The following is a 51,652-nucleotide window of genomic DNA, read 5'->3' on the forward strand; positions in this document are numbered from 1 at the left end:
GTCTACGTTTCGCGATCCGTGAAGGTGGCCGTACAGTAGGTGCTGGTGTTGTTGCTAAGATCTTCGACTAATTCATAACGAATTAAACGAAATCTTGCACTGTTCTTCTTTTTGAAGAAAGCGCATCGAAAAGGGAAGCTTAGGCTTCCCTTTTTCATTTCTAGATTACATTTAGTTATAAGTGTTGAAATAAAAGACGTCACTTTTTCGATTTAAAAACAGAGTTTTACCGGCTTTGTTTCTTAACGCTTTTACTCACCCCTCTTAACCTTTTGATCTTTTCCTGCAGCGGTAAAATCGTTATAACCAAATATTCTGAGCGGACACCATAATGCGACTGGTAACAAGAACTATTCTTGTTTATATTGTTTGTCACAGATTAGTTTTATAGGTTTTTTGAGTATGTACGTTTGTCTTTGCCATGGTGTCTCCGACAAAAAAATTAGGAAGTTGGCGATAGATGAAGGCGTAACAGATATTAAAGGAATCAAAAAGTGCACGGCATTGGGCAGCCAATGTGGTAAGTGCATCAGACAGGCCAAGGAAATTTTAGCGGAAACTAGTTACACGGAATTTAAACAAGCCAGCTAATTGCTGTAAGTATGCAGTAATTATTTGCCTTACATTTTGACACCTTCTCATTTGCTTCTACATTTAAATGAAGCCAAAGAGGAGGGTTTTGTCATGAAAGGCGATCCAATCATCATTCAACATCTCAATAAAGTGCTCGGTAACGAGCTCGTCGCTATTAATCAGTATTTTCTTCACGCCAGAATGTATAAAGACTGGGGCTTAAAGCACCTAGCAGACAAGGAATATCACGAATCTATCGATGAGATGAAGCATGCCGATCATCTAATTGAGCGTATTTTGTTCCTTGAAGGCCTACCGAACCTACAAGATTTAGGTAAGTTGATGATTGGTGAAGATACCAAGGAAATGCTCGAGTGTGACTTAAAGCTTGAAATGGCGGCTATTCCAGATTTAAAAGATGCGATTGCCTACGCTGAAGACATTCGAGATTATGTGTCTCGAGATCTCTTCCAAGATATTCTTGAAGATGAAGAAGAACATGTTGATTGGCTAGAGACACAACTTGGCTTGATTGAAATGTCTGGTATTGAGAATTATCTCCAAGCGCAATACGTGGACGAAGAGTAACGATACTTTCTGAGTTTGCATACTCCAATAATAGTAAGAAGAAAGAGCACCTGACTCGAAAATCAGGTGCTTAACCCCGTTATCTGGTCTAATCTCTTTTATTATCGGCTTTTTAAGGATATTGCTCGCAATCTTGCCTATGAAGTTTGATTTCTATCCGATAGAATTTATGCCCCCTTACCTAAAAATAAAAAAGAGAAACGTCCATGTCTGAAGACAACCACCAAGCAGCCACTCCAGAAGAAGAACATCGCCAAAAAGCATTGGATTACCATGCTTATCCAACTCCAGGAAAGATTGCTGTCGAACTGACAAAGCCTGCGGAAACGGCGGGTGATCTTGCCCTTGCATACAGCCCTGGTGTTGCAGAGCCAGTGCGTGAAATCGCACAAAACCCGGATAACGTGTACAAGTACACTGCAAAAGGGAACATGGTTGCTGTTATTTCTAACGGTACCGCTATTCTAGGTCTAGGTAACCTAGGTCCACTTGCATCTAAGCCAGTGATGGAAGGTAAAGCGTTACTGTTTAAGCGTTTCGCAGGTCTTGACTCTATTGATATTGAAGTTAAGCACCGCACGATCGATGAATTTGTTGATACTGTTGCGAGCATTGCAGACACTTTTGGCGGTATCAACCTTGAAGATATTAAAGCACCAGACTGTTTTGAGATTGAAAAACGTTTGATTGAGCGTTGTGATGTACCAGTATTCCACGATGATCAACATGGTACTGCTATTGTAACGGCAGCGGGTATGCTGAATGCAATCGAACTTCAAGGTAAGAAACTTGAAGATTCAACAATTGTTTGTCTTGGCGCTGGCGCTGCCGCTGTAGCGTGTATGGAGCTTCTGATCAAATGCGGTGCAATGCGCGAAAAAATCTACATGCTAGATCGCAAAGGTGTGATTCACACTCGTCGTGATGACCTTAATGAATATAAGCAGTTATTTGCGAACAATACAGATAAGCGCACACTAGAAGACGTAATTGAAGGTGCAGATCTGTTCCTAGGTGTATCTGGTCCAAACCTATTGCCAGCGGAAGCGTTGAAGTTGATGGCAGATAAGCCAATCGTATTCGCATGTTCTAACCCGGATCCTGAAATCAAGCCGGAACTTGCTCACGCAGTTCGTGATGACTTGATCATGGGTACTGGCCGTAGTGATTATCCTAACCAAGTTAACAACGTATTGTGTTTCCCATTCATTTTCCGCGGTGCTCTTGATGTGCGTGCAAGTGAAATCAATGATGAAATGAAACTTGCAGCCGTTGAGGCGATTCGTGAGCTAGCAAAAGAGCCTGTACCTGAAGCCGTATTGAAGGCTGCAGGTGTTGATAAGCTAGAGTTTGGTGCGGACTATATTATTCCAAAACCAATGGATTCACGTTTGCTACCACGTGTTGCAAAAGCGGTTGCTCAGGCGGCGGTTAATTCAGGTGTAGCTCGTATCGAGATGCCTGAAAACTACATGGCAGAGTAATATATCTTTCAGATGTGATACACAAAAATGGGACGCTATTGCGTCCCATTTTTTATGTCATTCATTTGGCTCGAGGCAAGAGTTATTACCTGAAACCTCTTATCAGGCTTTTTTATTCTTCGTCGAATGACTCAAATTCGATGCCCATTTCCGTCATCAGCGCTTTTACTTCTGTTGGAATATCATCAGGACGGTCTTTACGAAGGTCTTCATCTGTCGGAAGTGGCTGACCTGTGTACGCGTGCAAAAATGCCTCGCATAGCAATTCACTATTGGTTGCATGGCGTAAGTTATTGATCTGACGGCGAGTACGCTCATCAGTTAGCACCTTTAAAACTTTTAGCGGGATAGAGACGGTAATTTTTTTTACTTGTTCGCTTTTTTTGCCGTGCTCTGCATATGGGCTAATGTATTCGCCATTCCAGTCAGCCATTGCACACCTTCATTTATGTAATCGGTTAAAAATAATTTAGGTGCTGATTTTAGCTGCATTTACCGCCATAAGCAAAGACATATAGACGTCTAGAAGTGTTGACGTCTCATTTTTTGACGAGTAAAGTGAACATAACAGCAAAGGAAGCGTGTTGATCACTTTATGTTACTCATTAGATATAGCGCATTCCTATTTAGAAGTCATTACCCGTGAAAGGATACACCCATGAGCACTCGCAAACCTGCGACCATTGCAGTACGCACTGGTATTGAATCAGACAGCCAATATCATGCTGTCGTTCCACCTATTTATCTTTCCACTAACTATGGTTTTCCTGCTTTTGGTGAAGTGCCCAAGTATGATTACACACGATCTGGTAATCCAAACCGCGGACTGTTGGAAAGTGCGCTATCTGAACTTGAGTCTGGAAAAGGAGCGGTTGTTACTAACTGCGGTACGTCGGCATTAAATTTATGGGTTTCCGCTTTTCTCGGCCCAGATGATCTCATTATTGCTCCTCACGATTGTTATGGTGGTACCTATCGTCTTTTTAATACCCGAGCTAACAAAGGCGATTTTAAGGTTCAGTTTGTCGATCAATCAGACGAACAGGCTTTAGATGCTGCATTGGCACAAAAACCAAAACTCATTTTGCTAGAAACTCCGTCAAACCCTCTGGTTCGCGTAGTGGATATTGCAGCTACTTGTGAAAAAGCGAAACAAATCGGCGCGTTAGTTGCGGTGGACAATACCTTTTTGACACCCGTGTACCAAAAACCTTTAGAGCTAGGTGCGGATTTTGTTATCCACTCCACAACAAAGTACATCAACGGTCATTCGGACGTAATTGGTGGGGTAATCATCACCAACACAGAAGCGCATGCAGAAGAGCTTGCATGGTGGGGTAATTGTATTGGTGCAACGGGCACACCTTTCGATAGTTACATGACACTGCGAGGTATTCGTACGCTTGCTGCTCGTATGAGAGTACATGAAGAGAGCTCACAGCAGGTACTAGCTTACCTACAGAAACAAGCGTTAGTTAAAACTATCTATCATCCAAGCCTGCCGGAACATCCAGGTCACGACATTGCTAAAAAGCAGCAAACGGGCTTTGGCTCTATGTTGAGTTTTGAGTTTGCTGGTTCGTTTGAGCAGTTAAAGGTGTTTGTGAAAGAGCTCCAACTGTTTTCATTAGCAGAGTCATTAGGTGGTGTAGAAAGTTTGATTTGCCACCCAGCATCCATGACGCACCGTGCAATGGGTGAGGAGGCGCTGGCGGAGGCTGGGGTCTCTCATCAACTATTGCGTTTGTCTGTCGGTTTGGAAGATGCACAAGACCTCATCACAGATTTAGAACAAGCGTTCGCTAAAGCTACCCAGTAATAGGAGACGATAACAATGACTGTACAACGTCAGCTGCATAAGTTTGGTGGCAGTAGCTTAGCAAACCCAGAATGCTACTTACGCGTTGTGGGTATTCTCAAGGAGTATTCGACAGAAAATGATCTGGTGGTCGTCTCTGCTGCAGGAAAAACCACTAATCGCTTGATTGAGTTTTTGGAAGGGTTAAATAAAGATGGCCGAATTGCGCATGAAGCGCTTCAAAGCTTGAGACAGTTCCAAACTGAGCTAATAGAAAGCTTGTTGGAGAGTGAAGCAAAAGAAGAGCTGTTAGCTTTATTACATGATGAGTTCAGTACTCTCTCGGAGCTGACTGCACCACTCACTAATGCGCAAAAAGCCGCGGTACTGGGGCACGGAGAAGTATGGTCTGCTCGCCTATTGGCCGCGTTATTATCTCAACGTTCTATCCCTGCGGTTGCACAAGATGCACGAGCGTTTTTACGTGCAGAAGCGGGAACTCAACCAGAGGTTGATCGCGCTCGTTCATACCCTTTAATTAAAGAGATCCTCGCGCAGCATAACCATAAACGTGTGGTAATTACTGGCTTTATGGCTCAGAACGAGGCAGGAGAAACCATTCTACTTGGTCGTAACGGCTCTGACTATTCTGCAACGGTCATAGGCGCGCTTGCTGAAGTCAGTACTGTCACGATTTGGAGTGATGTTGCTGGTGTTTATAGTGCCGATCCACGTTTGGTGTCTGACGCTTGTTTATTACCGTTACTTCGATTGGATGAAGCCAGTGAACTTGCTCGCTTAGCTGCCCCAGTGCTACACAGTCGTACGCTTCAGCCTGTGGCGCAAAGTACCATGGATCTTAATCTCAAGTGTAGCTATCTGCCAGAGTCGGGTTCTACTCGTATTGAGCGTGTATTGGCATCTGGTCGTGGCGCTAAAATTATTACTTCACTGGATGATGTTTTATTGGTGCAGTTGTCTTTCATGCATGGGCACGACTTCGAAAAAACACAGAGTGATGTATTACAAGCGTTGCAGCGCGCGCAATTAGAGCCACTGGCATTTGAAGCTCAATCCGATCAGTACACGCTACGCTTGGCTTACACCGCAGAAATCGCCGGTGGTGCATTGAAATACTTGCAAGAGCTTGCGGTAGAGGCAGAAATTAAGCTAAAAGAAGGTTACTCGCTCTTAGCTGCGGTAGGTGCAGGCGTTACGAAAAACGCCAATCATTGCTTTGGCTTTTATCAAAAGCTAAAGCACTCTCCGGTAGAATTTATCTCTGAAACAGACTCAGGGCTGAGCCTAGTCGCTGTTTTGCGCCGTACTGATACCGAGGCGTTGGTTCAAACGATTCATAGCCAGTTGTTCCAAGCGCAAAAACGCGTGGCAGTGGCTTTATGTGGCAAGGGTAATATTGGTTCTAGTTGGTTAAATTTATTTGCGACGCAAAAAAGTGAGCTCGAAAAACGTCATGGTATGAGCTTTGATCTTGTCGCGGTTGTGGATAGCCAAACCTATTGGTTCGATGAGCAAGGTATTGAGGCGGCGAGTGTTGCTGAACGATTTGATGATGAAAGCATATCCAACAATGGGGATTGGCTGGCACGTTTGGGAGCGCTTAAAAGCTATGATGAAGCCGTCGTGCTTGATGTTACCGCGAGTAAAGAGTTAGCTCAGCGCTACGTAGAAATCGCACAGCAAGGCATTCATTTGATTTCCGCTAACAAAGTGGCCGGTTCCGCAGATAGTCAGTACTACCATCAGGTTCAAGATGCATTCGCTAAAATTGGTCGTCATTGGCTATACAACGCAACGGTTGGTGCTGGGTTACCGATAAACCATACCGTGCGAGATCTTCGTGAAAGTGGGGATGAAATCGTCGCTCTATCGGGTATTTTCTCGGGGACGTTATCATGGCTGTTCCAACAGTTTGATGGTTCTGTGCCATTTAATGATTTAGTCGATCTTGCTTGGCAGCAAGGGTTAACCGAACCTGACCCTCGTTCTGATTTAGATGGCTCCGATGTAATGCGTAAGTTAGTCATCTTGGCTCGAGAATCGGGCCTAGATATAGAACCAGACAGCGTTAAAGTTGAGTCTTTGGTGCCAGAAGAATTAAGAGAACTGAGCTTAGATGATTTCTTCGATAATGGAGCGTTGTTGAGTGAAATACTTCAAGAGCGTCTGACAAAAGCACAGAGAAACGATCAAGTGCTTCGCTATGTGGCGCGTTTAGAAAAAAATGGTAAAGCAACGGTGGGAGTCGAAGCGTTATCTCGTGAGCACGCGCTCGCCAACTTATTGCCATGCGATAACATTTTTGCCATAGAGAGCAAGTGGTACAAAGATAACCCTCTGGTCATTCGAGGACCAGGCGCAGGCAGAGAAGTGACAGCTGGCGCTATTCAATCCGACCTCAACCGATTGGCTGGTTTATTTTAAAGTTGCGATTGACCTAAAAACCCTGGAATTAATCCAGGGTTTTTTATTCCCCTATCAGTGCCATACTGAAGTCATAACCCGTGCAAAATGGCGAGATGATGCTCAAGTAGAAACTTGAACTATCTTCATTATTAACGTGAGAAAAATTCATAATTACAAGGTTGACATTAAATCGTATTCAATACATTCTGTAGACATATAGACGTCTAAACGTCGATTTTAAGGATTTGTTTTCGTGGCGGAGTGCCGCAGGGAGAGTAAGATGGGATATACGCACGCAGGCCATATCGACGCCTTGAACCAGAATATTGCTGAGTTATCAGATAACATCAATGTATCGTTTGAGTTTTTTCCGCCAAGCAGCGCTAAGATGGAAGAAACACTTTGGAATTCAGTGCACCGTCTTAAAACGCTTCAACCTAAATTTGTTTCTGTGACTTACGGTGCGAACTCCGGCGAGCGTGACAGAACACACTCCATCATTAAAGAAATTAAAGCAACAACCGGATTGGTTGCCGCTCCCCATCTCACTTGTATTGATGCGACTCGTGAAGAGTTGATTAATATTGCCGATGATTATTGGAACAATGGTATTGAAAATATCGTCGCTCTGCGTGGTGATATTCCTCCAGGTGGCGGTGCGCCTGATATGTATGCCTCGGATTTGGTTGAGCTGCTGAAATCACGCCACGATTTCGATATCTCCGTTGCTGCATTCCCTGAGGTTCACCCTGAAGCTAAAAGCGCTCAGTCTGACTTATTGAACCTAAAACGTAAGGTAGATGCAGGTGCAAACCGTGCTATTACTCAGTTCTTTTTTGACGTTGAGTCTTACCTGCGATTCCGTGACCGTTGTGTCGCAGCAGGAATTGACGTAGAAATTGTGCCAGGAATTTTGCCTGTATCGAACTTTAAGCAAGCTTCTCGCTTTGCGGCACAGAACAACGTGAAAGTACCAGGATGGATGAGCAAACAATTCGATGGTTTGGATGATGATCCGGTGACTCGCCAGCTTGTAGGAGCTAGCCAAGCTATTGATATGGTGCGTGTACTGAGTCGTGAAGGGGTTAAGGACTTTCACTTCTACACACTAAACCGTGCAGAGATGACTTACGCGTTATGCCATACGTTGGGTGTTCGTCCTCGCGCAGTAGTCGGTGCGTAAATCTGGTTTCAAAAAGATAAAAGGCTTGCCAAGTGGCAAGCCTTTTTCGTTTTATCAAAGCAAAAGGAGTTTAACCAATCACTTCAAGTTCAGTTAGAACTTCTTCTGCCCAAGTGATCCAAGTTTCACGTAACAGAAGGTTACGGCGAAGCGTTAGACGTTCTAGGCGAGCTTGTTTATCTAAAGTTGACGGCGTTGCGTAGTAAGCAGCTTCAATTTCTTTGTAGTGAGAAACCAGTTTGCGAGACTCTTCAACTAGCTCGGCGAGTTGGTCACGGAATGGAGCTGCAGGTTGAACGGCACATGCCATCAATTTCGCTGAAAACTCATCACGAACTGTTGGGTGTGCAGTTGGTTGATCAAACCACTCTCCTAAAGCGCTGCGACCAGCGTCTGTAATGGAGTAAACCTTGCGGTCTGGTTTGCCTTCTTGGGGTTCTAATACGCAAGTAACCAGTTCTTTCTCAGCCATTTTGTTGAGTTCACGGTACACCTGTTGGTGGCTTGCTTTCCAGAAGTAACCGATGCTAGCAGAGAATTCTTTAGTGATATCGTAACCGGTTGCGTCGCGAGTGCTAAGAACAGTTAAGATTACGTGTGGTAATGACATGTCTTCAATCCAAATGGTCAATAAACTTGTAAACAAGCTACTTATACTTTCAGCTGCGCTCTTACTGGCACTTGAGTTTTTTAATGTATAAGTAGCACCAACAATGTTGGTCCTGTCACCTTAAAGCCGTTTATCACCTAGAGAGATGGGGAGTCCCATCAAGGCTGGAGCAGGTATGATTGGATTTATGAGCTCTCAGCAGGCAAGTAGTATATAAATAATAAGCATGAAGTGGAATAGTAGGACAAAATTACCCTAAAAAACTAACATAATAATCAATAGTGTTAACTTGTGGTTTTTTATTCTTTTATTTTGGTATTTTTTGGGTCTCTAGTGGTGTATTTAACTGCTTTTGTTTTGTTGCGATTATCCTGTGATAAAAAAAAGCTGAGCATTTGCCCAGCTTTTTATTAAAAATGAAACGATTAGCCTGTGTTGCGCATACCAGCAGCAATACCAGCAATCGTCACCATCAACGCTTCTTCCAAGTTTGCAGAAGCTTCTTCGGTTTGACGCGTGCGGTATAGTAGCTCTGCTTGTAGCATATTCAATGGCTCAACGTAGATATTGCGTAAGCGAATCGACTCGAGTCCCCAAGGGTCATGCTGCATCAAGTTTTCATTGTTCTCTACATTCAGTACCGCTTTGATGTCTTCTTGAAGCTGAGCACGAAGCTTTTCACCGAGTGGACGGAGCGACTCATCCACCAATCGCTCATCGTAGTAGCGAGAGATATCAATATTACACTTCGAGTACACCATTTCCAGCATGCCGAGACGAGTTGAGAAAAATGGCCATTCGCGGCACATCTCTTCGAGCAATGCTTGGTGGCCTTTATCGATCGAGTATTGAATCGCTTCACCTGCGCCTAGCCATGCAGGAAGTACCAAACGGTTTTGACTCCATGAGAAGATCCACGGGATTGCACGTAAGCTTTCTACTCCGCCCTTAGGGTTGCGTTTTGCAGGACGAGAACCAAGTGGCAACTTGCCGAGTTCGAGTTCTGGTGTTGCTTGGCGGAAGTAAGGCACGAAATCTGGCTCGCCACGAACCACATTTCGGTAAGACTCACAGCTTACTTCTGATAGCACTTCCATCAAGTCGCGCCATTCTTGTTTTGGCTCCGGTGGCGGTAACAAGTTGGCTTCCAGAATCGCACTTGCGTATAGGTTAAAGCTGTTTACTGCGACATCTGGGAGACCCAGTTTAAAGCGGATCATCTCGCCTTGCTCTGTTACACGTAAACCGCCTTTCAAGCTTTTTGGTGGTTGCGACAAAAGCGCAGCATGCGCAGGTGCGCCACCGCGACCGACTGTGCCCCCACGACCATGGAATAGAGTTAGCTCAACGCCTTCTTCTTCAGCCACTTTAACTAACGATTCCATCGCATGATACTGAGCCCAACCTGCAGACATAACACCTGCATCTTTCGCTGAGTCAGAGTAACCAATCATGACCATCTGGTGGTTTTGGATAAAACCACGGTAAAGGTCAATCCCCATAAGCTGCTTGATGACCGATTCCGCGTTGTTCAAATCGTCTAGCGTTTCGAACAGAGGACACACATCCATGCGGTAAGGGCAACCAGCTTCTTGTAGCAGTAGATGAACGGCTAGTACGTCAGAGGCGGTACGTGCCATTGAAATAACGTAAGCGCCAAACGCTTCACGCGGTTGTGCTGCAACAATCTTGCAGGTATCCAAAACCTCTTTGACGGGTTCAGACGGTTCCCAATCACGAGGGAGAAGCGGACGTTTAGATGCCAGCTCGTTAGTTAGAAAAGCAATCTTATCTTGCTCATTCCATTGTTCGTAATCACCAATACCTAAGTAGCGAGTTAGTTCAGACAAGACGTCTGAGTGACGCGTGCTCTCTTGGCGGATATCAAGACGTACAAGATGGATACCAAATGCTTTTACGCGGCGTAGTGTATCCAGTAATGAGCCGTTGGCTATTACACCCATGCCACATTCGTTTAGTGACTGGTAGCAGGCATACAACGGTTCCCAAAGTTGCTCGACTTTTTGCAGTGGTGCTTTAACGGCCAGTTTTTGACCGTGGATCTTAGCATCGAGAATATCTTTGGTTTCATTGAGCAGAGTGCGTAATTGCTTCAGGATCGCACGGTATGGTTCGTGCTGATCTTCGCCAGCAAGCTCACGGACTTGATCGTTTGAAACTGTCATAGACAGCTCGCTGATCAACTCGTTGATGTCATTGAGATAAAGATCGGCGGCTTTCCAACGAGACAATAGTAAGACTTCACGCGTAACGTTGTGAGTAACAAACGGGTTACCGTCACGGTCACCGCCCATCCAAGAGGAGAAGTGCACTGGGCGAGCATCAATGGGTAAACCTTCTCCAAGGTAAGATTTTAGACGGTCATTCATCTCACGTAGGAAGTCAGGTACTGCTTCCCATAGCGAGTTTTCAACGACCGCAAAGCCCCACTTTGCTTCATCCAACGGAGTAGGGCGTTGTTGTCGAATCACGTCTGAATGCCAGCCTTGGGCAATCAGTTGCTCTAGGCGGCGTTCGGTTTTTCTGCGCTCTTTAGAAGAAAGATCGCTTAGCTCCAACTTTGATAAGCACTCGTTTATCTTGACCAGTTTGTTGATCATCGTACGGCGCGTAATTTCTGTTGGGTGAGCCGTCAATACCAATTCAATATTTAGATCACGAACCGCTTGGGCAGTGTCCAGTTTGCTCACATCATTTTGTACCAGTTTAGAAAACAGCGAGTTAATCGCGTCTGGTTCACAAATGTGCTCTTCACAATGGCGTGAAATCGTGTGGTATTGCTCAGCGATATTGGTGAGGTTTAGAAATTGGTTAAACGCGCGAGTAACGGGCGTTAGCTGCTCATCAGGTAGATGTTTGATTTCTTCGATCAAGCTGTCCCTGTCTGCTTGATTCCCTGCTTGAGCTGATTTGGATAATTTACGAATGGTTTCCACTTTCTCGAAGATTTCTTCGCCATGGGCATCGCGAATGGTGTTACCCAATAAGTGGCCTAACATGCGCACATTACTTTTGAGTGCGGCGTATTTCTCGTTCATTGTCGTCCTGCCTCGTAAAAAAACTACATCCATTGTCCTTGTTAAGACTCCAATCTAGCGAAAAGCACCAGTTATAGTCAAATAAAGCAGACTAAGTTTGCAATTATTCCGCTGTCTCCTGATTTAGAGCAAATTTACGGCAGCCATAGAGTAAGAAGTGAAAATTAATTACAAAATAACAAGTTAAATAAGTGTTAAGACTAGCGCTAAATTGTGAAGATAAAAAGATGCAGCTCAATCGAGCTGCACAGACTTTTGAGCTTAAACGCGTATTAACAGCAGTACTTGACCATTGCCTTTGAAAGCACATCAATTGTGGGGTCGATAAAGTCGAAGGATAGAAACTCATCCGGTTGATGGGCTTGGTCGATTGACCCAGGGCCGAGCACCAAGGTTGGACACAACTGTTGTAGAAATGGTGCTTCAGTACAATAGTTCACGGTTTCTGAACTGGTTTGGCAGATCTCTTCAACACCACCGATAAATGGGTGGTCATGTTGGCATTCGTAACCCGGAATAGGCTCATGCAATGGAATAATCTCCAGTCTCCCAGGCCATTTCGCTTCGACTTCTTTTAATGCTCCGCGCAACATGTTCTCTAAACCATCAAGGCTAATGCCGGGAAGAGGACGCACGTCGTAATGCAGCTCACAGCAACCACAAATACGGTTAGCGCTGTCACCACCGTGAATGTGTCCAAGATTTAGGGTAGGGCTTGGAATGGCAAAACCCGGATGCTGATATTCTTTAATCAATTTGTCACGCAGTTGCATCATGGCGAACATGACTTCATGCATGATCTCAATAGCGTTAACGCCAAGCGCTGGGTCCGATGAGTGACCGGACTTGCCTGTTACGCGAATGGCATTTGCCACATGCCCTTTATGACCTCGAATTGGTACAAGGCTGGTGGGTTCACCAATGATGCAGTAATCCGGCTTAAATGGGGCGTTTGCTGTGAAATGTCGCGCGCCCAACATGGTGGTCTCTTCGTCACAAGTGGCTAATACGTAGAGTGGTTTGCTCTGCTTGCTCCAATCGACTTTCTTCACTGCTTCATAAATAAAGGCGAAAAAGCCTTTCATGTCTGCTGTGCCTAAACCGTAGAAGCGGTTGTCTTTTTCCGTCAGTTTATGCGGATCAAAATTCCATCGCCCTTGATCGAATGGCACGGTATCACTATGGCCAGCAAGTAAAAGGCCACCTTCTCCCTCTCCCATACGTGCGATCATATTGTGCTTGCCTGGCTCGACTTCGATCACTTCAACGCTAAAACCCAGATCTTTAAACCAAGATGCGAGTTTTTCGATGACTTTTGCATTGCCCTGATCCCAGCTCGGATCCGTGGAGCTGATAGAAGAGGTGCTGATGAGTCCTTCATAGACCTCTAGAAAAGTTGGTAATTGCATGGATTCTTCAAATCTCCTGTTGACAGACAGACCACAAAAATGTAAAACACATATTAAATCATATTTAATGAATAAAAAATCAAAATAAAGCAAAAATTAAATATGAATAGTCATTTGAGCCTTTAAGTATATGGATGTCACACAATGCTAAAAACCACGATTATTGGAGCCAGCGGTTACACCGGCGCAGAGTTAGCGTTAATGGTTAATAAACACCCACAACTCACGCTATCAGGTTTATACGTTTCCGCCAACAGTGTTGATGCGGGAAAGAGCATCGCGCAGCTGCACGGTAAGCTAGCGGGCATCATTGATATGCCAGTTTTACCACTAACGGATCCACTGCAAATCGCTCAAGAATCGGACGTGGTGTTTTTGGCAACGGCTCACGAAGTCAGCCATGATTTAGCCCCAACTTTCTTGGAGGCAGGCTGTCAGGTATTCGATTTATCGGGTGCATTCCGTGTGAAAAGTGAAGGCTTTTACGACACTTTTTATGGCTTCGCACATCAACATAACAACTGGCTAGATAAAGCAGCATACGGCTTAGCTGAGTGGAACCAAGAATCAATAAAAACCACTCCTTTGATTGCAGTAGCAGGTTGCTACCCAACCGCTTCACAGCTTGCAATCAAACCTTTATTAGAACATGCGTTGCTCGATACCAACCAATGGCCAGTGATCAACGCAACCAGTGGTGTATCAGGTGCAGGGCGTAAAGCCTCCATGGTTAACAGCTTCTGTGAAGTGAGCTTGCAACCCTATGGTGTATTTAACCATCGTCACCAGCCAGAGATTGCTCAGCACTTGGGTTGCGATGTGATTTTTACTCCGCACCTCGGCAACTTTAAACGCGGCATTCTTGCCACTATCACCATGAAGCTTGCGCAAGGTGTGACAGAAGCACAAGTGGCACAGGCGTTTGAACAAGCTTATCAAGGCAAGCCTGCGGTGCGTCTTAAAGGCGACGGTATTCCACGTATTCAGGATGTCGAAAATACCCCTTTCTGTGATATCGGCTGGAAGGTACAAGGCGAACACATCATTGTGATTTCAGCTATCGACAACCTACTTAAAGGTGCATCGAGTCAAGCGATGCAATGTCTCAATATTCATTACGGTTACCCAGAACTGACAGCGTTGCTGTAGTCGTTGAAAGAGGGAAATGCGATGACGCAAACCAATCAAGCTCCTTTAGTCATTAAGCTAGGTGGTGCAGCTCTATCATGCACTCAAACCTTAAGCCAACTTTTTGGTGCCATTGCGGCTTACCAAAAATTGGCACAGCGACAAATCGCCATCGTTCATGGCGGTGGCTACCTAGTTGATGAGTTGATGGCAAAGCTTCAGCTTGAAACCGTAAAGAAAAACGGTTTACGCGTAACGCCTTACGATCAAATTCCTGTGATTGCAGGCGCGCTTGCAGGCACTGCGAATAAGTTACTTCAAGGTCAAGCGATTGCGGACGGTCTTAACGCTGTGGGCCTTAGCCTTGCGGATGGTGGTTTGTGTCTTGTTGAAGAACTTGACCCAGAACTCGGCGCGGTAGGCAAAGCATCACCGGGTGATTCAGCACTATTACAAGCGGTGCTAAACACAGGTGCACTGCCGATCATCAGTTCAATTGGTTTAACCAAAGATGGCCAGATGATGAATGTGAATGCTGATCAAGCAGCAGTCGCGGTTGCGGGCGCATTAGATGCGGAGTTAGTCCTGTTATCAGACGTGAGTGGTGTATTAGATGGAAAAGGCCATTTGATCAAAACCCTGTCAGAGCAGCAAGCTAACTCGTTGATCGATGGACATGTGATCACCGATGGCATGATCGTCAAAGTTAAAGCCGCTTTGGAGGCCGCCAATGATCTTGGCCGTCCAATTGAAGTCGCGACCTGGCGTTACCCAGAAAAATTAGCACAGTTATTCGCTGGTGAAAGTATTGGTACTCAATTCTTGCCTCAATAAGCATCAGCAAAAGAATTCAATATTAGGAAGTCGTAGTTGGCACTGACCGCCGAGCGCAGCGCCAGTTAAGTTTGGAGAAAAAACATGAGCAAAGTGAACGTAAATAAAGTGGTAGTCGCATACTCAGGCGGTCTAGATACTTCAGTAATTATCCCGTGGCTAAAAGAGAACTACGACTGTGAAGTAGTGGCTTTCGTTGCCGATGTTGGTCAAGGTGCCGAAGAGCTAGAAGGCATTGAAGCGAAAGCAAAAGCCTCTGGTGCTTCTGAGTGTTACATCGCGGACTTGAAAGAAGAAATGGTCGCAGACTACATTTACCCAACGCTAAAAACCGGCGCGTACTACGAAGGTAAGTACCTGCTAGGTACATCAATGGCGCGTCCAATCATTGCCAAAGCGCAGGTTGAAGTGGCACGTAAAGTGGGCGCGGACGCTCTGTGTCATGGCTGTACAGGTAAAGGTAACGACCAAGTACGTTTTGAAGGCGCATTCGCAGCACTAGCACCGGACTTACAAGTGATTGCACCTTGGCGTGAGTGGGACCTAGTGAGCCGTGAAGAGTGTTTGGATTACCTAGCTGAGCGTAATATTCCTTGCTCTGCGTCTCTTACTAAGATCTATTCACGTGATGCAAACGCATGGCACATTTCGACGGAAGGCGGCGTTTTAGAAGATACGTGGAACGCACCAAACGAAGACTGCTGGGTGTGGACTGTCGACCCAGAGCAAGCGCCAAATGAAGCGGAATACGTCACGCTGAAAGTAGAAAAAGGTGAAGTGGTCGAAGTTGATGGTGAAGTGATGACACCATATAACGCACTGGTTTACCTAAACGAGAAGGGCGCTAAGCACGGTGTTGGCCGTATCGATATCGTGGAAAACCGTCTTGTTGGGATGAAGTCTCGTGGTTGTTATGAAACACCGGGAGGCACCATCATGATGGAAGCGCTGCGTGCTGTAGAGCAGCTTGTGCTAGACAAATCATCATTCGAATTCCGTGAGGAGCTAGGTCTAAAAGCGTCTCACCTTGTATACGATGGCCGTTGGTTTACGCCACTATGTAAATCGATCCTTGCCGCTTCAGAAGAGCTAGCGCAAGACGTTAACGGTGAAGTGGTTGTTAAGCTCTACAAAGGTCAAGCGACAGTGACGCAAAAACGTTCTGACAACAGCTTGTATTCAGAAGAGTTCGCGACTTTTGGTGAAGATGAAGTTTACGACCAAAGCCATGCAGGTGGGTTCATCCGTCTTTACTCGCTATCAAGCCGTATTCGTGCATTGAACAGCCAGAAGAAATAATCCATTAACATCCATCTTGGATTGAATAAAGACCCGCCATTTATAGGCGGGTCTTTTGGTTTCTAAAAGCGAGTATCTAAAGTTTATTTGAATATATATGTAAAAATATTGAATTTATACTTTATTTTTTATCGAAATTGCCGTAACGTTGACCCATAAGAAAAAGTGAGCAAATGACCATCAAATTGGTTACTACTCATTCGAGAACGTTAGAGTAAGCAATAGTCATCAGGAGAGACGCAATGGCATTATGGGGCGGAAGATTTACCCAAGCGGCAGACACCAGATTTAAAGAGTTCAATGATTCGTTGCGTTTTGACTACCGATTGGCTGAGCAAGACATCGTAGGTTCAATCGCATGGTCTAAAGCTCTGCTTTCTGTTGATGTGCTATCGGCAGAAGAACAGCAAAAACTGGAACTTGCTTTAAATGAGCTGAAGTTAGAAGTGATGGAAGACCCTCACCAAATTCTTCGCTCTGATGCAGAAGATATCCACTCTTGGGTTGAACAGCAGCTAATCAGTAAAGTGGGAGATTTAGGTAAAAAACTCCACACTGGGCGTTCTCGGAATGACCAAGTCGCCACAGACTTGAAACTTTGGTGTCGTCAGCAAGGTCAGCAATTATTGATTGCTTTAGATCGCCTACAAGCACAAATGGTCCATGTTGCTAAACAGCACCAAGGCACCGTATTGCCAGGCTATACTCATCTTCAGCGTGCTCAACCTGTAACCTTTGCTCACTGGTGCTTGGCTTATGTTGAAATGTTCGAGCGTGACTACTCTCGTCTGAATGATGCCTTACAGCGTCTCGACACTTGTCCACTTGGCTCGGGTGCTTTAGCGGGAACGGCTTATCCGATTGATCGCGAACAATTAGCACATAATCTCGGTTTCCACCGTGCTACGCGTAATTCACTCGATTCGGTTTCAGATCGTGATCATGTGATGGAACTGATGTCGGTGGCGTCGATTTCTATGCTGCACCTTTCTCGTCTTGCAGAAGATATGATCTTCTACAATTCAGGCGAGTCAAACTTCATTGAGTTAGCGGATACGGTGACATCTGGTTCGTCATTAATGCCACAGAAGAAAAACCCAGATGCACTTGAGTTGATCCGTGGTAAGACAGGGCGTGTCTATGGCGCATTATCGAGCATGATGATGACAGTTAAAGCCTTGCCATTGGCGTACAACAAAGACATGCAGGAAGATAAAGAAGGGTTGTTTGACGCTTTAGATACATGGAACGACTGCATGGAAATGGCAGCTCTGTGTTTTGACGGTATTAAAGTGAATGGCGAGCGCACACTAGAAGCGGCGAAACAAGGTTACGCAAACTCGACGGAGTTAGCTGATTACCTAGTGGCGAAAGGCATCCCATTCCGTGAAGCTCACCACATCGTCGGTGTCGCGGTCGTTGGTGCTATTGCTAAAGGTTGTGCGCTAGAAGAGCTGTCTATCGAAGAGTTAAAAGCCTTCTCAGAAGTCATTGAAGCGGATGTGTATGACATTCTGACTATCGATTCGTGTTTGGAAAAGCGTTGTGCTTTGGGTGGTGTTTCGCCTCATCAGGTCGCTTACGCGGTAGAACAAGCGGATAAGCGCCTGAGCCAGCGTGACAGCTCGGCGGTGAAAGTGCGTCCTGCACGTTTGACGGACATTGAAACGTTGGAAGGTATGGTTGCTTACTGGGCGAACCTTGGTGAGAATCTTCCGCGCTCTCGTAATGAGCTCGTGAGAGATATTGGCTCTTTCGCGGTGGCTGAGCATCATGGTGAAGTGACGGGTTGCGCTTCTCTATATGTGTATGACTCAGGGTTGGCTGAAATACGCTCTCTTGGTATCGAAGCGGGCTGGCAAGGCCAAGGGCAGGGCAGTGCGATTGTGAACTATTTGGTTGAGAAAGCGCGCCAGATGGCGATCAAGAAAGTCTTTGTTCTAACGCGAACGCCTGAGTTCTTTATGAAGCAAAGCTTTTTACCGACATCGAAGTCATTACTGCCGGAGAAAGTTCTGAAAGATTGCGATCAGTGCCCACGTCAACATGCATGTGATGAGGTAGCGCTTGAGATCAATTTAATGGAGCAAGTGATCCAAAAAACGCATGTGGCATGAACTGAAGTTGTGGAGTGATTTTATTAGCATTCAATGACATAGTCATTTTCCTGTTTACTTACATCAGTATTCGCTAAAAAAATCGAAAAAATTTGGAACCTTTGAGAGGAAGCCCGGTCTATTAAAGTACCACTGCTTTTTCTTAGAAGAATCTAAGAGAGCCCCAGAACTGACATTGGTTTTGGGGCTTTTTTCTATCTGTCACTTTTCTCTTTTTTATTCGCCTTTTTTTGTCCCCGTCGACGCTGCCAAGGCAAGATGACAAAACGCATCCATAAGTGTAAAAACAACAAAACGTTGAAAGCGAAGCCGGCAAAGATCAAAGCGATCGACTCGATGCTTTGTGGATCATCTTTGAGCGTAAACCACCACACAATCCAACACAGTACAGAAAGTACCGTCAATTGATCCAAGCATCGTTGGCAACGTCCAAGTTTTTTCCAAAACCAATGTTCCTCGCAGCGGCGACAAGTCATAGTGTTTTCCAAACCATTAGTGTTGCTTCAGATTATATATCTAACTAAATGGTGGAAAGCGTTTCTTACACGGGCTTAGAGCGCCATGACCCAACCAAAAATGGAAAGTTAGCTTTGTAAAAGCTTTGTGGCACGTAATTGATGTATGGTGCGCTGTCAGTCTTTAGCAGGAAATATAATGATGTCGACAGAGTTGAAACTTGCGCTGAGTATCGCTGGTGGGTTCTTTATGATCGGTGTTGTCGCGATTTGTATGGTCAGCCGCTATGCAATGATGGCAGCGTAAGAGAGATTTCATTGCGCCGAAGTAGTAAAGCAAAGCCTCGTTGATGACGAGGCTTTGCTTTATATTTAGATAGAAGCCTGAAAGCGTTAGCAGCCAGGGCCGCAGTCAAGACAATGTTTCACCATTTCTGGCCCTAAGTGTAGTTTTGCATTCAAATCACGTAGAGCGGTGCGGACGCCTTCTTCAATCACTGGGTGATAGAAGGGCATATCTAACATCTCAGAAATCGTCATCCTATTTTGGTGCGCCCACGCTAAAAGGTGCGCAAGATGCTCTGCATTCGGGCCCATCATTTCTGCACCTAAAAAACGTCCAGTGCCTTGCTCTCCGTAGACATGCAGAATACCTTTATTACGAAGCATGACGCGCGAACGTCCTTGATTTTCAAACGAGACTTCACCGGTTGCGAAACATCCACATGTGCCTAGACGTGTTTCTAGTTGTTTATATGTTTCGCCAACCATAGCAATTTGAGGGTCGGAGAACACGGCTGAAATTGGTGAGCGACGCAGACCCGCACGAATATCTGGGAAACGGCCTGCGTTGTCTCCAGCAATACGGCCTTGGTCAGCGGCTTCGTGCAGCAGTGGAATTTGGTTACTTGCATCACCTGCGATGAAGATGCTCTCTACCGAAGTTTGCAATGTATAGTGATCCGCCGTTGGTACGCCACGTTCATCGAGAGCCACATTGGTGTTCTCGATCGCCAGCTTATCGACGTTTGGACGACGACCCGTTGCGGCCAATACGTAATCGACAACGAAAGTTTCTAATTCGCCATCATGGTTGATGAATTGGATTTCGACCTTGTCTTCGCCGTCATTGTCTGACGAAGCAATGCGTTTCATGCTTTCGACTTTTACATCTGCATCAAGGTAGAACTCTTCCTTAAAGGCTTTATCTGCATACGTCATCACCTCTGGGTCTGTCAGTGGGCCCACTTGTCCTCCAAGGCCAAAGAGCTTCACGTTCACTCCTAGGCGGTGTAAAGCCTGACCCAATTCAAGGCCGATGACTCCTGGGCCAAATACTGCCACGGACTCTGGTAAGTCATCCCAGTCAAATACATCATCGTTAATCACTAGGCGATCACCCAGTTCATTCCAAGCTGCCGGATATGTCGGACGAGATCCTGTCGCAATAACAATGCGCTGTGCGGTGACCTGAGTATGATCATCTATGATGAGAGTGTGGTCATCGGCAAACTTCGCGTAGCCCGATAGTTTGTCTTCAGCGGGAATATCATCGACACTTTCAAGCACAAAGCCAACAAAACGATCGCGTTCGCGCTTTACACGATCCATAACTTCTCGTCCGTTAATTCGTACTTCACCTTGCGGGTGTATCCCAAATCCAGGTGCTTTTTCGATTTGATGAACACTTTCTGCTGCCGCAATTAACAGCTTAGACGGCATGCATCCGACACGAGCACAGGTTGTTCCGTAGGGACCGCCCTCAATCATTACCACGCTGTTGGTATGAGCTTTTGCTGCTCGATAAGCACCAAGACCAGCCGTACCGCCACCAATAATCGCTACGTCGACATTTACTTGTTTCATCGTGAACTCTCGCTTTTGTTTTAAGCCAAGCTAGCTACATTGAGCTTGGAGAGTGAATTGGATAGTTGAATCTGGATAAGTAGTCACCTTAGTGGCAGATGACTATTTATCTAGACTAGTAGAAAAAGTGGTTTAGGGTTGGCCTCCGAGCCAAAAGGCACCGGAGACCGAGGGTGTAGGCTATGGACAGCTTAGCCTAGATACGCTTCTAGCTCTTCGCTACCGCCGATATGCTTGCCACCGATAAAGACTTGTGGAACAGTCGTGCGACCAGATATAGCTCGTAGACTAACTGTTGTTGCGTCTTTACCCAGAATCACTTCTTCATATTGAAGACCGTGGTCAATCAGATTTTGTTTCGCTTTCATACAGAAAGGGCAGCCTGGTTTAGTGAACACCGTGATGGACTCTTGCGTTTTGTAGTCAGGCGCTATGTAGTTCAGCATCGTATCTGCGTCTGACACCTTGAATGGGTCGCCTGGTTCGTTTGGCTCAATGAACATTTTTTCCACTACGCCATCTTTTACTAGCATGCTGTAACGCCATGAACGTTTGCCAAAGCCGATGTCGTTTTTATCCACTAACATACCCATGCCATCGGTGAATTCACCATTACCATCCGGGATGAAGGTAATGTTTTCTGCTTCTTGGTCTTGTTTCCATGCATTCATCACGAACGTATCATTGACCGAGACACAAATAATCTCATCCACTCCGTGCTCTTTAAATACAGGGAACAATTCGTTGTAACGAGGTAGATGGCTTGATGAACAGGTTGGAGTAAATGCACCCGGTAAGCTAAATACGATAACGGTCTTACCTTTAAATAGCTCATCGGTCGTTACATTCACCCAAGAGTCACCTTGACGAACTGGAAAAGTAACTTGAGGGATTTGTTGACCTTCTTTAGATACAAACATAATGATTTCCTTTAACTATTTTAAATTATGCGTATAGAGCTTAGCGTTTTTCGTCGCTCTGTTTCGTTTTGTTGAGCCCATTATTGTAAAAATTCTTTGATAGCTCTAATCGTTTGGTGTTATGGTTTTGATAGGTATTAGCTATTGTTAAAGAAGCGAAGCGTGAATTATGAATATTCGAGATTTTGAGTACTTAGTTGCACTTGCGGAACATAAGCACTTTCGCAAAGCGGCAGAGGCATGTTTTGTTAGCCAGCCAACATTGAGTGGGCAAATTCGTAAACTAGAGGACGAACTCGGGACCACGCTTTTAGAGCGAAGCAGCCGACGTGTTTTGTTTACCGATTCAGGGTTACAGCTGGTGGAGCAGGCTAAACGCATCTTAAGTGAAGTGAAAACCTTCAGAGATATGGCAAGCGGTCAAAGCGGAGCCATGACTGGACCGATGCATATTGGTTTCATCCCGACGGTTGGGCCTTATCTACTACCCAAAATTCTGCCGCAGATAAAAGAAGCATTTCCTGAGCTGGAGCTATTTCTGCACGAAGCTCAAACACATCAATTAGTGCGTCAATTGGAAGAAGGCAAACTAGATTGCTTAGTTTTAGCTTCGGTTGATGAAACTGCGCCATTTAAAGAGATCGAAGTGTATCAAGAGCCATTAAGTGTCGCAGTGCCATGTGACCACGAGTGGGCCTCTCTCGACCATGTTGATATGTTGGAGCTGAATGGTAAAACCGTTTTAGCGTTGGGAGACGGCCACTGTCTGCGAGATCAAGCGTTAGGTTTTTGTTTTGCCGCTGGTGCAAAAGACGATGAGCGTTTTAAAGCCACCAGCTTGGAGACGTTACGCAACATGGTTGCTGCCGGTGCGGGGATTACGTTATTGCCTCAGCTTTCTATCCCTAATGAGAAGCAAAAAGATGGCGTATGCTACGTACCAGCTGTTAACCCAACGCCCTCGCGTAATATCGTTCTCGTATACCGTCCGGGCTCACCATTACGAGCTAGGTTTGAAGCTTTAGCAGCGAAGATTAAAGAGGTGTTGGCTTCTTATCCATCATTGAATGCTGCAGCATAAAAAGCAGAAATAAAAAAGGGAGAGCTTGATGCTCTCCCTTGTGCTTTTGTGATTTAGAACAGTTCTTCTGCGCCAGAGCCTGAAGAATAAATACTATCTTCTAAACGGTCGCCAGCGTATTCGGTAGGCTCCGTGCCTTTTTCAAAATATTCGAACATTGATGTGCTATCTACTTTGTGCGTTAGCATACCGCTGTTGCGATCAATACGAACTCGAATAATATCCTCTGGAATATTTTTACCTTGCTCCGGCGTCCCTTCTAGCGCAACACGCATGAAGTCAATCCAAGCAGGCTCTGCGGTTTTCGCACCCGACTCGGCACCAGAAATTTGGCCTTGCCCTAGGTTGCTGTTAACTGTGGTGCGGCCAAGTGCACGTGAGTGATCATCAAAGCCAACCCAAGCTATCGCAACGACACCAGGTCCATAGCCATTGTACCAAGCATCCTTGGAATCATTCGTTGTACCCGTTTTACCTCCGATATCACGACGACCAAGTTTTTGCGCGCGCCAGCCTGTACCATTCCAACCTGTGCCTTCACGCCAGTTACCGCCACCCCAAATGTTGCTGTACATCATCTCACGCATTAAGAATGCATTCTGTTCAGAGATAACTTGCGGTGCATATTGAGGTTCATCATTTTCAAGGGCATTGTCTGTTGCAAGGCCGTCAATTGCGACGTCTTGTTCGCCAAATTCATCAGCGTAGCGATTTTCTGGCTGCTCGCTCATTTGCGGACAATCCTTATGACAAACACTCTTTGGATTGGCTTTAAACAGTACTTCACCGAATGCATCTTCCACGCGTTCTACATAGAATGGTTCAACGTAATAACCACCGTTCGCAAACACAGAGTAACCTTGTGCCACTTTCATTGGTGTTAAGCTGCCAGCTCCGAGTGCGATGGTCTCAGAGCGTGGTACTTGGTTAATATCAAAACCGAAACGAGTAAGGTACTGACGTGTCTCCTCGAGGCCAACTTCACGGAGTGTACGCACTGCCATGACGTTTTTTGATTGAGCTAAGCCGAGGCGAAGACGCGTTGGACCACCATAGGTCGGTGGTGAGTTTTTTGGTCGCCAAGCTGAACCAGAACCTGCATCCCACTTGTTAATCGGCGCATCGTTAATCAAAGTGGCTAGAGTCAGCCCTTTGTCAATTGCTGCCGAGTAGATGAAAGGCTTGATACTTGAACCAACCTGACGCACTGACATGGTTGCACGGTTAAACTTGCTGTGAACAAAGTTGAAACCACCAACCAGCGACAATATCGCGCCATTTTCTGGGTTCATCGCAACAAACGCGGTGTTTGCTGTCGGCACTTGGCTCAGTTTCCAGCTCAGTGTTGTGTTGTCATCTTCATCGGTTTCACTTACTTCGCGAACCCAAACTTGTTGACCTGTCGCTAGCACATCATGCGCTGACTTTGGTGTTGAGCCTTGGCGGTTATCAGTAATGTACTTACGCGCCCAGTGCATTCCAGTCCAAGGGATGGTTTGCTCTTCATGGTTCTTAACCCATACTTGTGCCGTCTTATCATCGACTTTCGTCACAACCGCAGGGTAAAGGTCACCATAAGTTGGCTGTTTCTTCAGGTGCTTTTCTATTTGCTCATTGTCCCAGGCCGCTTCCCCTTCTTTCCAAAGCACACTTTCTGCACCACGGTAGCCATGACGTTCATCGTATGACAAGAGGTTATTTACCGCAGACGTATTTGCAGCATCTTGCAGTTTAGAATCCACAGTCATGTAGATATTCAAGCCAGAGGTATAAGCTTCTTCTTCACCGTATTCTTTTACTGCCCATGCACGAGCCAACTCTGCTACGTAAGGTGCGGAAAGCTCAATCTCAGCGCTATGATAACGCGCCACAATAGGCTCATTGCGTGCTTCGTCATACTGCTCTTGTGTAATGTATTTCTCATCAAGCATTCGCATTAATACAACGTTACGGCGTTTTGTTGCGCGCTCAAGAGAGTAAATTGGGTTCATGGTTGATGGCGCTTTTGGCATACCAGCGAGTGTTGCAATCTCACTTAACGTCAATTCATCAAGGCTCTTGCCAAAATACACTTGAGCGGCAGCACCAAAGCCATATGAGCGGTAACCAAGGAAGATTTTATTGACATAAAGCTCCATGATTTCTTGCTTACTTAAAAGCTGCTCAATATGGATAGCAATAAAAATCTCTTTAATCTTACGCATGATCTTCTTCTCATTAGATAAGAAGAAGTTACGAGCTAGCTGTTGCGTAATCGTACTTGCACCCTGTTTAGCCGAGCCTGAAACCGCAACAACAACAGCTGCACGAGTGATGCCGATAGGGTCGATACCGGGATGCTCGTAGAAACGGCTATCTTCGGTTGCGATGAGCGCGTGAATTAAGTCTTGAGGAATTTCGTCATAAGTAACAGGAATACGACGCTTTTCACCGAACTGTGCGATCAGCTTCCCGTCTTGACTAAACACCTTCATAGGTGTTTGTAATTCAACGTCTTTTAGAGTTGCAACATCTGGCAATTCAGGCTTCACGTACTGATAGAAGCCAAATATTGTGGTGACTCCAAGAATTATGCAAATCAATGTTAAAAATAATAAACGCTTTATGAACTTCACCGGAGAATCCCTGATTGGTTGAGGCTGTGTAACGGCAAACCCTTGTACTCTTAGGTCAAAAATTTAGCACATAAGAGATATTAACTCTTATTTGGATGCTAATAACAACCTTTGCACGAAGAAATTTCGGAGCGAGAGTAAGAGATGGATAAGCTAATCGTTACCGGCATCGATATAGGCCATAACAGCCTCAAAGCCGTAGTACTTAAACCCACAGGCAACAATTACGCTCTGTTGGGTTACAAAGAAATATTACTAAAGGAAGGTATTGTCGCTGAAAATAACACCATAAATCATCAAGAAATTGTAAAGACCCTCAAGCAGATAAAAAAAGAACTGCCTTTTGGCGCTAAAAAAGTTGCGATTTCAGTTCCTGATAACTCGGTAATTAGCAAGAAACTGCAAATAGAACAAAATCTTGAAGAGAGTGAAGTTGAGTTTGCAGTGATACAAGCCTTTTCTCATCAATCGCCATTCCCTGTCGAAGAGCTGAGTTTAGACTTCGTTCGTCTTCGCGCTGAGGGCGGGCAGAGTGGCAGTGATAGCTATCAAGTGTTTGCGACAAGAAAAGATGTGGTAGAAGGCCGAGTCGATGCATTACAAAAGTCCGGACTAAAACCTGTTTTAGTGGACGTGCATTCGCAAAGCCTTGGTCATATCTGGAAGCTCACCGCCGATCGCTTTCCTGACAAAAACAAATACTGCTTACTCGATATTGGCACCTTATCGAGCTCCTTCACCATGTTTACCGAACAAGGTGAACTGTTTCACAAAGAGTTTGCTTACGGCACACGCGGAGCAAACAGCGCTTCTCCAGTCGATTTTCTGTCCGATGATGCTCAGGAGAAAACAGAGCTGTTTAACCGTCAAATCGTAGAGCGAGTAAAGCGCCAGATGCAGCTCTATACCTCAATCAATGGCTCACAAAACATCAAGGGTATCTGGTTATCAGGGGAAGGGGCCTCCACTCCCATGCTCGCAGAGGAGTTGTCTCAACAATTGTCGTTAGAGTGTGAATTGCTAAATCCGCTAGGGCTATTCGAGATGAAGGTGTCTAAGCGTAAGCGTCGTGCTGTGGATTGGCAGCATTTCTCAACAGCAGCCGGACTGGCCGTTCGTGGCATTCATTGGCTAGGAGGCGCCCGTGCTTTATCGCATTAATTTACTTCCTTGGCGAGAGAATCAAAGAGAAGAGCACCGACGTCGTTTCATCAGTTTGGTCGCATTAGGCATGTTGGTCGCTGTTGGCATCCAGTGGGGTATTGGAAAGTTTTTTGAGTACCAACAAGATCAACAACAGGATCGGCTCGATTATCTCACTCACTACATTGCCGAACTCGACCAGCGTATTGAAGCAATGAAAATTGCAGAGCAAGAGCACAGCAAAATCCTCGAACGCCTAAAGGTCGTTGAAGGTTTACAAAACGGACGAAACAAAACGACCGAGTTCATGAACTTAATGCCTGCCGTTATCCCTGAAGGTGTATATGTCGACAAGATCAAAATGAATGATCTGGAAATTGAGATCTCTGGGATCTCTGATAGCACTCCAAAACTTGCCACGATGCTGGACAACATGGAGCGCTCGGCCAAGTTGAACGACGTAGAAATGCATTCCATCGTTCACGGCAAAGCCCGTTTTGGGAAAGAGTTTCAAACATTCAAAGTGTCTTTCATGTTCAAAGTAACGGAGAAGAAATTGGAGGCTCAACGTGGTTGATTGGCAGGATCTCGAAATCGATGAAATGGCCGAGTGGCCATTGTTGCCCCAGATTATAGTAATCGCGCTTCTGATCATGGTGATTCAAGGCTTAGGTTATTGGTTTTACCTTAAACCGAAAGAAGAACAGTTGAATCACTTGATCCAGCAGGAGCAGACACTCAAGGTGGCATTGAAGATCAAAGCGAACAAAGTGGCAGCGTTGCCTCAGCTTCAATCTCAATTGGATGAACTTACCACTCGTTACGAGTTATTACTGCAACAACTGCCTGCGCAAAAAGAGCTGGCTACAATGCTCGCTTCAGTGAATGAGCTTGGCATCGACAATAAGCTGACTTTCACCCGAATCGACTGGGGCGAAAAACAATCAGAGCACTTCCTTTATCGTCTTCCTTTAAACATAGAGTTAACGGGCGACTTTCATGACATCGGCCATTTTTCTCAGGCAATAGCGACGCTACCTCGAATCATCACGTTTAAAGATGTGACTTGGCAACGTGTCAGCCAAGAGAGCGAAACTCTGCACTTTCGGGTGCGCGCTAACACCTATCAGTTTAAGCCGGAGGAGACGAAAAATGACAAGTAAGTCTTTGTTGCTGGTACTGATGGGTTCTCTATTGATGGGCTGCCAGGCGAATGATGAATCATTGACGGATTTTATTCGAGGAGTGGAAACACAGGCGCGTCGAGAGGTCGAGAAGCTTAAGCCCGCAGACAAGTATGTTGCAGTCACGTACGCACCGGAAGTACAGCGTGCACCCTTTGAATTACCCAAAGAAGCCACCATCGCGACTCAGCCAGTTGCAAGAAAAGATTGTTGGCAACCGCCCTCAAGAAGGCGAACTGGCAAATTAGAAAAATTCCCATTAAGCCAATTACGTTTGAAAGGTGTCATGGGCATGGATAACACGGTTTCTGGCCTCGTTCAGGCTCCCAATGGCACCGTCTATAAAGTTAAGCCGGGTCAATACCTCGGACGCAATAATGGCAAAGTGACCCATGTCAGCCACTCCTATTTGTTGATTAATGAAACGTTGCCCGACGGCTTAGGATGTTGGCAAAAACGTAAAGTTAAGTTGGCTTTGAGATAGCCCCATTTATTTTTGATATTGAGTAATGAAAATGAGACAAGGATTAACACGTACACCAAGGATACTTACTGGGCTCTTCTCCTTATGGTTGTTTGTATTTTTAGCCCCTTTAGCGGCAGCTGAAGAAGTTTCGTCCAATGCCCTAAAAAGTATCGACTTTCGAACTAATAAAGATAAAGACGCCGTGATTGTCGTCGAATTGGCGTCACCGGCCGCGATTGTAGATATCAAGCGTGTACAGGAAGGGTTAAGTATCGATTTGCTTAACACTTCAGTAAAAGACGAGCAATTGTATCTCCTAGACGTGAAAGATTTTTCGACTGTGGTTGAGAGCGTAGAAGTGTTTCGCGACACCTCGACGACGCGCTTGGTTGCGCACATCAATGAAGAATACATGCATGATTACCGTTTAACGGGGCGTTTTTTGGAAATCAAAGTAGCGAAGATCAAACCCAATGAGAAAGCCCCAGATAAAAGCATTTTAGAAAGAGAAGGTAAGCTTATTTCGATTAACTTCCAAGATATTCCTGTGCGAAACGTCTTGCAGCTTATTGCTGATTACAACCAATTCAATTTGGTTGTCTCCGACTCTGTAGAAGGCAACCTCACGCTTCGTCTTGATGGTGTCCCTTGGCAGCAAGTGCTGGATATTATTTTGCAAGTTAAGGGGTTAGATAAGCGTGTTGATGGCAACGTGATTTTAGTTGCTCCGACTGATGAGCTGGACTTGCGTGAGAAGCAGCAGTTAGAAAAACAAAAATTGACGGAAGAAATGGGAGAGCTTTCATCTGAAATCATCAAAGTTAATTTTGCTAAAGCATCAGACATTGCGGAGATGATCAATGGTGAAGGAAATATCAGCATGCTGTCAGAGCGCGGCAGTATGACCATTGATGAGCGAACTAACTCGTTATTGATTAGAGAGTTACCTGAAAACATCGAGGTGATTCGAGAAATTATTGAGTCTTTGGATATTCCAGTTAAACAGGTTCAAATTGAGGCGCGTATTGTGACCATCAATGAAGGTAACATGGACGAGTTAGGGATTCGTTGGGGTTTTACGTCTATTAATGGCAGTAATACAGTGGGTGGTTCTATTGAGAACAACCTCGCCACGATCGGTCTCTATAATGGAGAAGGGGGTGGTGACGGTGGTGACGGTGATGGAGTAGGGATCGATGACTTCCTAAATGTAAACTTAGCTGCAACCAGCCCGAATGCGACCAGCATTGCTTTTCAGGTCGCAAAGTTAGGTTCAGACACCTTGTTGGATCTTGAGCTTTCTGCGCTGCAACAAGAGTCTAAAGCTGAGATTATCTCGAGCCCACGTTTGATCACTACCAATAAGAAACCTGCCTATATCGAACAAGGTACAGAGATTCCTTACCTAGAGTCATCATCAAGTGGTGCAACGACGGTGACGTTCAAAAAGGCGGTATTAAGTTTGAAGGTAACCCCGCAAATCACACCGGATAACCGCTTAGTATTGGATTTAAGTGTCACGCAAGATAGACCAGGACAAGTCGTGAAGACAGGCACTGGTGAAGCTGTTGCGATTGATACTCAACGTATCGGGACGCAAGTGTTAGTGAATAACGGTGAAACGGTCGTTCTTGGTGGTATTTTTCAGCACAGCATTACTAACTCGGTGGACAAAGTGCCTTTGTTGGGCGACCTGCCGCTATTAGGTGCTCTTTTTCGTCGAAGTTATGAGAATGTTGGCAAAAGTGAGCTGTTAATTTTCGTCACGCCTAAGGTGGTGATTCACTAGTTCTGTCTCGGGAAAAACTGATTAAATCAAAAATAAAGTTGCAATAGTGGCACCATGCTTGGATAATTTCGGGTCTTATCACGAATTATCTGTGAGGAACTGGTGCCACAAGCCTTGTAGAACAGCAGTTTAGCTGTGTTTTCTTGTGGCGATCTTATTGAATCAATGTTGTAAATTACTGCTAAACATGGCTGAGAAACGTAATATTTTCCTTGTTGGCCCAATGGGCGCCGGCAAAAGTACAATTGGTAGACATCTAGCACAGCAACTGCATATGGAGTTTGTTGACTCCGATACAGTGATCGAAGAACGCACTGGTGCAGACATCTCTTGGGTTTTTGATGTAGAAGGTGAAGAAGGCTTCCGCAAGCGTGAAGAAGCGGTACTTGAAGACCTAACACAAGAGCAAGGCATCGTGCTTGCGACTGGCGGTGGCTCTGTTAAGAGCAAAGAAAACCGCAATCGTCTTTCGGCACGTGGTGTTGTTGTTTACTTAGAAACGACGATTGAAAAGCAACTTGCGCGTACAAACCGCGACAAGAAGCGTCCTTTACTTCAAACGGATAACCCTCGCGAAGTACTGGAGCAATTAGCTGAAGAACGTAATCCTTTATATGAAGAAGTAGCGGATTACACTGTTCGCACTGACGATCAAAGTGCAAAAGTGGTAGCCAACCAGATCGTAAAAATGCTAGAAGAGAGATAAGTCTTTATCTTTTTTTTAATTGGAGCAAACCGATGGAACGGATTACGGTCAACCTAGCTGAGCGTAGCTACCCAATCTCTATTGGCGCCGGGTTATTTGAGGACCCGGCGTACCTCTCTCAAGTTCTCTCAAACAAAAATGCAAAACAAAAAGTTGTTGTGATCAGTAATGTCACAGTGGCACCTTTGTATGCAGACAAAATTTTAAAGCAACTCGAGCAGCTCGGTTGTAGTGCATCCTTGTTAGAATTGCCTGACGGTGAACAGTACAAAAACTTGGATGTATTTAATCAAGTAATGAACTTCTTACTGGAAGGGAGTTATGCTCGTGATGTTGTGATCATCGCGTTAGGTGGTGGTGTTATTGGCGATCTTGTGGGTTTTGCGTCTGCCTGTTACCAGCGTGGGGTCGACTTTATTCAAATACCGACCACATTACTATCCCAAGTGGACTCTTCGGTTGGTGGAAAAACCGCGGTTAACCATCCGTTGGGTAAGAACATGATAGGCGCGTTTTACCAACCTAAAGCAGTGATCATTGATACCAACTGCCTGTCGACGTTGCCTGAACGTGAGTTCGCTGCGGGTATCGCCGAAGTCATTAAGTACGGCATTATTTACGATGCAGATTTTTTTGTATGGTTAGAAGACAATCTTGAGCGCTTGTATGCGTTGGATGAAGAAGCACTAACTTATGCGATAGCACGTTGCTGTGAAATAAAAGCGGAAGTGGTGGCTCAGGATGAGAAAGAGTCGGGCATCCGTGCTTTGCTTAACTTAGGTCACACCTTTGGTCATGCGATTGAAGCGGAACTTGGCTATGGCAATTGGCTGCATGGTGAAGCGGTATCTTCCGGCACTGTTATGGCGGCCAAAACGTCGCATCTACGCGGTCTGATCTCGGAAGAGCAATTTGAGCGTATTGTTGCGATTTTGCGTCGTGCAAAACTGCCTGTGCATACTCCAGACAGTATGAATTTCGATGACTTCATCAAGCACATGATGCGAGATAAGAAAGTCCTCTCTGGTCAATTACGATTGGTTTTGCCTACAGGCATTGGCACTGCCGAGGTAATTGCTGATACGACACAAGACGTACTCAAACAGGCAATAGACTTCGGTCGCGATATTTAACCTTGTAATGGCGCCTTTGGGCGTCATTCTTGTAGTGTATTAAGGTTATTAGATGAGTGTTGCTCACGTACTGGAATTAGATTCTCAAATCGAGTTGCTTGATAGATTAGGTCTACTGACTAACTTTGGTTCCAATCTCATTGCGATTAATGGTCATGATGGGTACGGGAAATCTTGGTTAGCGCAGCGATACCTTGAAGTGGGTGCCAGTAACAAGAATCAATGTTTGTTACTTTGTCATTCTAATCAAGACGGTGTGCAGCATCGCGTCCTTATTTTGAGTCAACTGGTTTCAGACGCATTGTTTAATCAGCAAGAGCCTTTACTTGATAGCCTTGAAAGGCTTTTAGGTGATGAGCCGTGTGACATTGCAATTGTTGTAGATGATGCGCATTTATTGAGTGAGACACTTATCTCTGAGCTTTGGATGCTGGTCTTAGAGGCGCACCATAAGCCAAATTGGACCATCAATGTCTTACTGTTTACACAGTCTGGACGTTTAGACGGTTTGCTAGCACGTCTCAGTTATGGACAAGAGATAAAGCCTGTTGAGCTTGATATTGATATGTTGTCCGAAGTGGAAGCTCGTCGTTTCTTTGAGTCACTTGTTGCGCGCTACGTCGATGATGAGTCTGAGAAACGGGTTCGAGATGCATTTAAAAAAGTCGACCCAGTACCGGGTGACATCATGGCGTTAGGAGAGATGAAAGTGGAAAAAAGGATCATTATCCGCTCGATTGTCGGTTCACCCCTGAATATTGCGTTGGTGGTATTAGTATTACTGTTGCTTGCTGCTGGTGGCTATTGGTGGATGCTTAGTCAACCAAGCCCTGATGATAAAGCGCAGCAAATTGCTGGCAGTTTAGAGCAAACGGCTATTCCAACTTTTGAAGAGTCAGGAATCAGTGCAGCGCAGTCTTCACTGCAACCTGTAACCGATGGCTCTAGCAGTCTTGATAACTCTGGTGCGATTGATGATTCTGATTCATTACCGCCAGCAGTGACAGAAGAAGTAGCGAGCGTAGGCAGTGATGACAATCAACAAAGAGTGGTGATTGAGTCGAATGTGGTCGATGCATTGCTTGAAGGTAAAGCTGATTCAGCAGACACAAAAGCGATTGATGATGTCGTAGGTACTGAGAAGACAGAAACCGCCGATGAAACTAGCTCTCCTTTGATTAAAGTCGTAAAACCGAATCAAGATATGACGCAAGCACCTGCTCAGTCAGAAGAGGGTGAGGCAAACCAACCTGTTGTGAAGTTTTCATTTGCTCGTGAAGAACTAAAAGCGCTATCGCCAAGAGCTTATACTTTACAACTCGCAGCTATGACCTCAATGGAAGATGTACAATCCTTTCTCAATGAGCATCAACTGAATAATCAAGTGCGAATTTATCCTACCGTTCGTAATGACACCGAGTGGTATATCATCACATATCAAGATTATCCGACAATTCAAATGGCTCGTGATGCCGTCGCAAGCTTGCCAGATTCGGTTAAGTCGGTGAGTCCTTGGGCAAAATCACTCCGTCAGGTTCACCGTGAAATTGAACGAGTGAAATAAACCTGAGCTTCCCTGAAAAATATGTTACATTCCGCAGCCTTAATTTTTGGTCGATAGATAGAGCAGTAGATGAAAAAGCAACGAGCCTTTCTTAAATGGGCAGGAGGAAAATACGGACTGGTTGAAGACATCCAACGTCATTTGCCGCCGGCTCGAAAGCTAGTTGAACCTTTTGTTGGTGCGGGCTCAGTGTTTCTGAATACCGATTATGACCATTATCTACTTGCAGATATCAATCCAGATTTGATCAATCTGTACAACCTGCTGAAAGAACGCCCTGAAGAGTATATCTCTGAAGCGAAGCGTTGGTTTGTCGCTGAGAACAACCGCAAAGAAGCCTACCTACACATTCGCGCTGAGTTTAATAAAACCGATGACGTGATGTACCGCTCTTTAGCGTTTTTGTACATGAACCGCTTTGGTTTTAATGGCCTATGCCGTTACAACAAAAAAGGTGGCTTCAATGTACCGTTTGGCTCTTACAAAAAGCCGTATTTCCCTGAGGCGGAATTGGAGTTTTTTGCAGAAAAAGCCAAAAAAGCTACGTTTGTTTGTGAAGGTTATCCTGAAACATTTCGTCGTGCGCGCAAAGGGAGCGTCGTGTATTGCGATCCACCTTATGCGCCGCTTTCAAATACGGCAAATTTCACCTCATACGCAGGTAATGGTTTCACGTTGGACGACCAAGCTGCATTAGCCGACATTGCTGAAAGAACAGCGACTGAACGTGGCATTCCTGTGTTGATTTCTAACCACGACACTACCTTGACACGTCGGTTGTATCACGGTGCGGATCTTAATGTGGTTAAAGTAAAGCGTACCATTAGCCGTAATGGTAACGGTCGTAATAAAGTTGATGAGCTACTTGCGCTTTTTCATGCGCCAGACATGGATAAATCAAGCTCTTAATTCTCACACTATTATATCTAAATAGTGGATCTCCCCACTGGCTTCGGTAGAATTGCGCGCAGATTGTTTGCTCATTACTACTGAGGTCAGGTATGAAAGATTTTCTTATTGCTCCATCCATTTTATCGGCAGATTTTGCTCGTCTCGGTGAAGATGTAGAAAAAGTACTCGCAGCGGGTGCGGATGTGGTGCATTTCGACGTTATGGATAACCACTATGTACCAAACCTGACTTTTGGTGCGCCTGTGTGTAAAGCACTACGCGATTATGGCATCACAGCGCCAATCGATGTTCACCTAATGGTGAAACCCGTTGACCGTATTATTCCTGATTTCGCAAAAGCGGGTGCGTCGATGATTACGTTCCATGTAGAAGCTTCTGATCATGTAGACCGTACACTGCAGTTAATTAAAGAGCACGGCTGTCAGGCTGGTGTGGTACTAAACCCAGCAACGCCACTTGCAAGTCTTGAATTTATTATGGATAAAGTCGACATGATTCTACTGATGTCGGTAAACCCTGGTTTTGGTGGTCAATCATTCATTCCTCATACACTAGATAAACTGCGTGCCGTTCGTAAGATGATTGACGAGTCTGGTCGTGATATCCGCTTAGAAATCGATGGCGGTGTGAAGGTTGACAACATTCGTGAAATTGCAGAAGCGGGCGCAGACATGTTTGTTGCAGGCTCGGCGATTTTCGGTGAGCCAGATTACAAACAAGTGATCGATCAAATGCGCGCTGAACTGGCTGAAGTTAAATAAGCACCGATAAGCCAGCGCAATAACACGCTGATTTTAAAGGCTGCCTGCTTGTTGGCAGCCTTTGTGTTTTCTAGTATTAGAAGAAATTAAATATCCACTGCGCTGAGCAAATAATCACTTGCCTATTTTACGCCCTTTCTGTACTATTCGTGCTCCTTAAACTCAGTCAATTATCTTTAGTTCCTTGCTTCCTCTGGACGACTGAGCCATTTGTGGAAGCTGAATAATCCGTAAGGAGCAACCAATGCGTCATTACGAAATCGTATTCATGGTGCACCCAGATCAAAGCGAGCAAGTTGCTGGCATGATCGAGCGTTACACTGGTTCAATCACTGAAGCTGGCGGTAAAATCCACCGTCTAGAAGACTGGGGCCGTCGTCAACTGGCTTACCCAATCAACAAGCTTCACAAAGCTCACTACGTTCTTATGAACGTTGAAGCTGACCAAGCTGTAATTGATGAGCTAGAAACTGCTTTCCGTTTCAACGATGCAGTTCTACGTAACATGATCATGCGTACTAAAGCAGCGATCACTGAGCAATCTATCATGCTTAAGCAAAAAGAAGAGCGTGCTCCACGTCGTGAAGAGCGTTCTGAAGCTAAGCCTGAAGCTAAGTCAGAAGCTGCTGAGTAAGTTTTCTTATGGCCAATCGAATGGAGCTGAGCGGCACCATTGCCAAACCGCCCATTCGTAGTAAAAGCCCTGGTGGTATTGAACACTGTCGGTTTTGGCTGGAGCATCGCTCTACTATTATCGAAGCTGACTTACCTCGACAAGTTTATTGTCGTATGCCGGTAGTCGTCAGCGGGCTTGGGTCACAAGCACTAACTCAGAATTTAGTTCAAGGCAGTAACATTAAGGTAAGTGGTTTTGTCACTTATCAAACCGGCCGAAATGGCGTGGGAAAATTAGTGTTACACGCCGACAACATTACTCAAATTTAAGATCAGGAGATAGCCCATGGCTCGTTTCTTCCGTCGTCGTAAATTCTGCCGTTTCACTGCAGAAGGCGTACAAGAGATTGATTACAAAGACGTAGCAACTCTTAAAAACTACATCACTGAAGCTGGTAAAATCGTACCTAGCCGTATCACTGGTACAAGCGCTAAGTACCAGCGTCAACTAGCACGTGCTATCAAGCGTTCACGCTACCTAGCTCTACTACCGTACACTGACAAGCATCAGTAATCGGTTCATTTTATTAAGAAAGAGGATTAAGCAATGCAAGTTATTCTACTTGATAAAATTGGTAACCTAGGTGGTCTTGGCGATACTGCAAACGTTAAATCTGGCTACGCTCGTAACTTCCTTATCCCACAAGGTAAAGCAGTTATGGCAACTAAAGCTAACGTTGAAATGTTTGAAGCTCGTCGTGCTGAACTAGAAGCTAAAGTTGCTGAGCAACTAGCTGCTGCAGAAGCTCGCGCAGAGAAAGTTAACGCTCTAGAAGCGGTAGTTATCGCTTCTAAAGCTGGTGACGAAGGCAAACTATTCGGTTCTATCGGTACTCGTGACATCGCTGACGCTATCACAGCTGCAGGCGTTGAAGTTGCTAAGAGCGAAGTTCGCCTTCCTGAAGGTGCTCTACGTAACACTGGTGAGTTCGAGATCAGCGTTCAACTTCACTCTGAAGTTTTCGCGACAGTTAACCTACAAGTTGTTGCTGCTGAGTAATTCAGTATCAAGACGAAATACTAAAAAGCACCTCCTTGGAGGTGCTTTTTTTATTTCTAAAACTGAGAGAAAAAGGGTTAAAAAGCGAAAAGTAAATTAACGGAAAATACGCTGTCCGCTTTGCTTAAGCCTTCAGGCACTTTATCGTGATACTGACGAGAGTGCGCCAGTTTCAGTGCGATATCTTCAGTAATATCATTGGTTACACTGAGTTCACTATCAGTACGTGTGTTACTTCTACCTGTTACCAACGTAATATCAGCTGCGAAACTTAAATTATCCAACGCATGCCAAGTTGTGTTGATATTTCCTCGAAAAATGCCTTCTCTAACGATATCGGGAAAGACAATATCGTCATCATCTATTTCGTCTAAGTTTGGCTCTTGATAGCGAAAACCAGGGCCTACCTCTACCTCTAAAATGAAGTTCTCAGTGTAGGAGAACTGGTAACCCAAACCACCTGACAACGTATAGTCTTTAAAATAAGCACTGTAGCGAGAATCCACTCCTTTAAAGCTGCCATACAAATATGTCTTAGGGCCTAACTTGTAGTCACTCTGTAGGGAGTAGGTGGATGAGCGTTTGTCTTCTTCACCGTCTTTGTACAAGTTGTAGTACTTCCATTCACCATTAGAACGGTGTCGACCTGACGTATATTCAGCACTCAAACGAGCATTCAGGGAACGAGAGTCCGTGTTACCTGTGTGAGCTTGATAGCCGAACTCCACCTCGGTTTTTAGTGGGTCGGGTACATCAATATTTTGCTCTGGCTGTACTGATTCGTCAGCATACGATGCACTAGCGCACAGTAGGCTAAAGCTAAGTAACCAGTATCGGGACACATCAACCTCGAACGTAATCAAAAAGGAGGGGCATGATACTGATACAGATATTTGGTTGGGTCAATGGTAGGTTAATTTTTATTAGAGCTAGGCGGAAGAACCAGGCTATTACCCGGGTGGTTCACATGATGATTTCTTAACAAGTAATTGTCGCTTCGGGGAAGCATCTCAGCTAGGTTAAGGTTATAATCGTGGGTCAATAGTAGTTATCGAGCAAAGTCATGGCGGAAAACAGAAATCGCAAACCTTCAGACAGTCAGGTCGACGCAATCAAAGTGCCACCTCACTCACTAGAAGCCGAGCAATCAGTAATTGGTGGTCTTTTACTGGATAATGAACGTTGGGACACCGTTGCCGAACGTGTTGTGAGCAGTGATTTCTATAGTCGTCCACACCGCCTGATTTTTGAAGGTGTAAAAACCATTCTTGAAGCGGGTAAACCTCTCGATCTTATTACTTTATCGGAATATCTAGAGCGTCACGAGTTGTTAGAAGATGTAGGCGGTTTTGCTTACCTCGCTGACTTGGCGAAGAATACGCCAAGTGCAGCTAACATCAATGCGTATGCTGATATTGTCGCTGAGCGTGCGATTGTTCGTGGCCTTATTGGTGTCGCGAATGAAATTGCGGACGCGGGCTATGACCCTCAAGGTCGCAGTTCTGAAGATTTAATAGACATGGCGGAGAGTAAAGTTTTTGCTATCGCCGAGTCTCGAACTAGTGAAAACGAAGGACCACAAAACGTCGACAACATCCTCGAAAAGACGTTAGAACGTATCGAGTTGTTGTATAAAACGCCACAAGATGGTGTTACCGGGGTCGATACCGGTTTCACCGATCTCAATAAGAAAACCGCAGGTTTGCAAGGCTCTGATTTGGTGATTGTCGCAGCGCGTCCATCGATGGGTAAAACGACCTTTGCGATGAACTTGTGTGAAAATGCGGCCATGCAACAAGAAAAGCCCGTACTTATTTTCTCGTTAGAGATGCCAGCTGAACAGTTGATGATGCGTATGTTGGCCTCTTTGTCTCGTGTTGACCAAACCAAGATCCGTACGGGTCAGCTAGATGACGAAGATTGGGCGCGTATTTCTTCTACTATGGGTATCCTGATGCAGAAGAAAAATATGTACATCGATGATAGCTCTGGTCTAACTCCGACCGAAGTGCGTTCGCGCGCTCGCCGTATCGCTCGTGAACATGGCGGTCTGTCGATGATCATGGTCGACTACCTTCAGTTGATGCGCGTGCCTTCGTTAACCGATAACCGCACTCTTGAGATTGCTGAGATCTCGCGCTCTCTTAAGGCGCTGGCAAAAGAGCTAAATGTGCCTGTTGTGGCACTGTCGCAGCTAAACCGTTCCCTAGAGCAACGTGCGGATAAACGACCAGTAAACTCGGACTTGCGTGAATCCGGTTCCATCGAGCAGGATGCCGACTTGATCATGTTCATCTACCGTGATGAGGTTTATCACCCAGATAGTCCGTACAGAGGTACGGCCGAAATCATTATTGGTAAACAGCGTAATGGTCCTATCGGCTCTGTTCGCCTCACTTTCCAAGGTCAACATTCGCGTTTCGACAACTACGCGGGTCCTGCATTCGATATTGATGATGAGTAATCCCATGAGCTATATGAAAGCGGCCAAGGCGTGCATTGATTTGTCTGCGTTGCAGCACAACTTACAGCGCGTAAAAGCTCAAGCGCCACAAAGTAAAGTGATGGCTGTCGTCAAGGCCAATGGTTATGGTCACGGATTACGTCATGTCGCAAAACATGCTAACCATGCGGATGCGTTTGGTGTGGCTCGTATTGAAGAAGCATTGCAACTGCGCGCTTGTGGAGTAGTAAAGCCGATTCTATTGCTAGAAGGTTTTTACTCTCCTGGTGACTTACCTGTTCTTGTGACGAACAACATCCAAACTGTGGTGCACTGTGAAGAGCAGCTTATCGCCTTGGAGCAAGCAGACCTTGAAACTCCGGTTGTCGTGTGGCTGAAGATTGACAGTGGCATGCACCGCCTTGGGGTTCGTCCTGAACAATATGACGAGTTTGTAACGCGGCTGAAGGAGTGTCCAAATGTAGCGAAACCGTTGCGTTACATGAGCCACTTTGGCTGTGCAGATGAGCTGGATAGCGATATTACCCCACAACAGATTGAGCTGTTTAAATCGTTGACTTCTGGTTGCCAAGGGGAACGTTCACTGGCGGCATCTGCGGGGTTATTGGCATGGCCTCAAAGCCATTTAGATTGGGTTCGTCCGGGTATTATCATGTATGGTGTGTCGCCATTCGATGACAAAACGGCGCAAGATCTTGGGTATCAGCCTGTCATGACACTTAAATCCCACCTTATTGCGGTACGTGAAGTGAAGAAGGGTGAAAGTGTTGGCTACGGTGGTATTTGGACCAGTGAGCGAGATACAAAAGTTGGTGTCATTGCTGTAGGGTATGGCGACGGTTACCCAAGAAGTGCTCCAAACGGTACGCCGGTGTGGGTTAATGGCCGTAAAGTACCTATTGCAGGTCGAGTTTCCATGGATATGCTGACGGTCGATTTGGGACCAGACGCAACGGATAAAGTCAGCGACGAAGCGATTCTTTGGGGGAAAGAGCTCCCAGTAGAAGAAGTAGCGGGTCACATTGGTACGATTGCGTATGAACTCGTGACTAAGCTAACGCCTCGCGTCGAGATGGAATACTCCAAATAAACAACGAAAGGCTAACCCAAGGTTAGCCTTTGTTTTATCTACTCACCGTTAATCGTAGCAATAACGCGGCGGCCGCCACCAAAGTCTCGATGCTCACCCAAGTAAATACCTTGCCATGTTCCTAAAGCTAATCGACCATTTTGGATTGGTACCGTCACACTACTGCCAAGCAGTGATGCTTTAATATGTGCCGGCATGTCGTCGTCACCTTCATAGGTGTGCTGATAATAAGGAGCACGCTCTGGCACAAACTTATTGAAGTGCGCTTCCATGTCCATACGCACGGTTGGATCAGCATTCTCATTTAAGGTCAAACTGGCGGAGGTGTGCTGAATAAATAAGTGTAATAAACCTACTGAAAGTTCGTTTATTTGTGGTAATTGTTGTTCAATTTCATCAGTTATCAGGTGAAAACCGCGGCATCTCGCTTTTAATTGCAGTGTTTTTTGTGCCCACATACGTGTTCCTTTGGAAATTTATAAATTGGCGTCTATCCTATTCCAATTAGAGCCTGTCATTAGTAAATGATATGATTCTTGTCATCGTAAATGAATTGTTCAATTTCAGGGCAGGGAACGTGACCTAACTCAATGTGAGTGTAAAAGCTCTCGGTCATAATTGGCGCCTGAAAAAAAATTACAAAGACTTGTTTTGTGGCAATTTGCCCAAACATCTAATTTATATTCTATTTGCTAAATCGGGGATTCCACAGTTTTCGCTAGACTGTAAGGAATGGAACCTACTGTAACATCGGGATAAAGACCATGTTGAAAAATATCAATCCAACGCAAACACAAGCTTGGAAAGCGCTAACGGCGCATTTCGAATCTGCACAAGATATGGATCTTAAAGAGCTGTTTGCTCAAGACGCAGCGCGTTTCGACAAATACTCTGCACGTTTCGGCTCAGACATCCTAGTCGATTACTCAAAGAACCTCATCAATGAGGAAACTCTGAAGCACCTGTTTGCTCTTGCGAAAGAGACCGAGCTGAAATCTGCAATTGAAGCGATGTTCAGTGGTGAAGCGATCAACCAAACAGAAGGTCGCGCTGTTCTTCACACTGCACTACGTAACCGTGCTAATACTCCAGTTATGGTAGATGGCGAAGACGTAATGCCAGCAGTGAACGCGGTTCTAGAAAAAATGAAATCATTCACTGAGCGCGTTATCGGCGGTGAATGGAAAGGTTACACAGGCAAAGCAATTACCGATATTGTGAACATCGGTATCGGCGGTTCTGACCTTGGCCCTTACATGGTGACGGAAGCTCTAGCGCCATACAAAAATCATCTAAACCTTCACTTCGTATCTAACGTTGATGGTACACACATCGTTGAAACGTTGAAGAAAGTTAACCCAGAAACGACGTTATTCTTGATCGCGTCTAAGACGTTTACAACACAAGAAACCATGACTAACGCGCACACTGCTCGTGATTGGTTCCTAGAATCGGCGGGTGATCAGGCTCATGTGGCTAAGCACTTTGCTGCGCTTTCAACAAACGCGACAGCCGTGTCTGAATTTGGTATCGATACAGCGAACATGTTTGAATTCTGGGACTGGGTTGGTGGCCGTTACTCACTATGGTCTGCGATCGGTCTATCAATTGCACTAGCAGTAGGTTTCGACAACTTTGTTGAGTTGCTTGATGGTGCTCACGAGATGGACAAGCACTTCGTATCAACAGATCTAGAAAGCAATATTCCAGTGATTCTTGCTTTGATTGGTATTTGGTACAACAACTTCCACGGTGCGGAGTCAGAAGCTATCCTACCTTACGATCAATACATGCACCGTTTTGCAGCATATTTCCAGCAAGGCAACATGGAATCAAACGGTAAATACGTTGACCGTGACGGCAATGCTGTAACTTACCAAACTGGCCCAATCATTTGGGGTGAACCAGGTACCAACGGTCAGCACGCGTTCTACCAGCTAATTCACCAAGGTACTAAGCTTATCCCATGTGACTTCATTGCACCTGCAATTAGCCACAACCCAGCTAGCGATCATCACCAAAAACTGATGTCTAACTTCTTCGCGCAAACTGAAGCTCTAGCGTTTGGTAAAAATGAAGAAACCGTGAAAGAAGAGTTGGTGAAAGTAGGTAAGAATGCTGAAGAAGTGGCAGCGATTGCGCCATTCAAAGTGTTTGAAGGTAACCGTCCAACAAACTCTATTCTAGTGAAGCAAATCACGCCTCGTACGCTAGGTAACTTGATCGCAATGTACGAACACAAAATTTTCGTACAAGGTGTTATCTGGAATATCTTCAGCTTTGACCAGTGGGGCGTGGAGCTAGGTAAACAACTGGCTAACCAAATCCTACCTGAGCTTGCAGACGAGTCTCAAATCAGCTCGCATGACAGCTCAACAAACGGTCTAATCAACGCATTTAAAGCGTTCAAAGCTTAATGTTTGAATAGATAAAGAAAAGGTCAGCAAATGCTGACCTTTTTATTGCCTGAGGCAAAAACAAAATAGGTTGGCCAGTGCCAACCTATTTTTTCTCTTTTATTCGAAGCAAATTTCGATAAAGGCATTTCCCCATTGGGAAGAGAAAGGCATGATAATAATTGAGCCTTCACACTTGTGGCGAATCGTATGACCTCGGCCCGAAACCACAACCGGTGTTGCCATATCAAAGTCAAAACCACTTTCCGCCAGAATGCGTTTCGCACCACCAGTAACCATGTTGGTGATCTCACCCACCATATCGGTCACTTCTTCATTGAGCCCATTTGGACGTTCACCAAGCATGTTCTGCATGATTTCTAGGGCGAGTGCTTCATCAAAGGTGATCGACATTGAACCACGAGTTTGTGGGCCTACCATACCAATCAGACCAGAAACGTCACCTCGTGCGATCTCATCTTTTTTGATTCGCGGTTTTTGTGGCTTCAGCTCAAGAGAAGCCATAGTTTTTAGCACGTTCATTAAAGAAGCTAAAAACGGGTTTACAAATTCAGCGCGCATAACGTTCTTCTATACTTTTTCTTTCGTCTCGGAGGAACAGGCCTGGCATTCACCATGAGTTTCAATAACTTGGTTGGTCAGTTTGAATCCATGCTTCTCGGCGTTTTCGGCTAACAAGGATATCAGCGTCTCATCTTCGAGTTCAACGACATCACCACATTTATCGCAAATTAGTAATTGGAAAAAGTGCTGCTGAGTATTGAAAGAACAACAAGTAATAAAGCTATTTGTCGATTCCACTCGGTGGATGAAGCCTTGCTCTAGGAGAAAATCTAATGCTCGATAAACAGTGGGCGGCTTAGCCTGAGGCTCACTCTCTTTTAGTTGCTCCAATAGCTCATACGCACTTGAGGCGCGGCGATTAGAACAAATGAGTTCAAATACGCGTCGGCGTTGCGGAGTCAGTCGTACTCCACGCTCTGCGCAGATACTTTCAATTTGTTCAATGATTGTTGGGTTCAAACCTTTCACCATAACTATCGGACGTGCTCTATGATAAATCATTTCTATACGAAGTTCGTTTAGAAATGCTTCATTTTACCCACTATCAGAACGAAAATCATGAATTAAAGCAAGTCGGTGGTGGTGTGAAGGCGGAATAATCATCACAGAATGAATCAACGAATGACAGATTCGTATTACTTCTGCGTATTCCTAAGCACTTGGCTAGTCAGCCAACCAAATCATTCTCGCTGAAACTAGCACCCAGAGGTGCTTGGGTATACAATACCCGACTTATTTTTTGAGCGTACTGCTGCGCTCGACCTTGGCAACATAAAAACGGGTGTTTATATCATGACTCATTCTTGCAGGCTCTCCGTAGCACCAATGTTAGATTGGACTGATCGTCATTGTCGCTACTTCCATCGCTTAATGACCAAAGAAACCCTGTTGTACACTGAAATGGTGACGACAGGTGCGATCATTCATGGAAAAGGAGATTTCCTGGCTTATAACGAAGAAGAGCATCCGTTAGCCCTTCAACTTGGTGGTTCAAACCCAGCAGATTTGGCTACGTGTGCCAAGCTAGCGCAAGAGCGTGGCTACGATGAGATTAACCTAAATGTGGGGTGTCCATCTGACCGCGTACAAAACGGTCGATTTGGTGCTTGCCTAATGGCTGAACCGCAGTTAGTTGCGGATTGTGTCGCAGCAATGAAAGACGTGGTCGATATCCCTGTAACAGTCAAGACTCGCATTGGTATTGATGATCAAGACTCTTACGAATTCCTAACGGATTTCGTTTCTATTGTTTCAGAAAAGGGTGGCTGTGAGCAGTTCACTATCCACGCACGTAAAGCATGGTTAAGTGGTCTAAGCCCAAAAGAAAACCGTGAGATCCCACCATTGGATTACCCACGCGCTTACCAATTGAAGCAAGACTTCTCACACCTAACGATTGCGATTAACGGTGGCGTGAAATCATTAGAAGAAGCAAAAGCACATCTTCAGCATCTTGACGGTGTGATGATTGGTCGTGAAGCATACCAAAGCCCATATTTACTGGCATCGGTAGATCAAGAGTTGTTTGGCTCTAATGCTCCAGTGAAGAAACGCAGCGAAATTGTTGAAGAGATGTATCCATACATTGAAGCGCAATTAGCGAAAGGTGCGTACCTTGGTCATATTACCCGCCACATGTTAGGTTTGTTCCAAAGCATGCCCGGTGCTCGTCAATGGCGTCGTCATATCAGTGAAAATGCGCACAAACCAGGTTCTGGTCTAGAAGTATTGCAAGACGCGCTAGCTAAGATTCCAAAAGAATTGAATGTGTAAAATTCGCCAGTGAATGGCTAAAATTACCAACTAAAGAATGATAAAGCCAGAGTGCAGAAATGCCTCTGGCTTTGTTTTTTTTATTAAAAATCATAATCTTAACTTCGTTTCTGTAAGTTGGTATGGAAACTGCTCTGTTTATTGAAAACAAATGGAGAAGTGATTATGTTGGAGCTAATCTTTATTTTAGTCTTTGCGGCGACCTTGTTGGTTACGGGTATCACAATGATGACCGTATTCGCAGCAACTGGTATTGCGTTAGTTGTGATGTTTTTACTGGGAATGGTTGGAGCGGTACTTAAACTATTACCATGGTTAATCGTGATTGCATTGGGTATTTGGTTCTTCAAGAATTACGTCGCTCAGCCCCGCTATAAATAATGAGTAACATCATTTAGTTGATGGAGAGGCGTGAGAATATGGTATATTTCCTCTCACGTCCTCTACGTGAATATCAGCTATCTCGGAGTAAATACTACATGACAAATAAAGCGAACATCGCTTTAACGGCATTATCGTTGGCAGTATCTTTTCCTGTTTTTGCAGAGTACTCTGTATCGACAAAAGTCGGCGCAGAGGTATGGGCTGCCGACACTAAAGTTAATGAAGTGAGACGAGATAGCAGTACCGCAGGCACTTTTTACGCGGCGATTGAACATGATGTTAAATATGTCCCTAATGCGCGCCTTCGTTACTCAAGTGTTGATGCGGATTACATGGGGTTCGATAAGCTCGATTTAACCTTGTATTACCACGTTCTAGAGCATGATTTATTGCACTTTGATGCGGGTCTCACGTTCAGTAATTTAAGTGACACTAAATACATTGATGCTGGCTCAAGCAGGCGTGTAGAAGAATTTGATGAGCTGATTTGGGCTTGGTATGGTTACGCAGAAATTCAAGTTCCGGATACAAACTTTGATGTGATTGGTGAGATAAACTTTGGTGACAACAAAGGTATCAAAAGCACCGATTTCATGGCAGGTGTTCAATACAATGTACCGCTCGAAAAAGCTCGACTGGCTTTTCGTGGAGGTTACCGTGTGATTGATTTAGAGTCCGATAAATTCATGTCGGATCTAGGGAAAGAGTTTATTTTTGCTAACGGCTTCTTTGTGAGTGCGGAATACGCGTTCTAAATTCAGCCATGTTAGATATTCGATTTACTTAAAACGTCGCTTTATAAGCGGCGTTTTTTTATATCACTTCATTATATCTAATCGAAATTTCTCCCTATTTGGCTGACTTAGACCATGCTTACCTAGGAGCAATGTGAAAGTTAAAGCAGGGATAGCGATGACAATAAATGAACTAAGACATCTATTCCGTGAAAATCAGCTTATCGAAGCGATTATTGAGCCTGCAATCCAAGAGGGTGGTTGGGTTGTAGAGTTCAGACATGCGCGCGGTGGTTTTGTTTTTCTAACGGACAGTCACGGCGAAGAATGTCTTTATGAAGATTTGGATACTGCGTCAAAATCGGCAATGGCAGTAGGCTTTCAACAAGTCCGCATTGAAGATCGATGAGCAAAAAGTAAGCCGTTCTTACTTCCAAAAAGTTATAAAACATTCACTTCTATTCTTTCTTGTTATTAAGGAGAGTGGGTACTCTATCGTCACGCAATGAATAGGGATGTCGTGATAATGTCTTTTCAAAAGAATGAGTATTCTCACAAGAATGTGTCTGAAGATAATAATGGGCAAGGAGGAAATCCTCCAATCGCAAGCCCTCTGAATGACCAACAAATTAGCTCACTCCAACAAACTGTCTCTGAGTTGTCTTCACAGCAACTTGCTTGGGTCAGTGGGTATTTTTGGGGATTAGCTCAAAATCAACCAAACACAGCGGTAACGCCAATTGCACAAGCAACGGCAGCCGTATCAGCGAAGCCAGCAGGTAAGTTGAGTATTATTTTTGCTTCCCAAACGGGCAATGCTAAAGGTGTTGCTGAAGCTCTGGAACAGGAAGCAAAAGCAGAAGGAATTGCAGTCGAACTTTTTGATGCAAGCGATTACAAAGGTAAAAACTTAGCCAAAGAAACGCATGTCATTATTGTGGCATCGACTAACGGCGAAGGCGAAGCGCCAGACAATGCCATTGAGCTACATGAGTTTTTGCAATCGAAGAAGGCTCCTAAGCTGCCAAACCTGCAATATGGTGTTATTGCATTGGGAGATTCTAGCTACGAGTTCTTCTGTCAGACCGGTAAAGACTTCGACACTTACCTATCAAAGCTAGGCGCGACTCCATTTATCGAGCGTCTTGATTGCGATGTGGATTATGAAGCCCCTGCAACTGAATGGCGTAAGAATGCGTTAGACAAGGTAAAAGATACACTGTCTTCTGGCTCTGAAGCGGATGTGGTTCAACTTCCTGTGGGTCAAGCTGCGACTGCGCACTCTCCTTACAATAAACAAAATCCGTACACTGCGACGTTACTGACCAGTCAAAAAATCACGGGCCGTGACTCTGGAAAAGACGTTCGTCATATAGAAATCGACTTAGAAGGCTCGGGCTTAACGTATCAGCCAGGTGATGCACTAGGTGTGTGGTTTGAAAATAGCTCGGAACTTGCAAATGCCATTCTTGGTAAGGTCGGTTTGTCTGGGGTTGAGACTGTTGACGTTGATGGTGAAAGCTTGTCAATCCACAGTGCTCTCGTGAGTAAATATGAAATCACAACATCTAACCCGCAGCTCATCACAAAGTTTGCCGAGTTATCCGGTAGCAAGAAGCTACAAAAGTTAGTTGAAGATAAAGATAAGCTTCGCGAGTACTCTGCAAATACTCAAATCGTTGATGTACTGGCAGAAAAGAAAACCAAGTTAACCGCAGATGAATTGATTGGTTTGCTTCGTCGCCTTACTCCACGCCTTTACTCTATTGCATCAAGCCAAGAAGAGGTCGATGAAGAAGTACACCTAACGGTTGCTTTGGTTGAGTACGAACAAAACGACGAAAAACGATATGGTGGTGCGTCTAGTTTCTTAGCACAGCGTCTCGAAGAGGGGGGTGAAGTTAAAGTATTTGTTGAGCATAACAACAACTTCAAACTGCCGGAAGATGATAGCACTCCAATTATCATGGTTGGTCCTGGTACAGGGATCGCACCATTCCGTAGCTTTATTCAGGAGCGTGAAAACCGCGATGCTGAAGGCAAAAACTGGTTGTTCTTTGGTGATCGCACGTTCACTCAAGACTTCTTGTACCAAGTGGAATGGCAAAAGTATCTCAAGTCAGGAGTACTAAGCCGATTGGATGTTGCCTTTAGTCGTGACCAAGTAGAAAAGGTTTACGTACAACATCGCATCTTAGAAAACGCAGCTCAAGTGTGGCAGTGGATCCAAGAAGGCGCTTATATCTATGTCTGCGGTGATGCAACGCGTATGGCAAAAGATGTGCACGACGCATTGGTTATCGTTGCTGAACAAGAAGGCAAGATGCCGCGTGACGATGCAGAACAATTTATTAATGACCTACGTAAAGCGAAACGTTATCAGAGGGATGTGTACTAATGACTTTTTCTACGGACAATAATAAGCAGGTTGTATTAGGTGAAGAGTTAGGGCCGCTATCTGATAACGAGCGCCTGAAGCGAGAAAGCAACTTATTACGTGGCACCATTGAGCAAGATTTACAGGACCGTATTACTGGTGGCTTTACTGCCGACAACTTCCAGTTAATTCGTTTCCACGGTATGTATCAACAAGACGATCGTGATATCCGTAATGAACGCACAAAGCAAAAACTGGAACCATTACATAATGTGATGCTTCGTGCTCGTATGCCTGGAGGCATCATCACGCCAACGCAATGGTTAGCGATCGACAAGTTCGCAACGGAGCACTCTTTATATGGAAGTATTCGTCTGACGACTCGCCAAACGTTCCAGTTTCATGGGGTATTAAAACCGAATATTAAGTTGATGCATCAAACGCTCAACAGTATTGGCATTGATTCGATTGCAACCGCGGGTGATGTAAACCGTAACGTGTTGTGTACCACTAACCCAGTGGAGTCAGAGTTACACCAAGAAGCTTACGAATGGGCGAAGAAGATCAGTGAGCATTTATTACCAAAGACGCGCGCTTATGCAGAGATTTGGCTAGACGGTGAAAAAGTAGAAAGCACGGAAGAAGACGAACCGATTCTAGGCAAGAACTACTTACCACGTAAGTTTAAAACTACAGTGGTTATCCCACCGCAAAATGACGTAGATGTACACGCTAACGATCTCAACTTCGTAGCGATTGCAGATAACGGTAAGCTGGTAGGCTTTAACGTCCTGGTCGGCGGCGGCTTAGCGATGACGCATGGCGATACATCAACTTATCCGCGCCGCGCTGACGACTTTGGCTTTATTCCGCTGGACAAGACACTTGATGTTGCCGCAGCTGTAGTAACAACTCAGCGCGACTGGGGTAACCGTTCAAACCGTAAGAACGCAAAAACCAAATACACATTGGATCGTGTAGGTAGCGATGTCTTTAAAGCGGAAGTCGAGAAACGTGCTGGTGTTAAGTTTGAGCAAAGCCGTCCATATGAATTCACAGAACGTGGTGACCGTATTGGCTGGGTAGAAGGAATTGATGGTAAATATCATTTAGCGCTTTTCATCGAAAATGGTCGCTTATTAGACTTTCCAGGTAAACCACTTAAGACGGGTGTTGCTGAAATTGCCAAAATCCACAAAGGCGATTTCCGCATGACAGCAAACCAAAACCTAATTGTTGCGGGTGTACCTAAAAACGAAAAAGCGAAGATTGAAAAGATCGCTCGTGAACATGGCTTAATGGACGACGGCGTAAGTGAACAGCGTAAGAACTCAATGGCTTGTGTTGCTTTTCCAACTTGTCCGCTAGCGATGGCAGAAGCTGAACGTTTCCTTCCTCAGTTTGTTACTGATGTTGAGGGGATTCTGGATAAGCACAACCTACCAGAAAATGACAACATCATTTTGCGTGTAACTGGGTGTCCAAATGGTTGTGGTCGCGCAATGTTGGCTGAAATTGGTCTAGTTGGCAAAGCGCCGGGTCGTTACAACTTGCACCTAGGTGGTAACCGTGCCGGTACTCGAGTACCAAAAATGTATAAAGAGAACATCACGGATAAGCAAATCTTAGAAGAGATTGATCTGCTGGTGGCTCGATGGTCGAAAGAGCGTGAAGAAGGCGAAGCCTTTGGCGATTTCACTATTCGTGCTGGCATTATCCAAGAAGTGCTCGTATCAAAGAGGGACTTTCATGCTTGATTCTGTAGCATCCAAGCTGGAGCTCACAGAGTTACTGACATTAACAAAGACGGAGCAAATCCTCCGTCTTGCTCAAATTAATGTCGAGCTCGAAAAGCTTTCAGCACAAGAGAGAGTAGCGTGGGCTTTAGATAATCTAGAAGGCGAGTTCGCGGTTTCTTCTAGTTTTGGTATTCAAGCCGCGGTTATGCTTCATTTAGTTACTCGCGCCAAAGCGGACATCCCCGTCATTCTAACCGATACTGGTTACCTGTTTGCTGAGACGTACCGATTTATCGATGAGCTGACAGATGCTCTCAACCTAAATTTAAAAGTTTATCGAGCCAAGGAAAGTGCGAATTGGCAAGAAGCTCGATATGGAAAATTATGGGAGCAAGGCGTAGAGGGAATTGAAAAATACAACAAGCTCAATAAAGTTGAGCCGATGCGTCGAGCGTTAAAAGAGCTTAATGTTGGAACGTGGTTCTCTGGACTGCGTCGAGAGCAAAGTAAATCTCGTGCAGGTTTACCGATTCTATCAATTCAGAACGGTGTGTTTAAATTTCTACCAGTAATTGATTGGACTAATAAAGACGTTCATTACTACTTAGAACAACACGGCCTTAAATACCACCCATTGTGGGATGAAGGTTACCTTTCAGTTGGTGATACACATACTACTCGTAAATGGGAGCCGGGAATGTCAGAGGAAGAAACTCGATTCTTTGGCTTAAAGCGAGAATGTGGCCTACACGAAGATGATGGCTCTGAACAAGATGGGTCTGGCATATAGCCATAATGCTCTTTAAATAGAGTTTAGGTTAAGTTTAATAAAGATAGCTGCAATAAAGCAGCTTTCTTTATTTATGGTACTTGAAAAACACGTCTCAAAGAACAATTCTGTGGATAAGTTGTGTGAGAGTTTGGGGTAAAGTTGAATAAATAAAGGTTTGATCGAAAACTCATCGTTTAACCATTATTTTTGCAATTTTTGAAAAATAACACTTGCCAATGTGAGCGCGATCTCTATAATGCCTCCTCGTCGACAGGGCAAGGCCTCACAAGGGGTTAAGCGAAGTTGATAAGGCTGAAAAGAAAAACGAAATAATTTGAAGAAAGTGTTTGACACAATAAATTATCTCGCTAGAATGGCCGCCTCTTCCCAAGTGATGTCAATCACAAAGAAGAGTTGCTCTTTAACAATATAGACCTATCAATCTGTGTGGGCACTCGTTGATGATAATCCAATTAGATACCTCGGTATCAAATTAGGTTTCAATGAAACGAAGTGACCATTGAATCGAAAGATTCAGCACAGTCAATTCAAACATTAC

The 51,652-nt window shown here is 45.0% G+C and carries 47 protein-coding genes and 1 pseudogene; 36 read left to right on the forward strand and 12 right to left on the reverse strand.

Annotated elements, in window-relative coordinates:
- The 4 genes and pseudogenes from R7Q11_RS22725 to R7Q11_RS22740 all read left to right on the forward strand — a co-directional run.
- Positions 1-71 (forward strand): annotated as a pseudogene (locus R7Q11_RS22725) (elongation factor Tu); the annotation flags it as partial.
- 331 nt (positions 72-402) lie between these two features.
- Positions 403-591 (forward strand): (2Fe-2S)-binding protein, encoded by a 189-nt coding sequence (locus R7Q11_RS22730; protein WP_005381360.1) that lies wholly within the window; start codon positions 403-405, stop codon positions 589-591.
- Between the two features lie 93 nt (positions 592-684).
- Positions 685-1,161: a bacterioferritin gene (bfr, locus tag R7Q11_RS22735; protein WP_005381359.1), complete on the forward strand. Its 477-nt coding sequence runs from the start codon at positions 685-687 to the stop codon at positions 1,159-1,161.
- Between the two features lie 206 nt (positions 1,162-1,367).
- Positions 1,368-2,645, forward strand: a complete 1,278-nt coding sequence (locus R7Q11_RS22740) for a malic enzyme-like NAD(P)-binding protein (RefSeq protein WP_005381358.1) — start codon at positions 1,368-1,370, stop codon at positions 2,643-2,645.
- Positions 2,646-2,757: 112 nt separating this feature from the next.
- On the opposite strand, the gene metJ is transcribed toward R7Q11_RS22740, so the two are convergent.
- The gene (metJ, locus tag R7Q11_RS22745; protein ID WP_005381353.1) at positions 2,758-3,078 is read right to left on the reverse strand and encodes a met regulon transcriptional regulator MetJ; all 321 of its coding nucleotides are present in this window, start codon (positions 3,076-3,078) and stop codon (positions 2,758-2,760) included.
- 225 nt (positions 3,079-3,303) lie between these two features.
- Between metJ and R7Q11_RS22750 the strand changes: the two genes are divergently transcribed.
- The 3 genes from R7Q11_RS22750 (at position 3,304) to metF (ending at position 8,053) form a co-directional block, all read left to right on the forward strand.
- The gene (locus R7Q11_RS22750; protein ID WP_005382793.1) at positions 3,304-4,464 is read left to right on the forward strand and encodes an O-succinylhomoserine (thiol)-lyase; all 1,161 of its coding nucleotides are present in this window, start codon (positions 3,304-3,306) and stop codon (positions 4,462-4,464) included.
- 15 nt (positions 4,465-4,479) lie between these two features.
- Positions 4,480-6,888 carry a bifunctional aspartate kinase/homoserine dehydrogenase II gene (locus R7Q11_RS22755; RefSeq protein ID WP_225466742.1) on the forward strand — a complete coding sequence of 803 codons (2,409 nt, stop codon included), beginning with the start codon at positions 4,480-4,482 and terminating at the stop codon, positions 6,886-6,888.
- Positions 6,889-7,150: 262 nt separating this feature from the next.
- Positions 7,151-8,053: a methylenetetrahydrofolate reductase gene (gene metF, locus R7Q11_RS22760; RefSeq protein WP_005381345.1), complete on the forward strand. Its 903-nt coding sequence runs from the start codon at positions 7,151-7,153 to the stop codon at positions 8,051-8,053.
- A gap of 70 nt (positions 8,054-8,123) precedes the next feature.
- Here metF and R7Q11_RS22765 read toward each other — a convergent pair whose 3' ends face one another.
- From R7Q11_RS22765 to argE, 3 genes are all read right to left on the reverse strand, one after another.
- On the reverse strand, positions 8,124-8,663 hold the full coding sequence (locus R7Q11_RS22765) for a PadR family transcriptional regulator (protein WP_005382791.1): 540 nt from the start codon (positions 8,661-8,663) through the stop codon (positions 8,124-8,126).
- A 425-nt stretch (positions 8,664-9,088) separates the two neighbouring features.
- A complete protein-coding gene (gene ppc / locus R7Q11_RS22770; protein ID WP_086047071.1) occupies positions 9,089-11,722 on the reverse strand; it encodes a phosphoenolpyruvate carboxylase in 2,634 nt (877 codons plus the stop codon).
- Between the two features lie 272 nt (positions 11,723-11,994).
- Positions 11,995-13,131: an acetylornithine deacetylase gene (argE, locus tag R7Q11_RS22775; protein ID WP_171346293.1), complete on the reverse strand. Its 1,137-nt coding sequence runs from the start codon at positions 13,129-13,131 to the stop codon at positions 11,995-11,997.
- A gap of 144 nt (positions 13,132-13,275) precedes the next feature.
- Here argE and argC point away from each other — a divergent pair, with 144 nt between their 5' ends.
- The 4 genes from argC to argH all read left to right on the forward strand — a co-directional run bounded on the left by argC (position 13,276) and on the right by argH (position 18,509).
- Positions 13,276-14,280: an N-acetyl-gamma-glutamyl-phosphate reductase gene (argC, locus tag R7Q11_RS22780; protein ID WP_017633525.1), complete on the forward strand. Its 1,005-nt coding sequence runs from the start codon at positions 13,276-13,278 to the stop codon at positions 14,278-14,280.
- A 21-nt stretch (positions 14,281-14,301) separates the two neighbouring features.
- Positions 14,302-15,093, forward strand: coding sequence for an acetylglutamate kinase (gene argB / locus R7Q11_RS22785; protein WP_213908262.1), 792 nt, complete (start codon positions 14,302-14,304; stop codon positions 15,091-15,093).
- A gap of 84 nt (positions 15,094-15,177) precedes the next feature.
- Positions 15,178-16,392 (forward strand): argininosuccinate synthase, encoded by a 1,215-nt coding sequence (locus tag R7Q11_RS22790; RefSeq protein ID WP_005381332.1) that lies wholly within the window; start codon positions 15,178-15,180, stop codon positions 16,390-16,392.
- Between the two features lie 242 nt (positions 16,393-16,634).
- Positions 16,635-18,509, forward strand: a complete 1,875-nt coding sequence (gene argH / locus R7Q11_RS22795; RefSeq protein ID WP_005381331.1) for an argininosuccinate lyase — start codon at positions 16,635-16,637, stop codon at positions 18,507-18,509.
- A 194-nt stretch (positions 18,510-18,703) separates the two neighbouring features.
- Here the strand turns inward: argH and R7Q11_RS22800 are convergent, their stop codons facing one another.
- From R7Q11_RS22800 to R7Q11_RS22810, 3 genes are all read right to left on the reverse strand, one after another.
- Positions 18,704-18,985, reverse strand: coding sequence for a DUF3624 domain-containing protein (locus tag R7Q11_RS22800; protein ID WP_017633527.1), 282 nt, complete (start codon positions 18,983-18,985; stop codon positions 18,704-18,706).
- A gap of 372 nt (positions 18,986-19,357) precedes the next feature.
- Positions 19,358-20,830, reverse strand: coding sequence for a dihydrolipoyl dehydrogenase (locus tag R7Q11_RS22805; RefSeq protein ID WP_136976333.1), 1,473 nt, complete (start codon positions 20,828-20,830; stop codon positions 19,358-19,360).
- A gap of 191 nt (positions 20,831-21,021) precedes the next feature.
- Positions 21,022-21,750 (reverse strand): redoxin family protein, encoded by a 729-nt coding sequence (locus tag R7Q11_RS22810; RefSeq protein ID WP_136976334.1) that lies wholly within the window; start codon positions 21,748-21,750, stop codon positions 21,022-21,024.
- A gap of 169 nt (positions 21,751-21,919) precedes the next feature.
- Between R7Q11_RS22810 and oxyR the strand changes: the two genes are divergently transcribed.
- Positions 21,920-22,831 (forward strand): DNA-binding transcriptional regulator OxyR, encoded by a 912-nt coding sequence (oxyR, locus tag R7Q11_RS22815; RefSeq protein WP_005381326.1) that lies wholly within the window; start codon positions 21,920-21,922, stop codon positions 22,829-22,831.
- 53 nt (positions 22,832-22,884) lie between these two features.
- Here oxyR and R7Q11_RS22820 read toward each other — a convergent pair whose 3' ends face one another.
- Positions 22,885-25,446: a penicillin-binding protein 1A gene (locus tag R7Q11_RS22820; protein ID WP_005381325.1), complete on the reverse strand. Its 2,562-nt coding sequence runs from the start codon at positions 25,444-25,446 to the stop codon at positions 22,885-22,887.
- 144 nt (positions 25,447-25,590) lie between these two features.
- Here R7Q11_RS22820 and pilM point away from each other — a divergent pair, with 144 nt between their 5' ends.
- The 14 genes from pilM (at position 25,591) to rplI (ending at position 36,779) form a co-directional block, all read left to right on the forward strand.
- Entirely contained in the window at positions 25,591-26,607 is a 1,017-nt protein-coding gene (pilM, locus tag R7Q11_RS22825; protein ID WP_005381324.1) for a type IV pilus biogenesis protein PilM, read from the forward strand.
- On the forward strand, positions 26,591-27,166 hold the full coding sequence (locus R7Q11_RS22830) for a PilN domain-containing protein (RefSeq protein ID WP_054577259.1): 576 nt from the start codon (positions 26,591-26,593) through the stop codon (positions 27,164-27,166). The genes pilM and R7Q11_RS22830 overlap by 17 nt, the downstream gene beginning before the upstream one ends.
- On the forward strand, positions 27,159-27,752 hold the full coding sequence (locus tag R7Q11_RS22835; protein ID WP_054577258.1) for a type 4a pilus biogenesis protein PilO: 594 nt from the start codon (positions 27,159-27,161) through the stop codon (positions 27,750-27,752). The genes R7Q11_RS22830 and R7Q11_RS22835 overlap by 8 nt, the downstream gene beginning before the upstream one ends.
- Positions 27,742-28,257 (forward strand): pilus assembly protein PilP, encoded by a 516-nt coding sequence (locus R7Q11_RS22840; RefSeq protein ID WP_005382766.1) that lies wholly within the window; start codon positions 27,742-27,744, stop codon positions 28,255-28,257. Before R7Q11_RS22835 ends, R7Q11_RS22840 begins: the two co-directional genes overlap by 11 nt.
- A gap of 25 nt (positions 28,258-28,282) precedes the next feature.
- Complete coding sequence (locus tag R7Q11_RS22845) at positions 28,283-30,028, forward strand: type IV pilus secretin PilQ (protein ID WP_225466743.1); 1,746 nt, start codon at positions 28,283-28,285, stop codon at positions 30,026-30,028.
- A gap of 187 nt (positions 30,029-30,215) precedes the next feature.
- Positions 30,216-30,734 carry a shikimate kinase AroK gene (gene aroK, locus R7Q11_RS22850; RefSeq protein ID WP_005381319.1) on the forward strand — a complete coding sequence of 173 codons (519 nt, stop codon included), beginning with the start codon at positions 30,216-30,218 and terminating at the stop codon, positions 30,732-30,734.
- 32 nt (positions 30,735-30,766) lie between these two features.
- Positions 30,767-31,867, forward strand: a complete 1,101-nt coding sequence (aroB, locus tag R7Q11_RS22855; RefSeq protein ID WP_005381318.1) for a 3-dehydroquinate synthase — start codon at positions 30,767-30,769, stop codon at positions 31,865-31,867.
- Positions 31,868-31,919: 52 nt separating this feature from the next.
- Positions 31,920-33,431: an SPOR domain-containing protein gene (locus tag R7Q11_RS22860; RefSeq protein ID WP_205461597.1), complete on the forward strand. Its 1,512-nt coding sequence runs from the start codon at positions 31,920-31,922 to the stop codon at positions 33,429-33,431.
- Between the two features lie 69 nt (positions 33,432-33,500).
- Positions 33,501-34,340: a Dam family site-specific DNA-(adenine-N6)-methyltransferase gene (locus R7Q11_RS22865; RefSeq protein ID WP_005382762.1), complete on the forward strand. Its 840-nt coding sequence runs from the start codon at positions 33,501-33,503 to the stop codon at positions 34,338-34,340.
- A gap of 92 nt (positions 34,341-34,432) precedes the next feature.
- Complete coding sequence (gene rpe, locus R7Q11_RS22870) at positions 34,433-35,104, forward strand: ribulose-phosphate 3-epimerase (protein WP_005381300.1); 672 nt, start codon at positions 34,433-34,435, stop codon at positions 35,102-35,104.
- A gap of 244 nt (positions 35,105-35,348) precedes the next feature.
- Positions 35,349-35,738, forward strand: coding sequence for a 30S ribosomal protein S6 (gene rpsF, locus R7Q11_RS22875; RefSeq protein WP_005381299.1), 390 nt, complete (start codon positions 35,349-35,351; stop codon positions 35,736-35,738).
- A gap of 8 nt (positions 35,739-35,746) precedes the next feature.
- Entirely contained in the window at positions 35,747-36,049 is a 303-nt protein-coding gene (gene priB / locus R7Q11_RS22880; RefSeq protein WP_005381298.1) for a primosomal replication protein N, read from the forward strand.
- 16 nt (positions 36,050-36,065) lie between these two features.
- Positions 36,066-36,293 carry a 30S ribosomal protein S18 gene (rpsR, locus tag R7Q11_RS22885; protein ID WP_000090472.1) on the forward strand — a complete coding sequence of 76 codons (228 nt, stop codon included), beginning with the start codon at positions 36,066-36,068 and terminating at the stop codon, positions 36,291-36,293.
- Between the two features lie 33 nt (positions 36,294-36,326).
- A complete protein-coding gene (rplI, locus tag R7Q11_RS22890) occupies positions 36,327-36,779 on the forward strand; it encodes a 50S ribosomal protein L9 (protein ID WP_005382760.1) in 453 nt (150 codons plus the stop codon).
- A 77-nt stretch (positions 36,780-36,856) separates the two neighbouring features.
- On the opposite strand, the gene R7Q11_RS22895 is transcribed toward rplI, so the two are convergent.
- Positions 36,857-37,621: a DUF481 domain-containing protein gene (locus R7Q11_RS22895; RefSeq protein ID WP_005381276.1), complete on the reverse strand. Its 765-nt coding sequence runs from the start codon at positions 37,619-37,621 to the stop codon at positions 36,857-36,859.
- 221 nt (positions 37,622-37,842) lie between these two features.
- Between R7Q11_RS22895 and R7Q11_RS22900 the strand changes: the two genes are divergently transcribed.
- On the forward strand, positions 37,843-39,243 hold the full coding sequence (locus R7Q11_RS22900; protein ID WP_225466744.1) for a replicative DNA helicase: 1,401 nt from the start codon (positions 37,843-37,845) through the stop codon (positions 39,241-39,243).
- A 13-nt stretch (positions 39,244-39,256) separates the two neighbouring features.
- The gene (gene alr, locus R7Q11_RS22905) at positions 39,257-40,333 is read left to right on the forward strand and encodes an alanine racemase (protein ID WP_031777284.1); all 1,077 of its coding nucleotides are present in this window, start codon (positions 39,257-39,259) and stop codon (positions 40,331-40,333) included.
- Between the two features lie 38 nt (positions 40,334-40,371).
- On the opposite strand, the gene R7Q11_RS22910 is transcribed toward alr, so the two are convergent.
- Positions 40,372-40,791 carry a secondary thiamine-phosphate synthase enzyme YjbQ gene (locus R7Q11_RS22910; RefSeq protein ID WP_042523680.1) on the reverse strand — a complete coding sequence of 140 codons (420 nt, stop codon included), beginning with the start codon at positions 40,789-40,791 and terminating at the stop codon, positions 40,372-40,374.
- Between the two features lie 306 nt (positions 40,792-41,097).
- On the opposite strand from R7Q11_RS22910, the gene pgi reads away from it, so the two are divergent.
- Complete coding sequence (pgi, locus tag R7Q11_RS22915) at positions 41,098-42,750, forward strand: glucose-6-phosphate isomerase (RefSeq protein WP_005381270.1); 1,653 nt, start codon at positions 41,098-41,100, stop codon at positions 42,748-42,750.
- Between the two features lie 99 nt (positions 42,751-42,849).
- Here pgi and R7Q11_RS22920 read toward each other — a convergent pair whose 3' ends face one another.
- Both R7Q11_RS22920 and zur read right to left on the reverse strand, forming a co-directional pair.
- The gene (locus R7Q11_RS22920) at positions 42,850-43,311 is read right to left on the reverse strand and encodes a chemotaxis protein CheX (RefSeq protein ID WP_005381269.1); all 462 of its coding nucleotides are present in this window, start codon (positions 43,309-43,311) and stop codon (positions 42,850-42,852) included.
- Between the two features lie 9 nt (positions 43,312-43,320).
- Entirely contained in the window at positions 43,321-43,785 is a 465-nt protein-coding gene (gene zur / locus R7Q11_RS22925) for a zinc uptake transcriptional repressor Zur (RefSeq protein WP_005381268.1), read from the reverse strand.
- 321 nt (positions 43,786-44,106) lie between these two features.
- On the opposite strand from zur, the gene dusA reads away from it, so the two are divergent.
- The 7 genes from dusA (at position 44,107) to R7Q11_RS22960 (ending at position 51,111) form a co-directional block, all read left to right on the forward strand.
- The gene (gene dusA / locus R7Q11_RS22930; RefSeq protein ID WP_017821727.1) at positions 44,107-45,087 is read left to right on the forward strand and encodes a tRNA dihydrouridine(20/20a) synthase DusA; all 981 of its coding nucleotides are present in this window, start codon (positions 44,107-44,109) and stop codon (positions 45,085-45,087) included.
- Positions 45,088-45,252: 165 nt separating this feature from the next.
- Positions 45,253-45,468: an envelope stress response protein PspG gene (gene pspG / locus R7Q11_RS22935; protein ID WP_005381266.1), complete on the forward strand. Its 216-nt coding sequence runs from the start codon at positions 45,253-45,255 to the stop codon at positions 45,466-45,468.
- A gap of 98 nt (positions 45,469-45,566) precedes the next feature.
- On the forward strand, positions 45,567-46,226 hold the full coding sequence (locus R7Q11_RS22940; protein ID WP_005381265.1) for a TIGR04219 family outer membrane beta-barrel protein: 660 nt from the start codon (positions 45,567-45,569) through the stop codon (positions 46,224-46,226).
- A gap of 157 nt (positions 46,227-46,383) precedes the next feature.
- Positions 46,384-46,614 (forward strand): hypothetical protein, encoded by a 231-nt coding sequence (locus tag R7Q11_RS22945; RefSeq protein WP_005381264.1) that lies wholly within the window; start codon positions 46,384-46,386, stop codon positions 46,612-46,614.
- A 117-nt stretch (positions 46,615-46,731) separates the two neighbouring features.
- On the forward strand, positions 46,732-48,603 hold the full coding sequence (locus R7Q11_RS22950) for an assimilatory sulfite reductase (NADPH) flavoprotein subunit (protein ID WP_017821725.1): 1,872 nt from the start codon (positions 46,732-46,734) through the stop codon (positions 48,601-48,603).
- Entirely contained in the window at positions 48,603-50,339 is a 1,737-nt protein-coding gene (gene cysI, locus R7Q11_RS22955; RefSeq protein WP_136976337.1) for an assimilatory sulfite reductase (NADPH) hemoprotein subunit, read from the forward strand. Before R7Q11_RS22950 ends, cysI begins: the two co-directional genes overlap by 1 nt.
- Positions 50,332-51,111 carry a phosphoadenylyl-sulfate reductase gene (locus R7Q11_RS22960; RefSeq protein WP_005382748.1) on the forward strand — a complete coding sequence of 260 codons (780 nt, stop codon included), beginning with the start codon at positions 50,332-50,334 and terminating at the stop codon, positions 51,109-51,111. Before cysI ends, R7Q11_RS22960 begins: the two co-directional genes overlap by 8 nt.
- Positions 51,112-51,652: the final 541 nt, after the last annotated feature.

The organism is Vibrio sp. 970, assembly GCF_033339075.1.

What these genes read in the sequence shown, in the direction of transcription:
- argB (WP_213908262.1), top strand. Translation starts at nt 14,302, where the DNA reads ATGACGCAAACCAATCAAGCTCCTTTAGTCATTAAGCTAGGTGGTGCA.
- R7Q11_RS22845 (WP_225466743.1), top strand. Translation starts at nt 28,283, where the DNA reads ATGAAAATGAGACAAGGATTAACACGTACACCAAGGATACTTACTGGG.
- R7Q11_RS22730 (WP_005381360.1), top strand. Translation starts at nt 403, where the DNA reads ATGTACGTTTGTCTTTGCCATGGTGTCTCCGACAAAAAAATTAGGAAG.
- R7Q11_RS22740 (WP_005381358.1), top strand. Translation starts at nt 1,368, where the DNA reads ATGTCTGAAGACAACCACCAAGCAGCCACTCCAGAAGAAGAACATCGC.
- R7Q11_RS22950 (WP_017821725.1), top strand. Translation starts at nt 46,732, where the DNA reads ATGTCTTTTCAAAAGAATGAGTATTCTCACAAGAATGTGTCTGAAGAT.
- R7Q11_RS22800 (WP_017633527.1), bottom strand. Translation starts at nt 18,985, where the DNA reads ATGACTTGTCGCCGCTGCGAGGAACATTGGTTTTGGAAAAAACTTGGA.
- alr (WP_031777284.1), top strand. Translation starts at nt 39,257, where the DNA reads ATGAAAGCGGCCAAGGCGTGCATTGATTTGTCTGCGTTGCAGCACAAC.
- R7Q11_RS22860 (WP_205461597.1), top strand. Translation starts at nt 31,920, where the DNA reads ATGAGTGTTGCTCACGTACTGGAATTAGATTCTCAAATCGAGTTGCTT.
- pspG (WP_005381266.1), top strand. Translation starts at nt 45,253, where the DNA reads ATGTTGGAGCTAATCTTTATTTTAGTCTTTGCGGCGACCTTGTTGGTT.
- rpsF (WP_005381299.1), top strand. Translation starts at nt 35,349, where the DNA reads ATGCGTCATTACGAAATCGTATTCATGGTGCACCCAGATCAAAGCGAG.
- R7Q11_RS22755 (WP_225466742.1), top strand. Translation starts at nt 4,480, where the DNA reads ATGACTGTACAACGTCAGCTGCATAAGTTTGGTGGCAGTAGCTTAGCA.
- rpe (WP_005381300.1), top strand. Translation starts at nt 34,433, where the DNA reads ATGAAAGATTTTCTTATTGCTCCATCCATTTTATCGGCAGATTTTGCT.
- R7Q11_RS22840 (WP_005382766.1), top strand. Translation starts at nt 27,742, where the DNA reads ATGACAAGTAAGTCTTTGTTGCTGGTACTGATGGGTTCTCTATTGATG.
- R7Q11_RS22765 (WP_005382791.1), bottom strand. Translation starts at nt 8,663, where the DNA reads ATGTCATTACCACACGTAATCTTAACTGTTCTTAGCACTCGCGACGCA.
- dusA (WP_017821727.1), top strand. Translation starts at nt 44,107, where the DNA reads ATGACTCATTCTTGCAGGCTCTCCGTAGCACCAATGTTAGATTGGACT.
- R7Q11_RS22940 (WP_005381265.1), top strand. Translation starts at nt 45,567, where the DNA reads ATGACAAATAAAGCGAACATCGCTTTAACGGCATTATCGTTGGCAGTA.
- R7Q11_RS22900 (WP_225466744.1), top strand. Translation starts at nt 37,843, where the DNA reads ATGGCGGAAAACAGAAATCGCAAACCTTCAGACAGTCAGGTCGACGCA.
- R7Q11_RS22750 (WP_005382793.1), top strand. Translation starts at nt 3,304, where the DNA reads ATGAGCACTCGCAAACCTGCGACCATTGCAGTACGCACTGGTATTGAA.
- R7Q11_RS22810 (WP_136976334.1), bottom strand. Translation starts at nt 21,750, where the DNA reads ATGTTTGTATCTAAAGAAGGTCAACAAATCCCTCAAGTTACTTTTCCA.
- aroB (WP_005381318.1), top strand. Translation starts at nt 30,767, where the DNA reads ATGGAACGGATTACGGTCAACCTAGCTGAGCGTAGCTACCCAATCTCT.
- pilM (WP_005381324.1), top strand. Translation starts at nt 25,591, where the DNA reads ATGGATAAGCTAATCGTTACCGGCATCGATATAGGCCATAACAGCCTC.
- cysI (WP_136976337.1), top strand. Translation starts at nt 48,603, where the DNA reads ATGACTTTTTCTACGGACAATAATAAGCAGGTTGTATTAGGTGAAGAG.
- R7Q11_RS22805 (WP_136976333.1), bottom strand. Translation starts at nt 20,830, where the DNA reads ATGAAACAAGTAAATGTCGACGTAGCGATTATTGGTGGCGGTACGGCT.
- R7Q11_RS22865 (WP_005382762.1), top strand. Translation starts at nt 33,501, where the DNA reads ATGAAAAAGCAACGAGCCTTTCTTAAATGGGCAGGAGGAAAATACGGA.
- rpsR (WP_000090472.1), top strand. Translation starts at nt 36,066, where the DNA reads ATGGCTCGTTTCTTCCGTCGTCGTAAATTCTGCCGTTTCACTGCAGAA.
- argH (WP_005381331.1), top strand. Translation starts at nt 16,635, where the DNA reads ATGGCATTATGGGGCGGAAGATTTACCCAAGCGGCAGACACCAGATTT.
- rplI (WP_005382760.1), top strand. Translation starts at nt 36,327, where the DNA reads ATGCAAGTTATTCTACTTGATAAAATTGGTAACCTAGGTGGTCTTGGC.
- argE (WP_171346293.1), bottom strand. Translation starts at nt 13,131, where the DNA reads ATGCAATTACCAACTTTTCTAGAGGTCTATGAAGGACTCATCAGCACC.
- argC (WP_017633525.1), top strand. Translation starts at nt 13,276, where the DNA reads ATGCTAAAAACCACGATTATTGGAGCCAGCGGTTACACCGGCGCAGAG.
- R7Q11_RS22910 (WP_042523680.1), bottom strand. Translation starts at nt 40,791, where the DNA reads ATGTGGGCACAAAAAACACTGCAATTAAAAGCGAGATGCCGCGGTTTT.
- R7Q11_RS22945 (WP_005381264.1), top strand. Translation starts at nt 46,384, where the DNA reads ATGACAATAAATGAACTAAGACATCTATTCCGTGAAAATCAGCTTATC.
- metJ (WP_005381353.1), bottom strand. Translation starts at nt 3,078, where the DNA reads ATGGCTGACTGGAATGGCGAATACATTAGCCCATATGCAGAGCACGGC.
- ppc (WP_086047071.1), bottom strand. Translation starts at nt 11,722, where the DNA reads ATGAACGAGAAATACGCCGCACTCAAAAGTAATGTGCGCATGTTAGGC.
- R7Q11_RS22920 (WP_005381269.1), bottom strand. Translation starts at nt 43,311, where the DNA reads ATGCGCGCTGAATTTGTAAACCCGTTTTTAGCTTCTTTAATGAACGTG.
- bfr (WP_005381359.1), top strand. Translation starts at nt 685, where the DNA reads ATGAAAGGCGATCCAATCATCATTCAACATCTCAATAAAGTGCTCGGT.
- metF (WP_005381345.1), top strand. Translation starts at nt 7,151, where the DNA reads ATGGGATATACGCACGCAGGCCATATCGACGCCTTGAACCAGAATATT.
- aroK (WP_005381319.1), top strand. Translation starts at nt 30,216, where the DNA reads ATGGCTGAGAAACGTAATATTTTCCTTGTTGGCCCAATGGGCGCCGGC.
- R7Q11_RS22790 (WP_005381332.1), top strand. Translation starts at nt 15,178, where the DNA reads ATGAGCAAAGTGAACGTAAATAAAGTGGTAGTCGCATACTCAGGCGGT.
- pgi (WP_005381270.1), top strand. Translation starts at nt 41,098, where the DNA reads ATGTTGAAAAATATCAATCCAACGCAAACACAAGCTTGGAAAGCGCTA.
- oxyR (WP_005381326.1), top strand. Translation starts at nt 21,920, where the DNA reads ATGAATATTCGAGATTTTGAGTACTTAGTTGCACTTGCGGAACATAAG.
- priB (WP_005381298.1), top strand. Translation starts at nt 35,747, where the DNA reads ATGGCCAATCGAATGGAGCTGAGCGGCACCATTGCCAAACCGCCCATT.
- R7Q11_RS22960 (WP_005382748.1), top strand. Translation starts at nt 50,332, where the DNA reads ATGCTTGATTCTGTAGCATCCAAGCTGGAGCTCACAGAGTTACTGACA.
- zur (WP_005381268.1), bottom strand. Translation starts at nt 43,785, where the DNA reads ATGGTGAAAGGTTTGAACCCAACAATCATTGAACAAATTGAAAGTATC.